This is a genomic window from Spirosoma lituiforme (genome assembly GCF_054776635.1).
This window is the reverse complement of record NZ_BAAHBO010000006.1, coordinates 346,029-403,699: the sequence shown is the minus strand read 5'-3', so window position 1 is coordinate 403,699 and position 57,671 is coordinate 346,029. Positions and strand designations below refer to the sequence as shown.

At 51.8% G+C, this 57,671-nt stretch carries 44 protein-coding genes and 1 tRNA gene (1 of these 45 only partly in view); 26 read left to right on the top strand and 19 right to left on the bottom strand.

Annotation, left to right across the window (positions count from 1 at the left end; translation table 11 throughout):
• Positions 1-15: 15 nt before the first annotated feature.
• Positions 16-753, bottom strand: a complete 738-nt coding sequence (ubiE, locus tag ACYU87_RS20840; RefSeq protein WP_461136029.1) for a bifunctional demethylmenaquinone methyltransferase/2-methoxy-6-polyprenyl-1,4-benzoquinol methylase UbiE — start codon at positions 751-753, stop codon at positions 16-18.
• A 202-nt stretch (positions 754-955) separates the two neighbouring features.
• Between ubiE and ACYU87_RS20835 the strand changes: the two genes are divergently transcribed.
• From ACYU87_RS20835 to ACYU87_RS20820, 4 genes are all read left to right on the top strand, one after another.
• The gene (locus ACYU87_RS20835; RefSeq protein ID WP_461136028.1) at positions 956-2,164 is read left to right on the top strand and encodes a dipeptidase; all 1,209 of its coding nucleotides are present in this window, start codon (positions 956-958) and stop codon (positions 2,162-2,164) included.
• Between the two features lie 132 nt (positions 2,165-2,296).
• Complete coding sequence (locus ACYU87_RS20830) at positions 2,297-2,725, top strand: ABA4-like family protein (RefSeq protein WP_461136027.1); 429 nt, start codon at positions 2,297-2,299, stop codon at positions 2,723-2,725.
• Between the two features lie 8 nt (positions 2,726-2,733).
• Positions 2,734-3,516 carry a hypothetical protein gene (locus ACYU87_RS20825; RefSeq protein WP_461136026.1) on the top strand — a complete coding sequence of 261 codons (783 nt, stop codon included), beginning with the start codon at positions 2,734-2,736 and terminating at the stop codon, positions 3,514-3,516.
• An 82-nt stretch (positions 3,517-3,598) separates the two neighbouring features.
• Positions 3,599-4,906, top strand: coding sequence for a Gfo/Idh/MocA family protein (locus tag ACYU87_RS20820; protein ID WP_461136025.1), 1,308 nt, complete (start codon positions 3,599-3,601; stop codon positions 4,904-4,906).
• A gap of 195 nt (positions 4,907-5,101) precedes the next feature.
• On the opposite strand, the gene ACYU87_RS20815 is transcribed toward ACYU87_RS20820, so the two are convergent.
• Positions 5,102-9,166: a hybrid sensor histidine kinase/response regulator transcription factor gene (locus ACYU87_RS20815; RefSeq protein WP_461136024.1), complete on the bottom strand. Its 4,065-nt coding sequence runs from the start codon at positions 9,164-9,166 to the stop codon at positions 5,102-5,104.
• 365 nt (positions 9,167-9,531) lie between these two features.
• On the opposite strand from ACYU87_RS20815, the gene ACYU87_RS20810 reads away from it, so the two are divergent.
• From ACYU87_RS20810 to ACYU87_RS20770, 9 genes are all read left to right on the top strand, one after another.
• A complete protein-coding gene (locus tag ACYU87_RS20810; RefSeq protein WP_461136023.1) occupies positions 9,532-11,613 on the top strand; it encodes a tetratricopeptide repeat-containing sensor histidine kinase in 2,082 nt (693 codons plus the stop codon).
• 40 nt (positions 11,614-11,653) lie between these two features.
• Positions 11,654-12,409 carry a response regulator gene (locus tag ACYU87_RS20805; RefSeq protein WP_164043999.1) on the top strand — a complete coding sequence of 252 codons (756 nt, stop codon included), beginning with the start codon at positions 11,654-11,656 and terminating at the stop codon, positions 12,407-12,409.
• A 309-nt stretch (positions 12,410-12,718) separates the two neighbouring features.
• Positions 12,719-13,117, top strand: a complete 399-nt coding sequence (locus ACYU87_RS20800) for a curlin repeat-containing protein (protein ID WP_461136022.1) — start codon at positions 12,719-12,721, stop codon at positions 13,115-13,117.
• Positions 13,118-13,152: 35 nt separating this feature from the next.
• Positions 13,153-14,547, top strand: coding sequence for a hypothetical protein (locus ACYU87_RS20795; RefSeq protein WP_461136021.1), 1,395 nt, complete (start codon positions 13,153-13,155; stop codon positions 14,545-14,547).
• Between the two features lie 74 nt (positions 14,548-14,621).
• Entirely contained in the window at positions 14,622-15,203 is a 582-nt protein-coding gene (locus ACYU87_RS20790) for a hypothetical protein (protein WP_461136020.1), read from the top strand.
• A gap of 9 nt (positions 15,204-15,212) precedes the next feature.
• Positions 15,213-15,734, top strand: a complete 522-nt coding sequence (locus tag ACYU87_RS20785) for a CsgE family curli-type amyloid fiber assembly protein (RefSeq protein WP_461136019.1) — start codon at positions 15,213-15,215, stop codon at positions 15,732-15,734.
• Between the two features lie 33 nt (positions 15,735-15,767).
• A complete protein-coding gene (locus tag ACYU87_RS20780) occupies positions 15,768-16,187 on the top strand; it encodes a curli production assembly/transport component CsgF (RefSeq protein ID WP_461136018.1) in 420 nt (139 codons plus the stop codon).
• Positions 16,188-16,218: 31 nt separating this feature from the next.
• Positions 16,219-17,628, top strand: a complete 1,410-nt coding sequence (locus tag ACYU87_RS20775) for a CsgG/HfaB family protein (RefSeq protein WP_461136017.1) — start codon at positions 16,219-16,221, stop codon at positions 17,626-17,628.
• Between the two features lie 47 nt (positions 17,629-17,675).
• Positions 17,676-19,190 carry a carboxypeptidase regulatory-like domain-containing protein gene (locus ACYU87_RS20770; protein ID WP_461136016.1) on the top strand — a complete coding sequence of 505 codons (1,515 nt, stop codon included), beginning with the start codon at positions 17,676-17,678 and terminating at the stop codon, positions 19,188-19,190.
• An 88-nt stretch (positions 19,191-19,278) separates the two neighbouring features.
• Here ACYU87_RS20770 and ACYU87_RS20765 read toward each other — a convergent pair.
• Positions 19,279-19,352 (bottom strand) — tRNA-Ile (locus ACYU87_RS20765).
• Positions 19,353-19,477: 125 nt separating this feature from the next.
• Between ACYU87_RS20765 and ACYU87_RS20760 the strand changes: the two genes are divergently transcribed.
• The 5 genes from ACYU87_RS20760 (at position 19,478) to ACYU87_RS20740 (ending at position 25,040) form a co-directional block, all read left to right on the top strand.
• Positions 19,478-20,737, top strand: a complete 1,260-nt coding sequence (locus tag ACYU87_RS20760) for an HD domain-containing protein (protein ID WP_461136015.1) — start codon at positions 19,478-19,480, stop codon at positions 20,735-20,737.
• 162 nt (positions 20,738-20,899) lie between these two features.
• On the top strand, positions 20,900-21,928 hold the full coding sequence (gene lpxD / locus ACYU87_RS20755) for a UDP-3-O-(3-hydroxymyristoyl)glucosamine N-acyltransferase (RefSeq protein ID WP_461136014.1): 1,029 nt from the start codon (positions 20,900-20,902) through the stop codon (positions 21,926-21,928).
• 115 nt (positions 21,929-22,043) lie between these two features.
• Complete coding sequence (locus ACYU87_RS20750; protein ID WP_461136013.1) at positions 22,044-23,438, top strand: bifunctional UDP-3-O-[3-hydroxymyristoyl] N-acetylglucosamine deacetylase/3-hydroxyacyl-ACP dehydratase; 1,395 nt, start codon at positions 22,044-22,046, stop codon at positions 23,436-23,438.
• Positions 23,439-23,558: 120 nt separating this feature from the next.
• Positions 23,559-24,356, top strand: coding sequence for an acyl-ACP--UDP-N-acetylglucosamine O-acyltransferase (gene lpxA / locus ACYU87_RS20745; protein ID WP_461136012.1), 798 nt, complete (start codon positions 23,559-23,561; stop codon positions 24,354-24,356).
• Between the two features lie 63 nt (positions 24,357-24,419).
• On the top strand, positions 24,420-25,040 hold the full coding sequence (locus tag ACYU87_RS20740) for an ABC transporter ATP-binding protein (protein ID WP_461136011.1): 621 nt from the start codon (positions 24,420-24,422) through the stop codon (positions 25,038-25,040).
• A gap of 15 nt (positions 25,041-25,055) precedes the next feature.
• Here ACYU87_RS20740 and ACYU87_RS20735 read toward each other — a convergent pair whose 3' ends face one another.
• Both ACYU87_RS20735 and ACYU87_RS20730 read right to left on the bottom strand, forming a co-directional pair.
• Positions 25,056-27,554: an ABC transporter permease gene (locus ACYU87_RS20735; RefSeq protein WP_461136049.1), complete on the bottom strand. Its 2,499-nt coding sequence runs from the start codon at positions 27,552-27,554 to the stop codon at positions 25,056-25,058.
• 73 nt (positions 27,555-27,627) lie between these two features.
• Positions 27,628-28,329, bottom strand: a complete 702-nt coding sequence (locus ACYU87_RS20730; RefSeq protein ID WP_461136010.1) for an ABC transporter ATP-binding protein — start codon at positions 28,327-28,329, stop codon at positions 27,628-27,630.
• Positions 28,330-28,450: 121 nt separating this feature from the next.
• Here ACYU87_RS20730 and ACYU87_RS20725 point away from each other — a divergent pair, with 121 nt between their 5' ends.
• A complete protein-coding gene (locus ACYU87_RS20725) occupies positions 28,451-29,155 on the top strand; it encodes an arylesterase (RefSeq protein WP_461136009.1) in 705 nt (234 codons plus the stop codon).
• Positions 29,156-29,196: 41 nt separating this feature from the next.
• On the opposite strand, the gene tamL is transcribed toward ACYU87_RS20725, so the two are convergent.
• The 3 genes from tamL to ACYU87_RS20710 form a co-directional block, all read right to left on the bottom strand.
• Entirely contained in the window at positions 29,197-31,623 is a 2,427-nt protein-coding gene (gene tamL, locus ACYU87_RS20720; protein ID WP_461136008.1) for a translocation and assembly module lipoprotein TamL, read from the bottom strand.
• A 6-nt stretch (positions 31,624-31,629) separates the two neighbouring features.
• Entirely contained in the window at positions 31,630-36,702 is a 5,073-nt protein-coding gene (locus tag ACYU87_RS20715) for a translocation/assembly module TamB domain-containing protein (RefSeq protein ID WP_461136007.1), read from the bottom strand.
• Positions 36,703-36,864: 162 nt separating this feature from the next.
• Entirely contained in the window at positions 36,865-37,056 is a 192-nt protein-coding gene (locus ACYU87_RS20710) for a hypothetical protein (protein WP_461136006.1), read from the bottom strand.
• Between the two features lie 12 nt (positions 37,057-37,068).
• Here ACYU87_RS20710 and ACYU87_RS20705 point away from each other — a divergent pair, with 12 nt between their 5' ends.
• The 3 genes from ACYU87_RS20705 to ACYU87_RS20695 all read left to right on the top strand — a co-directional run bounded on the left by ACYU87_RS20705 (position 37,069) and on the right by ACYU87_RS20695 (position 40,625).
• Positions 37,069-37,881, top strand: a complete 813-nt coding sequence (locus ACYU87_RS20705; protein ID WP_461136005.1) for a TerC family protein — start codon at positions 37,069-37,071, stop codon at positions 37,879-37,881.
• A 76-nt stretch (positions 37,882-37,957) separates the two neighbouring features.
• Entirely contained in the window at positions 37,958-39,526 is a 1,569-nt protein-coding gene (locus tag ACYU87_RS20700; RefSeq protein WP_461136004.1) for an NADH-quinone oxidoreductase subunit N, read from the top strand.
• 109 nt (positions 39,527-39,635) lie between these two features.
• Positions 39,636-40,625 (top strand): bifunctional heptose 7-phosphate kinase/heptose 1-phosphate adenyltransferase, encoded by a 990-nt coding sequence (locus tag ACYU87_RS20695; RefSeq protein ID WP_461136048.1) that lies wholly within the window; start codon positions 39,636-39,638, stop codon positions 40,623-40,625.
• A gap of 52 nt (positions 40,626-40,677) precedes the next feature.
• Here the strand turns inward: ACYU87_RS20695 and hemE are convergent, their stop codons facing one another.
• Entirely contained in the window at positions 40,678-41,697 is a 1,020-nt protein-coding gene (gene hemE / locus ACYU87_RS20690) for a uroporphyrinogen decarboxylase (protein ID WP_461136003.1), read from the bottom strand.
• A 175-nt stretch (positions 41,698-41,872) separates the two neighbouring features.
• Between hemE and ACYU87_RS20685 the strand changes: the two genes are divergently transcribed.
• Positions 41,873-42,979 (top strand): glycosyltransferase family 4 protein, encoded by a 1,107-nt coding sequence (locus tag ACYU87_RS20685; RefSeq protein WP_461136002.1) that lies wholly within the window; start codon positions 41,873-41,875, stop codon positions 42,977-42,979.
• A 21-nt stretch (positions 42,980-43,000) separates the two neighbouring features.
• Here the strand turns inward: ACYU87_RS20685 and ACYU87_RS20680 are convergent, their stop codons facing one another.
• Positions 43,001-43,867, bottom strand: coding sequence for a tetratricopeptide repeat protein (locus ACYU87_RS20680; RefSeq protein WP_461136001.1), 867 nt, complete (start codon positions 43,865-43,867; stop codon positions 43,001-43,003).
• 187 nt (positions 43,868-44,054) lie between these two features.
• Here ACYU87_RS20680 and ACYU87_RS20675 point away from each other — a divergent pair, with 187 nt between their 5' ends.
• Complete coding sequence (locus ACYU87_RS20675) at positions 44,055-45,887, top strand: ABC transporter ATP-binding protein (RefSeq protein ID WP_461136000.1); 1,833 nt, start codon at positions 44,055-44,057, stop codon at positions 45,885-45,887.
• A gap of 18 nt (positions 45,888-45,905) precedes the next feature.
• On the opposite strand, the gene ACYU87_RS20670 is transcribed toward ACYU87_RS20675, so the two are convergent.
• From ACYU87_RS20670 to ACYU87_RS20645, 6 genes are all read right to left on the bottom strand, one after another.
• Complete coding sequence (locus ACYU87_RS20670; protein WP_461135999.1) at positions 45,906-46,799, bottom strand: SAM hydrolase/SAM-dependent halogenase family protein; 894 nt, start codon at positions 46,797-46,799, stop codon at positions 45,906-45,908.
• An 84-nt stretch (positions 46,800-46,883) separates the two neighbouring features.
• The gene (blaOXA, locus tag ACYU87_RS20665) at positions 46,884-47,696 is read right to left on the bottom strand and encodes a class D beta-lactamase (RefSeq protein ID WP_461135998.1); all 813 of its coding nucleotides are present in this window, start codon (positions 47,694-47,696) and stop codon (positions 46,884-46,886) included.
• Positions 47,693-48,499: a bacteriorhodopsin gene (locus tag ACYU87_RS20660; RefSeq protein WP_461135997.1), complete on the bottom strand. Its 807-nt coding sequence runs from the start codon at positions 48,497-48,499 to the stop codon at positions 47,693-47,695. Before ACYU87_RS20660 ends, blaOXA begins: the two co-directional genes overlap by 4 nt.
• Positions 48,500-48,562: 63 nt before the next feature.
• On the bottom strand, positions 48,563-49,225 hold the full coding sequence (locus ACYU87_RS20655) for a DUF305 domain-containing protein (protein ID WP_461135996.1): 663 nt from the start codon (positions 49,223-49,225) through the stop codon (positions 48,563-48,565).
• A gap of 183 nt (positions 49,226-49,408) precedes the next feature.
• Positions 49,409-50,716 (bottom strand): UDP-N-acetylglucosamine 1-carboxyvinyltransferase, encoded by a 1,308-nt coding sequence (gene murA / locus ACYU87_RS20650; protein ID WP_461135995.1) that lies wholly within the window; start codon positions 50,714-50,716, stop codon positions 49,409-49,411.
• Between the two features lie 86 nt (positions 50,717-50,802).
• Positions 50,803-51,615, bottom strand: a complete 813-nt coding sequence (locus ACYU87_RS20645) for a DUF4290 domain-containing protein (protein ID WP_461135994.1) — start codon at positions 51,613-51,615, stop codon at positions 50,803-50,805.
• A 178-nt stretch (positions 51,616-51,793) separates the two neighbouring features.
• On the opposite strand from ACYU87_RS20645, the gene ACYU87_RS20640 reads away from it, so the two are divergent.
• Positions 51,794-53,209 carry an MATE family efflux transporter gene (locus ACYU87_RS20640; protein WP_461136047.1) on the top strand — a complete coding sequence of 472 codons (1,416 nt, stop codon included), beginning with the start codon at positions 51,794-51,796 and terminating at the stop codon, positions 53,207-53,209.
• Positions 53,210-53,215: 6 nt separating this feature from the next.
• On the opposite strand, the gene ACYU87_RS20635 is transcribed toward ACYU87_RS20640, so the two are convergent.
• The 3 genes from ACYU87_RS20635 to ACYU87_RS20625 all read right to left on the bottom strand — a co-directional run bounded on the left by ACYU87_RS20635 (position 53,216) and on the right by ACYU87_RS20625 (position 56,610).
• Positions 53,216-53,455: a hypothetical protein gene (locus ACYU87_RS20635; protein ID WP_461135993.1), complete on the bottom strand. Its 240-nt coding sequence runs from the start codon at positions 53,453-53,455 to the stop codon at positions 53,216-53,218.
• A gap of 129 nt (positions 53,456-53,584) precedes the next feature.
• Entirely contained in the window at positions 53,585-55,735 is a 2,151-nt protein-coding gene (locus tag ACYU87_RS20630; RefSeq protein ID WP_461135992.1) for a carboxy terminal-processing peptidase, read from the bottom strand.
• Positions 55,736-55,836: 101 nt separating this feature from the next.
• A complete protein-coding gene (locus tag ACYU87_RS20625; protein ID WP_461135991.1) occupies positions 55,837-56,610 on the bottom strand; it encodes an FKBP-type peptidyl-prolyl cis-trans isomerase in 774 nt (257 codons plus the stop codon).
• Between the two features lie 586 nt (positions 56,611-57,196).
• On the opposite strand from ACYU87_RS20625, the gene ACYU87_RS20620 reads away from it, so the two are divergent.
• Positions 57,197-57,671: the 5' portion of a GLPGLI family protein gene (locus ACYU87_RS20620; protein ID WP_461135990.1), read on the top strand. 197 nt of this gene lie beyond the right edge of the window; the window shows 475 of its 672 coding nt (coding positions 1-475); its start codon is at positions 57,197-57,199; the stop codon falls past the right edge of the window.

Below are 57,671 nucleotides of genomic sequence, written 5' to 3'. Positions count from 1 at the left end.
GCTGGGCCGGACTAATTAAGCCAGCTTGTGGCCGATGTAAATTGACGCAACGCCGAAGGTGAGCGGTATCCATTTGGTATTTTTGAATCCGGCCTTCTCATAAATGCGAAGAAAGTCAGGACCGTCGGGGAAAGCCTGCACCGATTCGGGCAGGTACGTATAGGCCGACGAGTCTTTGCTTACTACGCGCCCAATGAGCGGCAGAATGGCACGGGAATAAAAGCCGTATAACTGTTTAAACGGGAACTGGCGCGGATTCGAGAACTCCAGAACCACGCACACACCACCGGGGCGCGTAACGCGGTGCATATCGGTCAGCCCTTTCAGCAGGTTCTCGAAATTGCGCACACCAAATGCAACGATGACAGCGTCGAAATCATTGTCCGGCAGCGGTAATCCTTCCGAATCACCCGACCGCATTTCGATGATCTGATCGACGCCACGCTTTTTCATTTTATCGCGCCCAACGGCCAGCATCCCTTCCGAGATGTCCATGCCGACAATCTTCTCCGGTTTCAGGACCAGGGCTTCCAGAGCAAAATCGCCGGTGCCGGTGGCTATGTCGAGGATACGCCTGGGCAATTGGGTCGCAGCTTTCTTTAACTCACGAATGGCTCGTTTGCGCCACAGAATATCAATTCCACCACTCAGGACATGGTTTAGCAGATCGTATTTCGGCGAAATACTGTCGAACATTTCAGCGACCTGTTCCCGCTTGGACGTGTCTTTATCTTTGTAAGGTACGACGGACATTGGTAAAGAGCGAAAGAGTGAAAGAGCGAGAGAGTAGTCAAACTTGCGCCAGCTTTTCGCTCTTTCGCTTATTCACTCTTTCGCTCTTTAATTACCGCAAAGGTAATTCGATAACGGCACGTTTCAGCCAAAAGTTTGACATTGCCAGCCTGAATGTGTAGTTTCGAAAGAATGACTTTTTTCGGTAACAACCTGATTTTCTATGCTCCCTCTTTTCCTCTCCGCCGTACTTGCGTTCAGCTCGGTTACGGCTCATCCGCCCGGCGACGACGATAAACTCACCAAAAAGGCCCGTAAAATTCATCAGCATGTGTTAACCCTCGATACGCACGCCGATGCGCCCATTATGATGCAGAAGCCGGGTTTCGATGTGGGCGTCTCGCACGACACCAAACGCGATGGGTCTCAGATCGACTTTCCCCGTATGAAAAAGGGCAGCATGGACGCCATGTTTTTTGCCGTGTACACGTCGCAGGGGCCACGCACCGACGAAGGCCACGCCGAGGCCAAACGCAACGCGCTGAATCAATTTGACCTGATTCATCAGGCCCTGAAAAAGTACCCCGATCAGGCTGAACTGGCCACTACACCCGCCGATGCTTATCGGATAAAGAAAGCGGGTAAACGGGCCGTATTCGTCGGCATGGAAAACGGCTATCCGGTTGGCAAGGATTTGTCTATGCTGAAGACGTACTATGATCTGGGTTGCCGATACATGACGCTGACGCACTTTGCCAACAACCTCATCGGCGATTCGTCTACCGATCCCGACGGCCCGATCTACGGTGGCCTGAGTGATTTTGGTAAACAGGTGGTACCCGAAATGAACCGGCTGGGTATCCTGATCGACGTGTCGCACGTGGCTGACAGTACCTTTTACGATGCACTGGCCTTGTCGAAAGCACCCGTTATTGCGTCGCACTCCAACTGCCGTGCTATCTGCGATTTTCCGCGTAACATGACCGACGACATGATCAGAGCCATTGCTGCTAAAGGGGGTGTGGTACAGGTCAATTTTGTGAGTGATTACTTAAAGAAGCCATCGGATGCAAACCGGGCCGCTAAGACCAAAGTGCGGATGGCCCGGGTTGGCAAGGTGGTAACGCCCGAGATGGAAGCCCGGTTAACGGCCATGAGCGATTCCGTTTCCAAGGTGTACGCGTCGGAGCGGGCCAGCCTGTCGGATATTGTCGATCACATTGACCACATCGTTAAACTCGTTGGCATCGATCACGTGGGTATCGGCTCTGATTTCGACGGGGGCGGGGGCGTAAACGGGCTCGAAGATGTCAGCGAAATCGAAAACCTGACGGTTGAACTGGTACGCCGAAACTATTCCGAAGCCGACATCGCTAAAATCTGGGGGGGTAATTTACTCCGGGTACTGGGTCAGGCAAAGGTAGGGCAGTAACGGTATTCGGTTTACGGTCTACGGTTGGCTGACGCGCGATCGTGGCTTTCGCAGGCACTTGGACGCTTCAGCCAACCGTAGACCGTAAATTACAAACCAGCAACCGTAAACCACAAACTGTAAACTACCCCCATGTCTCCCGAAGCTGTTTTTAGTCTGGCGAGCACGATCGTATTGCCGCAGTGGTTGCTCATGATTGTGGCACCACGCTGGTTTATGACGCAATGGCTCATGAAGTCATACCTGATTCCGGTGTGTCTGGCCATTATCTATGGGCTGTATTTGTTCAGCGGTGGGCCCGTCGACGTTGGGGCTTTTGGCACGTTGGCGGGTGTAAAACAACTGTTCGCCAGGGGGGGCGATGGCGTTATGCTGGCCGGTTGGGTACATTACCTCGCGTTTGATCTGGTGGTGGGTACCGTTTTGGTACGTGACTCACAGGAGAAAGCCATTCCGCACTGGCTAGTTGTGCTGCCCCTGTTTTTCTGCTTCATGCTGGGTCCGGTAGGGTTGTTGCTGTATTGGCTAATTCGGGTTGTGCGTACCCGAACCTTTAAATAGAAAGTTTAATGAGCGATTTTCTGTCAACACTCAAGAGCCGAAGCGTTGTCTTGTACGCTTGTGGTGTAGTTTGTCTTGTCGGTTTTTTTGTCTGTGTTGGGTTGACCCTCCTTACGACCCGGCAGGTACTGGGTATCAATGCCTTCATAAAACCTGCCAAGTTTTTTGTGTCGATCTGGCTATTCGCCTGGACAATGGGCTGGTATGTCGGGTTACTTCGGCAACAGCGGGCCGCCCGGATTTACGCCTGGGTGGTCACCCTGGGTATGACCATCGAAATGGTTATTATTCTCTGGCAGGCAGGTCAGGGGCAACTATCCCATTTCAATATATCTTCTCCCGTTAATGGTCTGTTATTTTCGATCATGGGTGTTACCATTACCGTTGTGGCACTGTGGAGTGGCTATATTGGCTATCTGTTCCTGGTGCAGCGACCCGCTGGCGTATCGGCATCCTACCTTTGGGGTATCCGGCTGGGTATTCTGGTGTTTGTTCTTTTTTCGTTTCAGGGATTCATGATGGCAGGTCGACTAGCCCATACGGTAGGGGCGCCCGACGGCGGACCGGGCTTGCCGATACTGAACTGGAGTACCCGATATGGCGATCTGCGCATTGCTCACTTTTTCGGCATGCACGCCCTGCAACTGATCCCCTTATTTGGCTATTACATTGCCCGTCGGCCGCGTCAGGTGATGCTGGTATCGGCCATCTACGTTATTTTGCTCGCGGGTTTATTGATGCAGGCATTGGCCGGGAAACCGTTGCTGGCTAATCTGGGGCAGTTATGGTAAATATCGAAGATAGGTTGCTTTAAAGGGATAGAGACGGGCATTTGGTTTGTCTCAACGTTAAAACGTCTCTCTTTCTTTCCCGATGAATCGCACTGATTTCCTGAAAACGTCTGCGCTTGCCGGAGCCGCCCTCATTACCGACCCTTTTGAGGTTCGGGCGTTCATTACGCGTAAAGCCCCTCAGAAATACCGGACGGCCGTTGTCGGTGCGGGCTGGTGGGGTGGTAATATTCTGCGTTGCGCCGTGCAGGCGGGTGAATCGAAGATTGTCGCGCTTTGTGATGTCGATACGCGCCAGCTGAAAAAGACCAGCGAAGAACTCAGCAAACTAACCGCAGATCAGCCGAAGTTATACCGGGACTACCGCGAGATGATCGCGACCGAAAAGCCCGATATTGTTATCGTCGCCACGCCCGATCACTGGCACCCACTCGTCGCCATTGAAGCCATGAAAGCCGGGGCGCACGTATACGTGGAGAAACCCATCAGCCACACCATCAATGAAGGCAAAGCGATGGTGAAAACGGCCCGGCAAACAGGCCGTATCTGCCAGGTAGGAATGCACCGGCGGGTGTCGCCCCACAACGTATCGGGCCGGGAGTTTCTGCAGTCGGGTAAAGCCGGTCAGATTGGTATGGCGCGGGCGTTTGTGTATTACCCCGGCGGTGCTGGTCAGCCAACGCCTGATGCCGATGCGCCGAAAGAAATGGACTGGAACATGTGGTGTGGTCCGGCTCCGTTGCGGGCTTACAACCCGGTTATGCACCCGCGGGGATGGCGTAATTTTCTGGACTATGCCAACGGAACCCTCGGCGACTGGGGTATTCACTGGCTCGACCAGATACTCTGGTGTACGGAAGAAAAGCATCCGCGCAAGGTCTATTCGACGGGCGGGCGAGCCATCAAAAAAGACAGTACCGACGCACCCGATCACCAGGTGGCTACCTACGAGTTCGAGAACTTCACGGCCATCTGGGAGCAGCGGAATTTTGCCGGGAATAACGCCGAAAAAACGCACCCACAGCAGGCAGTAGGGGTATACTTCTACGGTACCGAAGGCACGTTTCACATGGGCTGGCTCGATGGCTGGACATTTTATCCGTCGGACCCGAAGAAGCCGGTTATTCATCAGGATGCTCAACTCGACAAACCCGACGATCAGAACATTGCGCTGCTCTGGGCCAACTTCCTTACAAGCATTAAAACCAATAAGCTGCCCGTCTGCGACATTGAGATTGGTTATCGCTCCACCAACATGGCCCTGCTGGGTATGCTGTCCATGAAACTAGGTCGGAGTGTAGCCTGGAACGGAACCGATATTCCGAACGATCCGGAAGCGAATAAGCTACTGAGCCGTGCCTACCGGGGCGAGTGGCAGTACCCGGTCTAGTACAAAGAAGCCCCCGTATCGAATTGGTATGGGGGCTTCTTTCTGTTTGGCGAAGGAGTTTACTGATACTGATTCAGGGCCGTTTGAAGAAAGGTTTTTAGCTGGCAAATCAATGAAGGAGGAGCCATCCGATAAATGGGGTGATGGTATGTCCCAACAGAGACGATACTAAACCCAAAAGCTTCTTATATAGCCCTACAGATAATCGGTAGGCTGCTTGCCAAACCGTTGCTGATACATCTGGGCAAAATGGCTCACCTGCCGGAAGCCAACCCGGTGCGCCACTTGCTTCACAGAGGATACCTGACGGGTTTCCAGCAGCAAACGAGCCTGACGAAACCGGGCTTCGGTCAGGTATTGCGTCGGGGTCAGGCCCGTCAGGCGTTTAATGGTCCGGTAGAATGTCCGTCGGCTCATAGCCAGTTCGTCGGCCAGGTGATCGACGGTCAGGTTGTAATTATCCAGTTGGGCCATGGTCAATCCTTCCAGCCGTTCCAGCCAGCGGTTGTCTTCATCCGAGATGGCCGGGGCGGTTACCGGAGTTACTTCGTCTTCGCTGCCGTCGGCAAATTCGGGTGACAAGGGTGTCGTTCGTTCGCGCTGGTTACGCAGCAGCGTAGTAATACGAGCAAGCAACTCGTCCTCATCGAAGGGTTTCAGCAAATAATCATCCACGCCGATACGCAAGGCCCGCAGTTTGTCGGCCAGTTCGGCGCGGGCGGTGAGCATAATGACGGGAATTCGCCGGTGCGTATCGTGCGCTTTCAGGGATTCCAGCAATTGAAACCCATTCATCACAGGCATCATGATGTCGGAAATAATCAACGCAGGAGGGGGCGCCATGCTGGCCAGTACGTCGAGGGCCACCTGACCATTCTCCGCCGATTTTACCGTCATGGACGGCGATAAAATCAGGGTCAGATACAACCGCAGATCAGGATTATCCTCAACGATCAGTACGGTGTCGGCCAGCGGCTCCTGACGTATTGGTTTGATTCCATCCGACAAAGAAAACGGATCAGTCAGAGCGGTAGGTTCGGGTTCAACCGAAAGTAGGGTATCAATGTCATTTACAACGCGGCTTTCGGGCGCCGGAATAATCAGGGTGAACGTACTTCCCTCGCCCCACTGGCTATCAGCCCAGATACGTCCCTGCATTAGTCGCACGAGTTCCTGACAAAGGGCCAGGCCAATGCCCGTGCCGCCCTCAATAGGGGCGTCGGCCTGTTTGGTCTGGAAATACCGTTCGAAAATATGCGGCAGATCGTCGGGCCGTATCCCCCGCCCCGTGTCCGATATGGATACCCGGAGCTGGGGCGCACTGTACTGCACCGTGGCGTTTACGGTGCCCCCGGCCGGCGTAAACTTGAGCGCATTGGCCAGCAGGTTGGTCAGTACCTGCCAGAGCTTACGTTCATCGATCTCCAGGATTAGATCATCCGCAACCTGGATGTTGCTGGTTAATCCGATGCCTTTCTGCTGCGCCTGGGAGTCGAATGTAGCCATAAGCCTGCTGATCAGCGATGGCAGCAGAACGGGCTGTGGGTATAACGCCATCTTTCCGGCTTCCAGCTTCGTAAAATCGAGTAGTTCATTCACCAGAACCAGCAGGTGCCGGGTATTTCGCTGGGCCGTCTGCACAAGACGCTCATCAGGGCCGGTCAACTGTCGGTTAGCCAGCAGGCTGCTCAATGGTCCCAGTATCAGCGATAGCGGTGTCCGAAGTTCGTGCGATACGTTGGCAAAGAACCGGGTTTTGGCCTGATCGAGCTGGCGTAGTTCATCGGCCTGCCGCTCCCGTACCATCCGCTCGCGCCGGTCGTGTTCCTGCTTTGTTCGAAACCGGACGAAGCCAACTAACGCCGACCCCACCACCAAGGCGTACAGCCCGTACGCCCAGCCACTCGCCCACAATGGTGGCTGAATACCGATCGTTAATTCTTTGATGTGCGGACTCCAGCGGCCCGCGGCATTGGCGGCATTGACCCGCAACGTATACTGACCCGGCGGCAGTTTCGTGTAATTGGCTGTTGACTGAGTACCAACCGTCCATTCCTTATCATAGCCTACCAATTGATACCGATACGTGATCCGGTCGGGCTGGTGTGTATGCAGGGCCGCAAAACCGAACGTCAGGTAATTTTGATCGAACAACAAATCAAGATCAGCCAGCTTATTGACTGGCGCGGGCAATGGAGAATGAATGCCGTACTGATTGACGGATTTATTATTGATTTTTAACTCCGTCAGCGCAACAATGGGCTGCGAGGTATCGCTTTTGATCAGCGCCGGGTCAAACGCAATCCAGCCTTTGATACCACCAAACGCGAGCCGGCCGTCGGGTAATCTTACGTGATGAAACCGGTTGAATTCATCGCCGGGCAATCCATCGGCCGTGTTAAGGTTCAGCATCGTATGCCGGATAGGATGAAACCGACACAGTCCTTTGTTGGTGCTGAGCCACAGATGGCCCTGCCGGTCGGGCACTACCGAGTAGACCGTATTGTTGGGTAATCCCTGCGCCGTTGTGAACCGTTGATAGCGAAGCGTTCTTTTGTTGAAACAGATCAATCCCTGATAAGTACCGATCCAGACCAGGTGCGGTCGGGTCGGGTCACGCTCCAGATCGAGAAGTGACTGAACCGGCTGGTTATCCGTTAATGAACCGAACCGGATAGCCTGGTATCGTTGTCTGGCCAGGTCGAATCGGAGTAACCCTTTACTAACCGTTGTTACCCACAGGCTGGTCGAATCGGCCAGCAGATCGTTTGCCTGTATGGGTGTTTTAACCAGAAAATCACTACGCAGAAGTGCCTGCCACCTGGCCAACTGGCTATTGTACGTATAAGGCATTCCTTTTTCCGTAACAATCCAAACCTGACCGTTGGGCGCAATGGACAACCCTCGCAATCCCCCCTGAAACGACGCCTTTACCCGGCTGGGCACAGTAGGCAGCATGGTAAATTTTTTCTGCTGAACGGCGTAATAACCAACCTGTTCGCCAAGGGCCAGCCACAGCTTTCCCTGTTCATCGTACGCCGACCGAATATAATACGAACCTTGCGACCGGGCTACCTCATTGGTAAATGGCCAGCGAAATAAGGTAGCCAGTGACAGGTTCAGTTCTGTTTGCAGCACATCCTGACAGAATGATTGCTGGTATGTATAGGCCCGCAACGGCACAGCGGCCAGATCGAGCCGTAGCAAACCCAGCGTGTTACCACCTAGCCAGAGCACACCGGCCTGGTCGAAACACATGCCCGTACACCATAAACCGGTCGACAGGTTATCGGTCGAAGGGGTGTACCGCCAGACAGGGATCAATCCCTGCTGATCGGTGTATTTATAGACGGTGCCGTCCGCTTCTATATACTCTGAACCATCCGTATGTTGGGCCAGATGGTATATGTCAGAATGTAAGCTGATATTGGCCTCTTGAAACCGTATGGTGCGACGGTCTGGGTTGAAAAAAAACAGGTATCGCTGATCTCCGAAAAGGATCTCGCCATTTCTGCGCAGCAACGTGCCCAACCGCTCAATAATGGTGGCATTGTACCCCGATTGATGGGCTAACGGAAACGGGAAAGAGGTGTTTTCGAAGCGATTAGCCGCGGGGTTGAACAGACTGATGCCCGATCGGCTGATAAACCAGAATCGGTGATGGTTGTCTTCGGCAATGGCCTTGATCGTGTCGGAAAGCAACCCGTGGGTAGCCTGGCGGTAGCGCAGTAATTTGTTCCGGCGAAAATCGCAGCAGAATACGCCTTCGCCCCGCAGAACACCCCATAAATTTCCCTGCTGATCGACCTTTAGCGGACTGCCTGACTTGAGGGGCAATGTTCGTATCTGTTCAAACGCGGACTGGCGGGTCAGGTGCCAGCAGCGACCAGTCTGGGTATTAAGTTGATCAATGTCGCCGGTTTCGTACTGCACCCAGAGTTGGTGATGGCCCCCCTTCCACAGTTTACTGACTACGTTGTCTATCGGTGACGTCGGATCATCAGTATGGTGTTGAAACGGAATAAAATGAGTACCATCATAGCGAGCCAGTCCATCGCGGGTACCGACCCAGATAAAGCCATCGTCGTCGGTAGCCACATCCGACACGAACGACTGGGGTAAGCCCTGCTCGATGCTGAGAAACTGCAAAGGTGGCCAGCCCACGGTTTGTTTTACTGACTGCCCGTTGAGGTTGATCGACCCGACCAGCACGAGTAACGGGATCAGCCAGAAAGAGGGGTAAAAAGAAACGTTGAGCATTCGTATTGGACCTTACCGGTGAGCCATTAGTCCAGTAATACCATATAGCTTGTAAAACAGTTTGTAAAATAAACAACAGTACCGATACGATACACAAAGCGGAGACGCTTTTCTAAACAATTTATACTTAATAGTCAGGCATGTTAACAGGATGCACGCTCGAATTAACCCTGGCTCATTCGGCCCTGGTGCCCCTTTTTTCGGTCTGCCCTTGTAGAGGACAGTACTGGTAATGCTAGACGTAATAGGCCTGTATTTGGTGCAGATCGTCTTTTTTGGCACGTTGGTGACGCTTTTTGGCACACTGGTGACGCCTTTTGGCGGTCAATTTGAGGGCTAAAACATCCTGTCTATTTAAGTTACTCATGAACGTCTACCAGGGGCCTGTCGGTTGCCTTATTCTGATGCTGCTTCTGCTGAATTCACCAGTCATGGCGCAGCAACGGCAGATTGATAGCCTTAAGGCTGTACTCACCCTGAAGCTACCCGATACGATCCGCGCCCAGACCTATTATGATGTTGCGAACCTGTTCTACAAGCAAAACCATCCCGATTCGGCTCTCCATTATTTGAAGCCAATGCGCCAGATCTGCCTGCGCGTCAACTACTGGACGGGCCTGGGAGATTTCAATCGGCTTAACGGCATCATTCGCATGCACCAGGGTCAGTTCGAAGATGCCCTGACGTTTTACCAGGCCGCTCTGACGGCGTATACCAAAGCTGGCAAAAATAAGGACGTTGCCAAGGTTTACAATAATCTGGGGCTGCTCTACAAGATGATGGGAGATAGTCAGGGGGTGCTGGCCTACACCCGGCAAGGGCTTGCGTATGTACAACAAGCGATTGCCCTCAACGAACGCATGGGCACGACTCAATCACTGCGGGATAACTACGTCAACCTGGGCATCATCTACGAAGATCTGGGTAATCTGGAGCAGGGGCGGGCCTGCTTCTACAAAGCTCTGGCACCCATCAACCAGATGGAAGTACTGCCCGATGTTGCCCGTACTATTTATAACAATCTCGGTAAAAATTACAACGAAGCGGGCCAGTATCAGAAGGCCGTTTATTACCTCGAAAAATCGCTGGCCATCAATGAGCCACTGAAGAAATACAGTAGCCTGATCCACAACTACCGGAATCTGGCGACGGCCTACGATGGGTTGGGCCAATCGACGAAGGCCGTTCAGTATGCCGAAAAAGCGCGGGTGCTGACCAGGCGGGTGAACGATGCCCCATTGATCAGTTCGGTGTACAGTATGCTGGCTAAAACATACGCGGGAGCTGGTCAGTACGACAAAGCCTATGCGGCCATGGTACAGCACAAGCGCATGGACGATTCGCTGGTGACACTGGCCAAGACGCGCACCATCAGCCAATTGGAGGGCCGTTATGCCGTGCAGCAGGCCAACGCGCTTGCCACGATTAAAGCCAATCTGGAACTGGCCAAAACGCAGGCTGTAGCCCAGGTAGAAGCACAGAAGGCGAAAGAGATTGCGCTGATTCAATCGGAGGAGGAACGCCGGGAGGCTCAGATCAAAGCAGCCGCCGACATCGAAAAAGCGCGGGCGATGGCGGAGTTACGGGCAAAATACGATACTCGCAAAAAGGTGCAGCAGATTGCCGAACTCAATCAGCGTAACCAACAGCGCGCCCGGCAGATCCAGTACATGACGGGTGGCCTGGGGCTGCTGCTGGTTTTGCTGGGTAGCCTGGTGGGGCAGTATTACGTTATCCGCCGATCGAACCGTCGCCTGTCTGTCCAGAATGGCATTATCGCGGCCAACAGCGAACAACTGGTCAACCAGTCCAATCAGCTTCGGGTATTGATGAAAGAACTGCATCACCGTGTGAAAAACAACCTGGCCATCGTATCCAGTTTGCTTAAATTGCAGATGAATCGGCTCGATGACGAGAAAGCCATTCAGGCCGTGCGGGTTAGTCAGCAGCGGGTCGAAGCCATGTCACTGATTCACCAGCGGCTTTACCAGACCGATCAGCTGACGACGATCAACATGGCCGAATACCTCACTGATCTGGCGAATGGGCTGATGCGGGCCTACGGGTACCATCCCGATACGTTTGACCTGCAACTCAACGTCGACCTGCCCGAGTTGGACGTAGATGTGGCGATTCCCCTGGGGCTAATTGTCAATGAGTTGGCCACAAACGCGTTCAAGTACGCGTACACCACGGTTGCCAGGCCCCTGCTCCGTATTAATCTCCACCAGACGGGCAACGAAGAGCGAGCGGGCATGACGCTGGAGGTGCAGGATAATGGCCCCGGAATCGACAGCCTCGACGGACAACGGCCGAACCAGCAAAGCTCATTCGGCAGACGACTCATCCTGTCGCTCAGCGAACAACTGGAGGGAGAAGGCCAATGGGTAAAGCAAAACGGCACCCTCTTCCGGCTCTCCATTCAAAACGCCCGCCTGGCTGCCTAATCTAACAACAAATTTCACCTTTCAGAATAACCCGTAGACAATGAACACCACCGAACGAATGCGCATTTTAGTCATTGAAGATGAACCCATTATCGCCATGGACCTGTCGGATAGTCTGGAAGCCGAAGGCTATTATGTCGTCGGCATTGCGAACAACGGTCAGAAAGCGCTCCTCCTGTTCCAGAGCCAGCCTGTGGATCTGATCCTGTGCGATATTACGATCAAAGGCGAATGGGATGGTATCGAAACGGTTCGGCAGCTGACCTCCGAGCGCTCCGTACCTGTTATCTACCTGACCGCCCTAACCGACCGGGACACCCTGGAGCGGGCTAAACAAACCTACCCGGCGGCTTATCTTAATAAACCCTGTCAACTCCCCAGCCTGCGTACGGCCATCGAACTAGCCATTCACAACGCCACGGTACGAATGACCCCGCCCCCCGCTGATCGGGACAGTAGCGGTCGCGAAGCCCTGCTTCAGATCAATAATTACCTGTATATCCGGCAGAACTATCAGTTCGTCCGTATTGACATGAATGACCTGCTTTACCTGGAAGCCGACAATTCCTACACGAAGCTGGTTACCTCGGGTCGCAAATACATCGTTCGGCTGACGTTGAGCAATATTCTGGAACGGATCAGCCAGCCCAGTCTGGTACGCGTCCATCGTTCCTACGCCATCAATATCAATTCGGTCGACTCATTTAACGATGTAGAAGCGAGTATCGGCTCCCAGTTAATTCCATTGAGCCGGAGCTGCAAAGACGAGTTCATGCGCCACTTTTTGTACCGCTAATTCATTCCCTCCCGAATCCCCGCTATTCACGGGCCACAGGTCGTTATTCACTGCCTATCTCCAGCATCAGGGTCTGGATACGAGTACTTTTGATTCATCAACGAAACCACTTGTATCCAGACTCTAATGCATCTGTTCTCCGTCACGCCAGCCAGTAATGCCCAACGTTGGCCCGTCTGCTCTGTCATCAGAAAAATCGATTAATCAGAAAGTTAACTTACTGAAAATTAGGTAGTTGATGTCGATACGCGTTGTCGACTACAAGTATTGGTATGCCTAACAACACAGCTCATTAACGAACGAAACACTATGAATCAACTCATTCTAACTGCGTTCACCATGCTGGTAGCTACCACCGTTTTTGCGCAAAACAGCGTCAGCATCACCCAAAACGGCGGAGGAAACAACTCGGCATCCGTCACCCAGTCGGGTGAGGGCAACAGCGTCAGCATTAGCCAGACCGGCGGTGCGACCACGGATAGCAGTAAGCCCGGCAACCGGGTGAGCCTGCGGGTGCCCAAGGGCACTGAAACGACGATCAGCCAGCACAATGTCGGCCCTAATTCGGTCGAGATTTCGCAGGAAGGTCAGGCTACGGCGACAATCAATCAGTCGTCGGAAACGGGTGAAAACACCATCCACACGCTCCCTGTCGTACCTGAAAATCGCATCAAAACACGTCCGTCAAAACGACGTAATCGTCAGTAAACCCAAACGTTTATCTTAATTTAATAAACAAATCCATGAAAAAAGTACTCCTTACCGGCACAGCCCTGATGGCTTTTGTAGCCGCCAGTTTCGCCCAGAGTAACACCACCACGCTTCAGCAGAACGGTAACAGCCAATCGGCGATGCAGGAACAGAATGGTAATTACCTGCAATCGACTATTACCCAAGATAAGGGAGCGTCAACGAACTTCGGCAGCTTCGGAGCCACGCGCCAGGAATCGGTCGGTGCGAATGGCAATCAGGCCACAGTTGAACAGAAAAACGCATCGAACTCAAACCGGGGTTACGTTACGCAACTCACGGGAACGGGTAATGTCGGCACCATTACCCAGAATAACAACAGTGGTGCGCTGGCATCGGGTGCCATTGCGGTTACGGTTGGAACCTCGGCGGCTGCCGTAAAAGCAGCCCAAGGTAACTGGGCTGGCATCATGCAAGTGGGTAACGACAATAAAACGACGTCGATCAACCAGAGTGACATCAGCTATTCAAACTTTGGCGAAATAAATCAGTATGGTTCCACCAATGGAAAGACGCTGATCGATCAGTCGAACCGGTCGAGTGGTAACACCGCCAAAATTGACCAAGGAACAGCCAGTGCCGGGGTTACAGCCAGCAAAGCAACAATTCTGCAACAATCCAACAGCCGCGACAACCAGGCGTTTGTTACGCAGATAGCCAGCAATAATACCGCTACCGTTACGCAAAACGAAAGTTCGATAAGCAACGTGGCTAACGTCAGCCAAAGCGGTACCTACGGCATAGCGACGGTAAATCAGGGGCAAGATGCGAACTTTAACAAAGCCACCATCCTGCAGGATACCAAAGGCTTCTACGGCGGCAAGTATAACACGGCCACCATTAATCAGACAAACCTGAGCGGCCAGAACGCAGCGACTATTGAGCAGCACGGCATCTATGAAGTAGCAACAATCAACCAGGGCTACAGTGCTGTTGGCAATGAAGCCACGATTCAGCAGCAAGGGTATGCATCCAGAGCTTCGATCAGCCAGTACAACGTTTCTAACAGTAAGGCAACGATCAAACAGGATTTGGTAACGCAGAGCGGGGGAATTGATGTCGCTGAAATTCAGCAGGGTAGCTCATCCATGGCGGCTTCCGACAGAAACGTGGCGACCATTACACAGGACTACAGCTACAATACGGCCAAACTCCGTCAGTATGGTAACGGCAATACGGCTACGCTTACCCAGCAGATCGGCGATAAAAACGTCATCAAAGGTCTTGGTACCGATGCCGACGGTCAATATGCACTGCAACAGGGTAACAACAACACGTTGACCGTTACCCAGAATTCGGGCACCTCTAACTACGTACCGAACGTAGCCAACGTCAGCCAGATCGGTAATGGCAACATGGCTACGATCATGCAAACGGGTCATAACTAATCCATAGCTGTAATCAATTGAACCTTGGTCGGTGGGTTTCCTGCCGATCACGGTTATTCTGCTGACTTGTGCCGATGTTCCTGCGAATTCTGATCCTGATTCTCTGCGTAGCCAATAGTACCTGGGCGCAATCTGTAACCACTGTAGCCACTAGCTCGCCGGAGGTGTTCTGGCAGTTAACGACGGGTACGGCCAACGCACCCGCATCGCCCGCCAACGAGGTACTGCTGCAACAGGCCGGCATGGGAAATCAGGCCACCATAGCGATACTGGGACAACAGAATCAGATCCAATTGACGCAAACCGCCAACGCTAACGCGGCAACCGTGCAAGTGACGGGACAAGGTAACCAACTCCAACTTAATCAAAATGGGGGTGGTAACCGGCTGGCAGTCGGGCTCGACGGCACGAACAACCAGCTCCAGGTCAGTCAGAACGGGGGCGACGTGGTGAGCCTGCTGGGTCTGTCGGGAAGCAACGGCCGTATCGATCTGATTCAGCGCAACGGCAACAATACGATCATCGCCGATGGCCTGACCGTTCCCGGCGTAGCGACGCCCGGCACCTCAACGGGTATGGGCGTAGCAAACCTGAAGATTGAGCAGTCGGGTGGCGCGACCATCCGGATTCAAAATGGCCCGACCATCGGACATTAACAAGTGCCTATGCGACTTCTTTTTTACGTATTATTAAGTTGGGAATTGCTGACGACTGTATCGGCCTATGCGCAGGACCCCGATCTGGAAGGGGTACTCGACAAAGAAACGATGAACGAAGCCGTTGTTTCTGAAGAAGGCACCGAGACGCTTCTCCTCGATAACACCCGCTCTAAAATCGGCCGGGATTTCTACGAAGCCTTTTTCCGGCAGTATGCAGAACTACCCAAAGGTCCCGGTCTACCCGCGCCGACGGATTCGACCCGCAAGGTTGAACCCAATCTGGAGCTTGACCTGAACGCTTTTCTGGTTACCGTCGATGAGCTGCCTACGTTCGGCAGTGGCACCAGCATTATTTCCATCACGCTCAACGATCAGCTTATCTGGCAGAACTACGTACAGATCCGGCAGGACGTACTGGAAGCTTACGCCCTCGATGCGGCTCAACTCATTAACCAATACGTCATCAACTACAAAGAAGTGCAGCAGTCGCTGGAAAACGAGGACCAGCGCGGTTCGGGCATTTTCTGAGCAGTGCACACATATCCGGCTCTCATCATCCCTATGAAACCATTTACACTTCTCACGATAGCCTTCGTATTAATGAACGTTGCCGCCCGCAGCCAGGGCTTCGTGTATCATCCCAACAATCCCAATTTTGGCGGAAACACCTTCAACTATTCGTGGATGCTTAGTTCGGCGCAGGCGCAGGACCGCACGACCGATCCGGCGGCCAAACGAAACACGACGACTGGTAACCAGACCAGCACGCTCGACAGCTACGCCCAAAGTCTGCAAAATCAGCTTCTTGGCCGAATTACCAGCAGCCTGGTCAGCAAACAGTTTGGCGAAGGCACGTTGAAACCCGGCACCTACACCTTCGGCGACTACCAGGTCGAAATCAGCAATGGTACAAACGGCGTTGTAGTCCGCATCGTCGATGGAAAAGGGGGCGAAACCTCGATTACCGTACCCTATTATTAGCCTTACCCCACCGCATCAACACGAAACCTGAATGACTACCTATTACCTGCCCCGCCTACTGGTATCAACCGCCCTCGTGAGCCTGTTGAGCGGCTGTACCGCATTTTTCTATCAACCCACGGGTCCGCGCCGGGCGCGGGTGGGCGAAGAAACGCCGACCACAACATCCTTGCGGCAGTTGCCCCCCGCGAAGGAAAAAATTGTGGCGGCTGTGTATAAATTTCGCGACCTGACGGGGCAATACAAGCAAATTGAAACGGGCTCGACTTTCTCCACTGCCGTCACCCAGGGCACGACCAACATTTTGCTCAAAGCCCTCGAAGAAAGTAACTGGTTTGTGCCCATCGAGCGCGAAAACGTCAGCAACCTGCTCAACGAACGTAAAATCGTGCGCTCCAGCGTCGCCCAGTTCAAGGAGGGCGAAAACCTGCCCCCGCTGCTGTTTGCCGGTATCATTCTGGAAGGCGGAGTCGTCTCCTACGATGCTAACATCATCACCGGTGGCGGGGGGCTGCAATACTTCAGCGCGGGCGGTTCAACCCAATACCGGCAAGACCGCGTAACGGTTTACCTGCGGGCCGTAGCGACCAAGACCGGCAAGATTCTCAAGACCATTTATACCTCCAAGACCATCCTGTCGCAGACGGTAAGCGCCAGTTTGTTTCGGTACGTGACGTTCAAACGGCTGCTGGAAACCGAAACGGGGCTGACCACCACCGAGCCGGGGCAAATGGCCGTGACGGAAGCTATCGAAAAGGCAGTCGAAGGGTTGATTATCGAAGGGGTACGCGACGGTTTGTGGGCAGCTGAAGACAAACAGGCCGGGCCAATGAAAAAAGTACTTGACGCTTACCAGACGGAGAAGACCCGCATGAGCGAAACCGACGTGTACGGCATTCGCCCCGAAATCGACGCGCCCCTCATCACGCTGCAACCCTACGCCGGGGTTATGCGCTACTACGGCGACTACGCCCGGCACACCATCAAGGGTGCCTACGGGGCTTCGCTGGCCGTTAATTTTTCGTCAAAATTTGGGATACAGGTCGATGGAGGAACGGGTATACTGGCGAGCGAAGGCGCTTTCTCGACCCGCATCGCATCACTGGAAGGTAACCTGGTTTTTACCCCTACCCCTTTTCAGCGCTGGAGTTCGCTGCTGTTCATTGGCGGGGGAATGGTGTCTCGCGCGGGAACGACGCCGTTCAACTCGCAGGGCGATCGCTACGCACAGGCGCAGGGGGGCGTGGGTGTTCAGTATTCATCGGGCGGGCTGATCGGCTTTCGCTCGACGATCTCGTATAATCAGCCGTTTACCGATGCGCTGGATGGGATCGTAGCCGGCGCCCGCAACGATTACTACCTCCGGGGTACGCTGGGAATCACCCTGCACATCGGCAGTATTTTTCGCCCCAGGCCAGCACCGATTACTCCTCGAAAATAAGTTCATACCCACCTCATCGGCAACCCTTTTTGCGTTGTCTACCGTCCATGAAAGCCTTTTCCAACGTTTTAATTCTCCTCATTGGCCTTACGGGCCTGCTCAGTTGTAATGAAGATACGTTTATTGACCCTGTCCAGCTGACTACGGTGCGGGGTCGCGTGTTGTACAGCGTTAATCAACAGCCCATCCGCAACGCGACGGTCAAGCTGACGCCTGGCAACCGGGTCGTAGCAACCGACTCGGCCGGACTGTTCCGGTTCGATAGCGTTATTGTGGGCAGCTATACCGTTCAGGCGTCAAAAACGGGCTACGGCACTGAAGTGGCTACCGTAGCCGCGGCCGCCGGTACGTCGCCAGTTGTAACGATCCTGCTGACCGATGACAAAACGCAGAACCGCCCCCCCACAACGCCCACGCTGGTAGCCCCGGCCCAGAACAGCACTACCCAATCGACGACGCTTACCCTGAAGTGGACGGCTACCGACCCTAACCGCGACTCGCTGACGTATACGGTACTGCTATACCGATCGGGGGCAGCTACACCAACGGCATCCTACACGGGTCTCGTGGCCGATTCGCTGGTTATAAGCGGGTTAGACTATAATACAACGTACCTCTGGCAGGTCATTGCAGCCGATGGCATCAACACCGTGAACGGGCCGATCTGGTCCTTCCAGACGGGATTGTATCCCGACTACAGCTACGTCTTTGTCCGGCGGATGAACGGCCAGTTTCAAATTTTCGGCGCTACCGCCGACGGAGCCGTCAACCAACTTACCCGGAGCGGCAGCAACTGGCGACCCATCGTCAGTCCGAACCGGCAGAAAATCGCCTTTATTTCCAACACCGACACCGAGCTACAACTCTACCTGATGAATCTGGATGGCAGCAACCGACAGCAGGTAACAACGGTCCCCATTGCGGGCTTATCGGCGGCTGACCTGTCGTTCTGCTGGTCGCCGGATGGCACGCAACTGTTGTATCCCAGCAATGATCGGCTCTATGCCGTACGTACCGACGGGACGGGCTTACGGGTAGTTTCCCGAACCCGAACGGGGCGCGTCTGGGCCGGTTGCGACTGGACTCCGCAGGGAAATCTCATTGCCGCCCGCACAACCGGTACGGATTTGTACGACAATGAACTGGCCGTTTTCTCATCTGATGGCAGTGCCAATCGGGTTGTTTATACCCGGCGTGATGCCCGCGTGGGTAACCCAGTCTTTTCGGTGAATGGACGCCAACTTCTCTTCTCGGCCGACTCAACAAATTTTCAGAATGAGCAGGGTCGCCAGCTCGATGCCCGGCTCTATCTGCTCGACCTGAGTTCGACGGCGGTCACTGATTTATCGCGCGCCCAATCCAGTACTGGTGGATCGACTCAATCCAACAAAATTGCCGGTACCAACGATCTGGAACCCCGTTTTTCACCCACCGGCGGAAACATTATTTTCACCAATACTGACAACACGGGACTCAATCAGCGGACGGTATACATTGCCGATACCGACGGACGCAACCGAAAGGTGTTGCTGCAACAGGCGGAGATGCCCTACTGGCGATAGGTTATCAGTCTTGTGCGAACCATCAACCTTTTTTGATACCGACAAAAAAAGCCGCTTAACATCTCTATTAAGCGGCTTTTTTGTTAAGTGGGCCAGCCTGGACTCGAACCAGGGACTTACTGATTATGAGTCAGGCACTCTAACCAACTGAGTTACAAGCCCATTGTTGCTCGATTGCTCGATGTCAACGGGCAAATTTACGAAATTTTTCACAGGATTACAGGATTCGATGGATTTTCCGTCGACAATCCGGCGAATCCTGCAATCCTGTCCGGTATCTTTGCTGAATGTCAGCGCCTAACAAGAAGAAAATTCTTAATGATCCCGTGTACGGGTTTATTACCATCCCGACCGAACTACTTTTCGATCTGGTCGAGCATCCCTACTTCCAGCGACTTCGGCGTATCAAACAGTTAGGTCTATCAGAGTACGTTTATCCGGGCGCTCTGCACACGCGCTTTCACCACGCGCTGGGCGCTATGCATCTGATGGGTCAGGCCATGAGTACGCTGCAAAGCAAAGGTCATTCTATTAATGATGACGAGTGCGAAGCGGCTCAGATTGCTATTCTGCTGCATGATATTGGCCACGGACCGTTTTCGCATGTGCTGGAGTGCTGCCTGCTGAATGGCGTTTCGCATGAGCACATTTCATTGCTACTCATGCATGAACTGAATCGGCAGTTCAATGGTGCTCTGTCGATGGCTATCCGCATGTTCGAGGGAACCTACGAGCGAACGTTTTTCCATCAGCTCATTTCCAGTCAGTTGGATATGGACCGGATGGATTACCTCAACCGCGATGGTTATTATACCGGTGTAGCGGAAGGGGCTATTGGGGCTGAACGAATCATAAAAATGCTTGACCTAGTTGACGATCAGTTAGTTGTTGAAGCGAAAGGGATTCTGAGCGTCGAAAATTTCCTGAATGCGCGCCGGCTAATGTACTGGCAGGTGTATCTGCACAAAACGTCCATCTGCGCGGAGTCGATGCTTATTCAGGTGCTGCGCCGAGCTCGGTTTTTACTTCACCAGCCAGGTGCCGAAACTGTTTTTGCCTCGGCGGCCTTCCGGTTGTTTTTGCAGGACAGTGTTACGGCGGCTGATTTTCAGACGAACCGAATCTACCTGGATGCTTTTACCCGGCTGGATGATTTTGACGTCTGGGCCTGCATTAAAGAGTGGGCGCTGCATGCTGATTTTGTCTTGTCAACGCTTTGCCAGATGTTGCTCGATCGCAAGCTTTTCAAGATCATGTTATCGACTGAACCCTTTGCCGGGGAACTGCTCAACGAGCTTGACAATCAGTTGTATCGAGCCGGTTTACCCGAAGATATGCTCTCCTATTTTCTGGTCGAAGGACAGGCTACCAACGCTGCTTACCTGCCCTCGGAGGATCGTATCCGCATAAAGCTGAAGAGTGGTAAGGTGATTGATATTGCTGATGCGTCGGATTTGTCGAATATTCAGGTGCTGACAACGATTGTACGCCGGTACTATGTCTGTTGGGCCAAAGACCTGAAGAGTATCCAGCAGTCGGTCAATTAATAAGTGATTAAGTGACGGCGTATACTTACCTGTGCCCCCGAATAAGTCACTACTTTCCGAACATTTCCGGGTGGTTCTATCCAAAAAATGCAATTTGTTAGCTACCTTAGCGGCCCAATCGAACGCAAAAATCGGTTGTTTTGCGACGGTTGTCACACACATATGAAGTTTACAGTCAAGCAGATTGCTACACTGCTGGGTGGCGAAGTGACCGGAGATGATTCATTGGGAATCACCGGATTAGCCAAAATAGAAGAAGGTAAGCCAGGCGATATTTCGTTTCTGTCGAACCTCAAGTATGAGTCGTTTCTGTATACTACTCAGGCATCAGCGGTTATTGTCGATCAATCTTTTCAGCCCAAAAAGCCGGTTTCGCCTGCCCTGATTTTTGTAGAAAATTCCTACTCCGCTTTTACTCAACTGCTGGAAGAGTATTACAAACTACTGAGTTTCTCCCGACTTGGAATAGAACAACCCTCTTATGTTGGTGACGGAACGAAAGTCGGGGAGCAGATCTATCGGGGAGCTTTCTCGTACATTGGAACGAATTGTACCATCGGTGAGAATGTTAAAATCTATCCGCACGCTTACGTCGGCAACAACGTCAGCATCGGCAATAATACGATAATTCATCCGGGTGCCCGTATTCTCGATAATTGTGTCATTGGTCAGCATTGCGTTGTTCATCCCAACGCGGTGATCGGCAGCGAAGGATTCGGTTTCGCTCCGCAATCGGATGGAACGTATAAAACCATTCCTCAACTGGGTAACGTTATTCTGGAAGACTTTGTGAACGTTGGCTCCGGCACAACCATCGACTGTGCCACCATGGGATCAACGGTTATTCGACGGGGGGCCAAACTCGACAACCTAATTCAGATTGGACATAATGTCGACATTGGTGAAAACACCGTAATTGCGGCACAGACGGGTATTTCGGGATCAACCAAACTAGGCAAAAACTGTGTTATTGCCGGACAGGTTGGTTTTGCGGGTCACCTTAGTATTGCCGGAGGTACCAAAGTTGGTGCACAGTCAGGCGTGGGTAAAAACGTAACCGAAGAAGGAACATCGCTTAATAGCTCGCCTGCTTTTGGTCTGAAAGAGAGTATGCGTTCACTGGCCGTTTTTCGGAAGCTGCCAGCGCTGGAACAAAGGGTATCGAATCTGGAAAAGAAAAAAGAAAACTAGTATACGGTTTATGGTTTACGGTTTACGGTTGGCTGACCGCATGTATAACTTCGCCGGTCCGCCGGTGCGGTCTGCCTACCGAAACCACAAACCGTAGACCGTAAACCGTAAACGAATGAATACCAAACAACAGACGATTCAGAAAGCCGTATCGGTATCGGGAGTGGGCCTGCATACAGGCGTCTCGGCAACGATGACATTTTTGCCCGCGCCGACGAATCATGGCTATAAATTCCAGCGTATCGACCTGCCGGGGCAACCCATTGTGGATGCCGATGTGGATAATGTTGTGGATCTCTCGCGGGGAACGACCATTGAGCAAAGTGGCGCGCGGATTCATACCGTCGAACATACCCTGGCGGCTCTGGTCGGCTTACAACTGGATAACATTCTGATTCAACTGGACGGACCCGAGCCACCGATCATGGATGGTTCTTCTATTCAGTTCATCAACGTCCTGCGCGACGCAGGTATTGAAGAGCAGAATGCTACCCGGAATTATTTCGAGGTGAGCGAGTATGTACACTACCGCAACGCCGAAAAGGATATTGAACTGGCGGCTCTACCTCTGGACGACTACCGGTTAACGGTCATGGTTGATTACAACTCGCGGGTAATCAGTAGTCAACATGCTTACCTGAACGACATCAGCCAGTTTCCGGAGCAAATTGCCAATTGCCGAACGTTTGTCTTTTTGCACGAACTGGAGGCTTTATACAAACAGAACCTCATCAAAGGCGGAGATCTGACGAATGCCATCGTCATTGTGGATCGCGATGTGAAAGATGGCGAACTGGACTACCTGGCTGATCTGCTGCACAAACCAAAAGTGAGTGTAAACAAGCAGGAAGGTATCCTGAATAACCTCGAACTGCACTATCCTAACGAGATGGCGCGCCACAAACTGCTCGACATGGTGGGCGATCTGGCTCTGATTGGCCGACCCATCAAGGCGCAGATACTGGCGGCCCGTCCGGGACATGCGGCCAACGTTGCGTTTGCGAAGAAGATCAAGAAACTGATTCAGAAAAACGCGGTTAACCAGGTTCCCAAATACGATCCGACGCAACCGCCCGTGCTGGACATTAACCGCATTTCGCAGTTGCTGCCTCACCGCTATCCGTTTCAAATGATCGACAAGATCATTGCTCTGGACGAAAACAGCGTAGTGGGTATCAAAAACGTGACCATGAACGAACCGTATTTCCCCGGTCACTTTCCCGGAAATCCGGTAATGCCAGGCGTTATGCAGCTCGAAGCGATGGCGCAAACGGGTGGTATTCTGGTACTGAGTACCGTGCCCGATCCCGAAAATTACTGGCCATTTCTGGTTGGTATCGAAAATTGTCGTTTCCGGCGCAACGTTTTACCCGGCGATACCGTAATTTTTCGTTGTGAGTTTACATCACCCATGAAGCGGGGCATCGTGAAAATGCAGGGCCGTGGGTATGTTAGCAACCAACTGGTGTGCGAAGCGGACATGATCGCCAGTCTGGTTAAGAAAAAATAATGAGCCGGATGGCCGGAGTCCAATGATGAAGGATGGATGATACACAATAGTCTTGCCGATTGCCAGACTGTCAGCTAGTTATCTTTTGTAATTCATCATTCATCATTCATCAGTAAAGAAATGATTCAACCATTAGCTTATATTCACCCCGAAGCGAAAATAGCGCAGAATGTGGTGATCGAGCCATTTGCGATTATTCATAAAGACGTCGAGATTGCCGAGGGAACATGGATCGGTTCACATGCGGTTATCAACGAAGGGGCTCGCATTGGCCGTAACTGTAAAATCTATCCGGGAGCCGTCATCTCGTCGACTCCGCAGGATTTGAAGTTTAATAACGAATACACCCGGACATACATCGGCGATAACACCACCATCCGGGAATACGCTACCATTAGCCGGGGAACCGAAGAGCACTGGAAAACGGAAATCGGAGCCAACTGTCTGATTATGGCTTATACGCACGTAGCGCACGATTGCCGGATTGGAAATTATTGTATCATTACGAACAATGTTCAGATGGCCGGGCATGTGTACATGGGTGACTGGGCTATTATTGGTGGGTCAAGTTCTGTTCTTCAGTTCACGCGTATTGGCGCTCACGCGTTTATTTCGGGTGGATCATTGGTTCGTAAAGATGTCCCCCCGTTCTCTAAAGCGGCCCGTGAACCGCTCACCTATGCTGGCATTAATTCGGTAGGCATACGTCGACGGGGTTACACCAATGACAAGATTAACCAGATTCAGGAAATCTACCGTTACATTTACATGCGGGGCCTGAACAATGCCGACGCATTAACGCAGATCGAGCTGGAGTTGCCACCGTCTGATGAGCGCGACGAAATTGTGAACTTCATCCGGTCGTCGGAACGAGGCATCATGAAAGGTCCTTCGAATAGCAACGTCGAGCGCGAATAAACGCATGATGGCGCAGGCTCTGGCCTTGCGCCATCCGCTCCGGCGGCACTCTCAATCTACACAATGCTGACAATCGCTACCGAGGGCATCGGTAAAAAGTACCGGAGGGAGTGGATCTTTCGCCACGTGAACCTGACGCTCAACGCCGGTACGAGTTATACGTTTGTCGGCCCCAACGGCAGTGGCAAATCAACACTGCTGCAATTGCTAGCCGGGAATTTGCCCTACACGGAAGGAACGCTGACGTATTCCCGGAACGCTACGCTACTCGATCCCGATCACTGGTTTCGGCAGGTGAGTATTGCCGCCCCGTACCTCGAACTGGTCGAGGAGTTGACACTGGATGAACTGCTGGCGTTTCACCAGACTTTTAAACCGTTCCGGGATGGTCTGACCCTGGAAGCCGTTGCCGACCGGCTGTTACTGACCCACGCTCGTCATAAAGAAATAAAGTATTTTTCGTCGGGTATGAAGCAACGGGTCAAGCTTGGGCTGGCCTTTTTTTCTACTTCGCCCGTCGTTATTCTGGACGAACCCACCGCCAATCTTGACCGACAGGGAGCCGCCTGGTATCAGGAGCAAGTTCGCCAGCTAAGCCCCGATCAGCTGCTCCTGATTGGGTCCAACCAGCCCGAAGAGTACGATTTCTGCCCGAATGTAATCGATGTCATGCAGTGGAAATAAAAGCAGGATGGCATCTTACCCTTCCCCGCGCAGGACATCCAACGGTGGTCTGACCAGCACCTCCCGGCTGTTGAAAACGCCAATGAGCACCGTTAACGCCGTCACGGTAAACGAAATAACGACTAGGGGTAAAATGGCAGGCTGGTAAGGCACCTCAAATACAAAGCGAGCCAGGGCCCAGGTACCCACCACCGACAGAAGTATACCCGAAAGCGCAGCCAACAGACCCAGCAATCCATATTCGAGTGCGGTAATTTGTAAAATCTGAGCGCGACTGGCACCTAACGTTCGGAGGAGTACACTTTCGCGGAGCCGCTGGTACTTGCTGATCACCACCGAACTGGCCAGTACCAGCAAACCCGTTAGGATACTGAACAGGGCCATGAACTGAATGACAAATGAGATCTGACCCAGAATATCGTCCACTGTCTTAAGGATCAACCCCAGGTCAATCGCCGACACGTTAGGAAAACGGTTGACGAGCGCCCGCTGAAGCACAGCCGAGGCCTGGTTGGTGGGTACGCGGGTCATCAGCACATGAAACTGAGGAGCCTGCTTCAGAACACCTGATGGAAACACGACTAAAAAGTTGGTCTGTACACGATTCCATTCGACCTCACGAGTGCCGCCAACAATGGTTTGTATCGGCGCACCTTGCACATTAAAGTCAAGGGTATCACCCAGTTTGAGATGCATCCGCTCCAGGAAATCTTTCTCAATGGAGACATAAATAGCACCATCGGCCTGATAAGGTGCTTTTCCCGATGTCAGCTTCTCCGACGAGATGAGGGTATCCCGGTAGGTAACCCGGTATTCTCGGGTAAATGCCCACTTAGGGGTTTTCGCTGCGGTATCTTTACGAACAATATTGGTGGTGCCGTTAATAGCCGACAGGCGCATCGTTACCACGGGCACTTCCTGTAAAATAGGCAGTCGCTGAGTTTTTACCAGTGATCGAACACCGGCAATCTGCTCATTCTGAATATCAAACAGCACCATGTTGGGCTGATTGCCACTGGCCGACAACTCCACCCGGCCGAGCAACAGACCCTGGGTGAGATAAAGCGTGGCGATCAGAAAAGCACCCAGTCCAATGGAGGTTACGAGAATAAGTGTCTGATTATTGGGCCGGTATAAGTTCGCCAGGCTCTGCCGCCAGATGTAACTCCAGGAGGCCGGGAAGAATCGGCGGACCAGCCAGATCAGACCCAGGCCCAGCGTTGTCAGGATGACGAACGCCAGTGCAAGTCCCCCCGTAAAGCCGAGGGCCAGCTCAATGCTATGGGTCTGCCAATAAGCGAAACCAATAATGAATCCGATGACCAGCACATACACCAGCCAGCGAAACGGGTCTCTATTGCTTAGGTCGGCTTCGTACGAGTTGCGTAAGGTGCGTAGGGGGGATACGTTTCGAATGGCCAGCAAGGGCAGCAACGCAAACAGTACCGAGATGAGTACACCGGTGCCGATGCCGCCCAGAATAGCTGATCCCGAGAGGCTCGTTTCTACAGTGATAGGTAGGAAATTGCCAAATACACGAGGGAGAATCAACTGGATTACGGATCCGCCCAGAGCACCAATTACAGCACCCAGCAGGCCCATGAAGGCCGTCTGGATAAGATAGATCAGGAAAGCCTGCCGACCGCTGGCGCCAAGCGTCCGCAGAATAGCCACCGACGTTACTTTTTCTTTTACATAAAGCTGCACCGCACTGGCAACGCCCACACAACCCAGTAACAGCGCCACAAAAGCTACCAGGCTCAGGTACTTGGTCAAATCAGCGAAGGAGCGCCCCGTTTGTTTTTTACGCCCGTCAACCGTGTCGTAGTTAACACCGTCCTTGTCCAGACGCGCCGAAATCGTCTTAATGTATTTTTCGACATCCGTGCCCGGCGCAAACTGGTAATAGTATTTGTACGCCACCCGACTACCGCGTTGTAGCAGGCCGGTTTGGGCCAGAAACTGATTCGGAATAAAGACTGTCGGTGCGACGGTAGCGGCAATGGCTGCCTGCCCCGGCGTTTTAGTGACCCGGCCGGCAATCAGAAACGAGAGATTTCCAACGCGTACCGAATCGCCAGGGGCGGCTCCCAACTGTACTAACAGCGCGTCGTCGACTAAGGCCACGCGCGTAGTTGCCTGCCGAAAGGTTTGAACGGCCGATGTTGGTTGAACCTCCCACGTGCCGTAATACGGGAAGTTGCCCTGCAATCCTTTGACCTGCGCCAGCCGAACGCCCCCCGTTTTGGGGATAGAAACGAGCGAGGCAAAGGAAACTTCGTAAGCCCGGTCCTGACCGATGGTTTTAGTTAGTTGAGCTATTTTGGGGGATGGTGGCCGATTCCAGGATAAGGTAAGGTCGGCACCAAGAAGCTCCCTTGCCTGCTCATCAATGCTGCGAGCCAGGTTATCGCCAAACGAGTTTATGGCCACCAGGGCAGCAATGCCCAGCACAATGGCCGACATGAAAAGAAGTAATCGTTGTCGGCTCCGGCGACTATCGCGCCAGGCCATTCGAAAGAGCCAGGAAGTGTTCATACGAGTGAAAGAGTGAAAGAGCGAAAGAATGAAAAGCTGCCAGATGAGGTCACTCTTTCACTCGTTCATTCTTTCGCTCTTTTGTATCATTAACCACCGTGCCTCCTTTGATGCGAATAACGCGCTGGGTGCGTGAGGCCAGTTCCAGATCGTGCGTAACCAGAACGAGCGTTGTACCCGCTTCGCGGTTGAGTTCAAAGAGTAAATCGACCACCGTAGCACTGGTATCCGCATCGAGGTTGCCGGTTGGTTCATCGGCGAAGAGGAGCCGGGGACGGTTTGCAAAGGCACGCGCCAATGAAACCCGTTGCTGTTCACCACCCGAAAGCTGGGTGGGGTAGTGGTGCCCGCGCTGGCCCAGGCCAACACGTTCCAGCAGCACCTGGGCAGCTTTGTCAACGCCTTTCTCGCCCCGCAGTTCGAGTGGCACCATCACGTTTTCGAGGGCCGTGAGCGTGGGCAGAAGCTGGAAATTCTGAAAAATAAACCCAACGTACTGATTACGAATAGCGGCCCGCTGATCTTCGTTCAGCGTATCCAGACGAACATCGTTCAGGTAAACGCTACCCGACGAAGCGCGGTCCAGACCGGCGCATAAGCCTAGTAACGTTGTTTTGCCGCTGCCCGAAGGCCCTACAATGGAGAACGTATCACCGGGTTCGAGCGTAAAGTTGACGCTATGCAGAACCGTTAGTTCACGTCCTCCGCTTGAATAGGTTTTGGTTAGATTTTCGACGCGAAGAATACTCATGGAAACAGGTTTTAACCGCAACAGGGCAAAAGTAAACGGGAGATTCATAAAGGATTCCTGGCTTGCTTTACGAACCTCCCGTTTACTTTTGTGTTTATCTGATTTAACTGTTGTAAAACCGATGAAGTTCTTCATACATAGTAAAACACCCGTTTCTGTGATAAACGGGTTGCTGTTGGTCTTAACGGTCTGGGGTTGTAGCTCGTCCGATACGAAAACAGAGAAAATAACCCGCTCCGCCCAGTCGGCCAATGCTAAACCAGCAAGTACAGCCCAAAAACGAACTGTTCTGTTTTATGGCAACAGCCTGACGGCCGGATACGGTGTCGAACCGGCGCAGGCATTTCCCGCTCTGATCGGTCAGAAGATCGACTCCGCCGGCCTGAACTACACAGTTATCAACGCAGGTTTAAGTGGCGAAACGACCGCCGGAGGAAAGAGCCGGATCGGTTGGGTATTGCGCAAGCCGGTAGCCGTTTTCGTCTTGGAACTCGGCGGTAACGATGGACTGCGTGGTCTGCCCCTGGCAGCGACCCGTCAGAACCTGCAAGCCATTATGGATACTGTTCGTCAGAAGAGTCCGCAGGCTACGATTGTACTGGCCGGCATGCAGATTCCGCCCAATATGGGTACGGCCTACGCCAGGGAATTTAGGGAGATGTTCAAGAAGTTGGCCGACAAGAATAAGGTGGTGCTAATTCCGTTTCTGCTCGAAAACGTGGGGGGTATTCCCAAACTTAACCAGCCCGACGGCATTCATCCCACACCCGCCGGACATAAAATCGTGGCCAACACCGTTTGGAAAGTGCTTAAGCCGGTTTTGTAACGCGGATCGCATGGACGTCCGTATGACCTATCCGACAATGCCTAAAACGGATAGCCTACGCCGATGTTGAATACCAGATTTTGTTTACGCCAGTCGCTGCTGCCAAAGGCCATTTTGTCAATAACCCATTCACTGCCATCTGTTTTATAAGGCTTACGGAGGGGAGTGGCTATATCCAGGCGAATGAGAAAGTAAGACAAGTCAACCCGGATGCCGACGCCTGTGCCAATAGCTATTTGTTTGTAGAAGTTAGACGAAAATTGCTCCACATTGCCATCAAAAGTTGCCAAGTCATAATATGTCCAAACGTTACCCGCATCAACAAAGACAGCTCCCTCAAGATACTTTGTGAATTTGAGTCGTAGCTCTGTGTTTGCTTCTAGTTTTATATCACCACCGCCATCCTGGAAAATTGGTAAGTTTCGAATAGTATCACGAGTGAACAAACCAGGACCAATTGCGCGTGGGCGGAAGGCTCGAATGCTATTACTGCCCCCTACAAAATATTGCTTTGTAAAAGGTATCTGATAGCCCTTAGAATTTCCATATGGTACTCCTACACCAGCAAACAGACGATTCGCCCACGTTATTTTTGACGTTAAACGGCGATATAACCGACCATCGACATCGAGTCGCAGGAACTGAGCATATGGGACGCCGAAGATTCCGTTTCGATTATAGTTTTCTAAAGGCTTGCGGAAAAAAAGGCTGGCCAGGTTACCCGCTATTTCTGCATTGGCCGTCAGGCGAAACGAAGTAGGCAACAGTGAACGAACGGGAGAATTGAAATTGAATGTGTAGAGGGAGCTTAGGATAAGCTGATCGGATTGAAATACCGTAGTGGAATACTGTCTTTTGACAATCTCACTCACTGCTGTGTCCTGCAATATCTCATAAACCCGATCACCCACCTGGCTCAACGGAACAAAGATATAATTGACGTTAAACGGCTGGAATACATGTTCGATTTGCCGATTTTGTCGCCAGGCGTAGCCGAATGTTGTCTGGGCCGAATTGATCCGGTATAATCCTCCCCTAAGAATGGTCTGGTAGCCCAGGGTTAAGTTTGTTTTGGGTAAAGCCTGCCGCTGGTCGTATTTAAACCGGAAGGGAGATACCAGCCTTGGAAAACTCAAATTTCCATCGAGCCCGTAGCGGTAATTGGTAATGCCTTCACCAGCGGCACCGACCTGAAATTCGATCCCGGCATTGGCGTTGATCGTCAATAATTCGGCCCGCCCGAGTGCATTCCGATTGCGCCAGCTCAAAATTACCTGCGTACCATTGAAGTTATTGGAACGGGACGTACCATCCAGTTCAAGACGTATCGCCTTGGCCGGATAAGGCGTCAGGTAATAATGAACGTCCAATACCGCCGAGTCGCCCTGCTGGTCTGGATCGAAACGGTTGCGCACAAATTTGAACGCACCTACATTGATGAACCGCGAGAGCGTTAAATCCTGCATGCGGCTGTTGTAGAGTTGACCCGGCCGAACCGTAACGATGTCACGGAATAATTTCGGATCAAACCGGTGGGTGGAATCGACTACCCGAAACTGTTCGTCTGTTTTAAAGGCCTCGCGCTTGTTCGTGTCGTTTCGGGCCGTCGACAGATTGTAATTTGAGTAGATATAAACGTCGCGAATAGAGTAGGGTACCCCGGCCGCTTCGGGCATATCGGGTTTAATGGCAAAATAAAGCTTTGTCCGATGGCGGGCTGTATCGTTGTCGGCTATTACGGCAATGTAATCAGGCAAAAAATAGTAAAATCCCCGCTGCTTGATCGCCTGGCTAATGCGCTCTCGCTCCAGCTTGATATTGTCGAATAGGTAGGGGTCTCCCTTTTTGATAACCGTTCGTCTGGCTGATGCCAGCAGGGCTTTTCGGACCGGTGTTGAATCGACCAGAACGCCGGTGGAATCGATGTAGAAGCGTTGTTTTACCTCGACGTCATAAACGCCCCGTGCTTTGTATCCCTGTTCAGCAAGCCTGCCCGTAGCGTTCGAGCCAAAATACCCCTGATTCTGAAGCGTTGCCTTGAACACGGGTATGTTTGATGTGATGGCTTTGGCGCTGGCAAATACAGGTTCCTGACCAAATTTTTTGCGAAACCAGGCCCGAAGCCCATTCTTTTTCGGTTCGCCCAAGAAATAGTATAAGCCCACTCTATACGGGTAGCCAAATAACTGCTTGTTTGGTCGGGGGCGTGCCTGCTCTGCTAACTGCTCTTTCAGGCCACTCTGTTCGGCTGCTGAAATCGTCGAGTCGGCGTTTATATTAATGTCTGTGCCCATATACAGACGCTCGTTGGCCGGTAAGTGTTTCGCTATATTACAGGCGCTTAACAACCAGATCAGCAAGGGCAACGTACGAATTGAAACGGGGATATGACGGGGAGCCTTTGCTCGGACGAACAAAGAGAGGAGATGGATAAACGAAAAGATTTTTTTGGTTGATAAGAACGTCATAACGAATTAATTCAGCGCGGAACCAGGTGATGATCGGCGGAAAATTTCGGACAGTGTATTAAAGTCCATCGAAATAATGAACCCAACGCCTGTTTCAATAATGTACCCATCCAGCACGGCCTGATAGTCATTCCGTCGGTAAGCGCGTAATACGTACCGGCCGTCGCGGGTGATGTTGTAGTTAGCCGACAAATTGTCGAACACCTGATTCTGACTCGGTACGGCGGCATTGGCCGAGTTATCGAGCACGAAGTTTTTACCGACCGAGACAGTAACACGACCCGCCAGAAAACTCTTCGACAAGCCTACGTTCAAATCGGTTCGGGAGCCATTCGTCGTACCGCCCGTGTTGGCACTGCCCGCCTGCGACAGCAGGTTAAAATCAACATCGAAGCCTTTGAGAACCCCCGACGCCAACCGGCCCAACTGATCAGAAATAAGCTTACTAACACTACTGCGGGCAATGTTTTCGGCTTGTGTATTCAGGCCGCCATTATCTGACCCGGAGAAGAAATCCGACGAACTCTCCGGCAGGAAACGGTTTAAAATGAGCAGGGCAAACACTTGCTTGTTTATCTGAGCCGGGTCCTGGCGGAGTGTTCTAAGTTTTGATTCGATACTTGAACCGAGATCATTATCCTGAATAGTACTGGAGTTCTCTACCTCGGGCAGTCGGATATCAAAACTTAATTTTGGGGAGGCCAGGTTATCGCTGATGGTGAGATCAACTTCAAAAGGCAGTTTTCGCTTAAGCGACGCAGCGTTCGTCAACGACGTTTCGTTTCCGATAAGGTCGCCGGGAGGAACCGAGACTTTGTAAACGGCCGTCATGTTGATGTCGGCTTTCAGCGGGTCGCCAGTGAAGTTGATGTATCCGCCTTTCTGAAGTTCAAACTGGCGTTTCAGCACCTGATAGGTTAGGGAGTACTCACCTTCTGTCACCTCATAGCGCCCAAGTACGGTCACTTCGCCGGAGCCGTTGACGCCAACGTTAAGACGGGCGTTACCCCGTACTCGCAGATAATCGCCGTTTAATTCATCAACAACAATCGTTAGTTCAGATTTTTCATCGGCTTCCAGATCGACCGAGATGGTTGAATTACTCAGCTCATCAAAGGCAAGTCGTGCTTTTGTCGTATCGACCTTTGGTTTATACAGGTACTTGACCAGAGCGAGTGAATCGTTGTGGTCAATGAACGTTACAATCTCATTGGCCTCGTTGGCGCTGGCAGCATCGTCTGGCAGCACCATCGACACTTTGCTGCCATCCTCAAGTCTGACTGTGCCGTTGATGGATGCGTTAGACCCTGTGCCTTTGATGCGCAGATCGGTACTCACGGCAGCTTGCCCGTACGCGTAATCGTTGTCTTTCCGGCCAGCGTTAAGTACCTGAAAATGATCGGCCCGAACGCGCAGATTATAAGCCGCGTTGGGCAGGTTCTTCAAAACAACGGTTCCGTCGGTTGTAAGGGTCCGATTCTGTTCATCGCGTAGATCGAACCCACTCAATGTAATTGTCTGTCCCGAAAAGTTTAGCTTTTCCTGATCGATTCGATACGTTGCGTTAAGCTGCTTGATGTTGAAGGCAACCGAATCGAACGCAACGCTTCCGTCCATTTTGGGATTGTCTATGGCCCCCTCCACCGTGAACGCACCGGTAAGATTCCCCTTTGCCTGCCGCAGTTCGCCAAAGCTAAAGGCTTCAATGGTACGCGCATCCAGGCGATTAAGTTTAATAGCTAAGTCAAGCGCTTTTTTCGCATCGTCGGGGTTATAGAATCCCGTAACGGTAGCATCGTTGTAAGGTCCGGCAAGGGCCGTATTCACGCTGATGCGCCCATCTGATGTGTTGTTGAAACGAGCCGTCAGGTTGCCAATGGGCTTATCGACTACCTTTAAGCTATCCACATAAACGGACCCGATAAACGCTAGTTTACTGTCGGAACTCATGTAGTCCCGAACAACCACCGTACCGTTAAGCTGCCCGCTGGCCAGGGTCGTGTCCTGGTTGGCCAGGCGCGCCAGGTTCCCCAGTTCAATAGCTCGGGCCGTAACCCGAATGGGGGCGTTGCCGTATTGCTCCGTACTGCTTATTTCCAGCGACTGCTGACCCGTTTCAATATGCAATCGGTTGAGTAGCACACCATCTTTACCGTACTGCGCGAAACCAGTTGTATCGGTTTGCCAGCGTTGGTAATTCGTCAGCAATCCGTTGGGAGCAAACGTGAATCGGTAGCTGGAGTCAACGATGCTTAGTGTACCCGAAACGCCGTGCAAATCCTGATCAATCGAATCTTTGTTGACGACCGCAAACCGGAACTTATTATTAGCCGCAATACCATTCAGATTTGTCTGTCGAATCGTTAATCCATCGTACAAAACGCCATCGATTCGTCCGTCAACTTTCAATTGGTTATTGGCTCCCCGAAGGGTCATGGTGCTGCCCTGCAGGGTAGTGGTATCGTAGACGACAACGCCCGTACGCAGCGTGGCCGATAAGGTCGTGTCGCGGGTGTTGTCCAGATACGCGTTGAACCGGACCGTATCCAGGCGGGTCAGGGCGGGTACAAAAGCCTGAAAAAGCGGATTCTGGTAAGCTTTCACCGCCATTGTAAAGGCGTGGGGGGGCGGAATTCGCTTATAGGTTAACGAGGGTATAGCAATGTACTGGCTGATTTCGCCCGCAATGATGTCGTATAGCTGCGTGTATTCAAACTGACCGTTCAACGTCATGCGGGCTCCCGGCAATTGAGCAACGACATTCTTGGTACCGCCGTTGGCCGAGAGTCGGGCGTAAAGGGAGTCGATGGGGTAGCTTTTGCCGTTCAGGCTAAGGATCGCATCGCTTGCTGACACGGTGCCGACGGGTTTGGCTGGATCCGTTGACGCCATATCGAGGTTAATCCGGCCTTTGAGCGATAGCGGATCGCTGTAAAGCTTCAGTTTTTGCAGGTTTAACTCGTTCACCACGGCCTGACCGTTCACGCTTGGGAAATCGCCTTTGAGACTAACTTTGGTGTCGAGGGTCAGGTTGGCATTCGGGTCTTTCAGGGAGCCAACTAGGTCAAGAATACCGTTAGCCAGTTTACCTTCCGCGTTTAGGTTCTGATACCGGTAACCACTAAGCTCGGCCGACTGGACTGCCAGATCGAAGCGAGTTACCAGTGTATTCGGGTCAATACCGCGTCCGTCTACCGTAGCCTGTCCGGTTATTGTACCCATGGTTTCGGGTTGCCTCAACCATTTACCCGCATCGAAATCGTTAAGGTTCAGCGTGCCCTTGTACGTTTGGTTTTTACCCGCTACAAAACCGGCCAGTTTCCCATCAAAGGCGGCTGTACCCCAGGCGGTAGTCAGTTTAGCGTCCAGGTCGAGGGCGTTTAGCTGGCCCTGTATCTTGCCAGTCAGCTGAAGTGAGGGGGGCAGGGCAATAGAGGAAGGGATTGATCCCTTAGGGGCTAGCTTATTAATGTCGGCCAGACTGGTTACGGCCTGCTGCACGGTCATGTCGACGCCCAGATGATCGGGATCTGTTACATTCGTCAGTCGTCCGCTGGCGCGTATTTTCGTGCCGGAAAGCATATCGAATTCCAGGCGGGGTAAGTTCAGTGAGGCCAGCGTGCCTGTGGCTTGGGCGTTGGCTTTGAATACGCCTTTGCTGTTACCCGCAAACGGGGGTGTGTCGGCCAGGAACGGGGCCAGTTGCAGCACATCTTCCACCGACAATCGACTCTGACGCAGATTCACCCGAACGCCCACCCGCTTCGCAAAACGGGGGTTGGTCAACTGCCCCAGGGAGTCATACCGCAATACCATCTGGTCGCGGATCAGACTGGTAGGCGTCTGAATGTATAGTTTGGTCAGTGTGGTGGTCGTATCGGTGTAAAGAACGTTTCCATCCAGTTGTTGCAGCACAAAACCGCTGGTCGACCGGAACTTGCCATTGCGAAGTTGGCCGCTGATTTTCTGACCTTTTTTGCCTAAGTCCTGATAGACCAGAAAGCGCCCGTCGATACCCAGATTCTGCAAATCCAGGTGGCTGTAATCAAGGCCTTTTTTCTGTCGCGGGGCCGTCTCATCGTCGTAGCGGATGCGGTTGTTGGCGAAACGAACGTTAGTGAGTTTGGCCTGCCAGCCTGGTGTGACGGGTGTTGCAGGCGCGGCTTGGGCAGCTGCCTTTTTCGTTGGCTTTGTCAGCCGTGCGGCTATATCCGCATCACTCAGGTCGAGTGATTTTATACCAATTTTCTCGCCTTCCAGGTAAAGATAGTCCGACTCCATGGCCAATCGTTCGGCGTTGCCTTTCGTCTGGAAATCGGCTGTTTCAACGCGAACATCCCATTTAGCATGGTTAATCTGCCATTTTCCCAAGGCCAGATTGAGTGTGTCACCTGGTTTACTCGGGGTATCTGGCGGTGTTGGCAATCCTTCGTATAACCGGGTATACAGGTTCAGGCCATTAGCCGCGACGTTCGACAGGTGGTATTTTGATGTGGCCACGTCAGTTTCGCTGAACGACGCCCGAAGGCTATCGAGATAGGCATTGACATCGGCCCCAACTACGTCATCTTTATACCTGATTCGCACATCTCTCAATGCAATGTTATTCAGGTTGATCGCCATTGGCGTCGATACCGTGTCCGAAGGCTCCGGAGCCGCTCCTGTGTCGAACGCGTTAAGAATGTACTGGAAGTTGAAGGTTGGCGATGCGCCGTTGCGCTCGGGTAGTGTCCGGCTGATGTTCAGGCGGATGTGTTCCAGTTCAATCTGGTTCAGAGCTACCCGATTATTAAGCAGACCCCACATATCGAGGTCTACCCGCATACGGCCCCCATTGAGCAGGGTATCGCCTTTGGGTGTCTTGAAATAAACATCTTCCAGTTCGATCCAGTCGGGGATTGAATAGCTTATTCGACCAATGCGAAAGGGCGATTGAAGTTTTTGAGCGAGGTATGAATTGACCTGATTGGTAACCAGTTGCTGTCCCCAAGGTGTTGTAGCGATAATGACCACAAACCCTACCAGCAACAGGATAATGGCAATTATACCAAGCAGAATGCGGACAAACAATTTTGACACGAGACGCTGATTTTTGGCGAATAAAATTATCGATTCAAGACTACGCCAGGATGTGACAGGTCATTTTATAACGAGCCAGACGTATATTATGTTACTGGATTATCGCAAAAGCCCTTAAGGTCCTTAAATATATCCTATTTATCTGGAACGAGTTGTATCGGCTCATAATCCCGTTTCGACGGCCAGATGAGTAGCGTTATACCCTATACGCTGCTCGCTTCTGAATTGTTGCGCTAATCCCGTTTTAATGCCAGTTGCCAGTTGTCCAATTGGGCAACCTTTTGTCCGGCCGCCGGTTCTTTCTTCGACAAGTTGTTGCAGACCCGGGTTGAAGGGGGTAATTTTGGCTTTCACTTAAGTTCAACCATGAGCGATCTTTTTACTGCCGAGTCCATTATTAGCCTGCTGACCCTGACATTCCTCGAGATTGTTCTGGGTATCGACAACATTATTTTTATCTCTATTGCCGCTAATAAACTTGCCCGTAACGATCAGCCCAAGGCCCGGAACATCGGCTTAATTCTGGCGATGGCTTTCCGGTTGGTGCTGTTGATGGGCATTTCTTTTGTTATATCGCTCAGTAAGCCGTTCACGCATATCGATGCGGGTTGGTTCAAAGCAGCCCTGACCGGTCAGAGCCTTATTCTGTTTGCCGGAGGCTTGTTTCTGCTTTACAAAGCTACATCCGAAATTCACCACAAACTGGAAGGTGGTGGGGATGCAGAAGCTGACGGTAACGTGAAGGGAAAAGCCACGATATCGAGCGTAGTCGCGCAAATTGCCGTTACTAACATCGTCTTCTCGATAGATTCCATTTTAACGGCTATCGGTCTGACGCAGAACGTTACCATTATGATGATTGCCGTTGTATTATCTATCCTGATCATGATGTTTTTTGCCGGCCCGGTCGGCTCGTTTGTCAACGAACACCCGACCATTCAGATGTTAGGACTTGCCTTTCTGATCATGATTGGATTCATGCTGGTGGCCGAAGGCGCTCACCTGTCCGAAGTTGTCATCTTCAATCAGGAAGTAGGCACTGTACCCAAAGGATATTTGTACTTCGCGATTGCCTTTTCACTGTTGGTTGAGTTCCTGAATATCCGGCTGCGGAAGAAGGAAGCACCCGTGAAGTTACGCAGTTACGAAGGTCGGCCCGGCCGCGATGGTATGGTTTAACAGCGTGGTAAATGACAAATGATTACCACCCTCGTCACGGATCATTCATCAGTCACCCACATTTATCATTCTCAATTTGTCTCTTACCGATCAACTCACCAATATTCTCGATAGCCTTGGGGGCTTCGGTCCCGAAATCTGGCTATCCGTATCGTTTTGTCTGCTGCTGACTGCCGAACTGATGTTCGTTCGGGTCATGCCGCTGCCGAAGGTGCGTCGGTATCTGGCTGGGTTAAGTGTCCTTTTTTTGCTGATAGCGGGTTGCTGGGTTGTCTACCAGCCTGCGCGGGGTTTCCTGTTTATGAACCTGCTCTTCATCGACCAGCAGGCTGTCTTTATACAGGCCATCATTGCGTTGGCTGCTATAGTGGTCGTCGTGTACGAGTTTTTGTCTTTTCAGGAAGAAGCGACCGTAACGGTGTTTCAAGGTACAGGCGATACGGGCCTGACCCGACGGTCGGGATTGCCTTTCGAGTGGTATGCACTGCTGGTGGCCATGACGCTGGGGCTGTTTCTGATGGCTATGTCTGTTAACATGCTCAGTATTTATTTGAGCATCGAACTGGTTTCCATCTGCTCTTACCTGCTCACCGCACTCACGACCGACCGTAAAGCGTCGGAAGGCGGCATCAAATATCTGTTGTTTGGGGCTGTAAGCTCGGCGATCATGCTGTACGGTATGTCCTTATTGTATGGTATGACGGGTACGCTCGATCTCACCGCTGACGCCTTCGGCGCTGAACTGGCCCGCCAGGAGGGGTCGGTTGTGGCCGTGGCTATGCTGCTTACGGCGGCTGGTTTGTTGTTCAAGATTGCCGGTGTGCCGTTTCACATATGGACGCCCGATGCCTACGAAGCCGCTCCTGTGCCGGTCGCGGCCTTCTTCTCGGTTGGACCGAAAGCCGCTGCAGTGCTGGTACTGATGCGAGTAATAACTGCCTTGCCGGCCGAATCGGGGATGGGTGGAACAACGGCGGCAGTGCTGCAAACGCCATTGGCCGTGCTGGCTTTGGCGGGTATTCTACTCGGTAACCTGTCGGCACTTCGGCAAACGGATGCCAAACGAATGCTGGCCTACTCAACCATTGCCCATGCCGGGTTTCTGCTGGTGGGCGTAGTGGCGCTGAATAACGCTGGTTTCGAGGCTGTGTTGTTCTACATCGGCACGTATCTGTTCATATCCTTAGCGGCTTTCTTTCTGATCGATTTACTGGCACGAACCAATGAGGTTACGCAACATGGTGCGCTGACAATCAGTAATTTTGCGGGTTTGGGAGCCAGGCAACCCCTGCTATCCATTGCTCTGACGGTGGTTATGCTCGGTCTGACAGGTCTGCCACCTACCGTCGGCTTTACGGCGAAACTTCTGTCGTTTTCGGCTCTTTACGAAGCGTATCAGCAAACGGGCGATGCCTGGTTGCTGGCTTTATTTACGCTGGGCCTGCTGAACGCGCTGATCTCACTGGTCTACTATCTCAAAATTCCCTTCCTGCTGTTTTTTCGACCATCAGTTAATCTGCCACAGCCAGGCCCCCCCGTTGTTTTACCGAAAACGCTGGTTTGGCTGGCTGTCGGCTTAACGGTGCCCGTGGTTCTGCTGTTTGTAAAACCTGATTTGTTGCTCCACTTTATTGGTGGCCAGTAACTTGCCCGTTAACTCGAAGAGATACGGACTCTTCGGAAAAGGCGCTTGTGTTTCGTTTATTTGTATTATAACAATCCCTGCTACACCTATGAGTCCTGCTCGCGACCTTATGGTTTTAGATATGTCACTGGATGAACTGTTCGATCAGTTCGACAAACTTCGTGTGTTGATTATTGGCGACGTCATGCTGGACTCGTACGTCTGGGGGCGTGTTGAACGGATTTCGCCCGAAGCTCCCGTGCCGGTCGTAACAGTCGATCGGCGCGAACGGCGTCTGGGTGGGGCTGGCAACGTGCTGTTGAATGTGCAGGCACTGGGCGCCGAAGCCATTATTTGTTCAATTATCGGTACCGATGGGCCGGGCGATTTGCTGGAACAGGAGCTTTGCGATCGGGGGCTGAATTGCGATGGACTCATCCGAAGTAAATCCCGCATCACCACCATCAAAGAGCGGATCATTGCCGGTTCTCAGCAAGTCGTTCGAGTCGATACGGAAACGGATAAGTACATAACTGCCGACGAACGGACGCAATTAATTACCAAAGCCAAAGAGCTAATTCCGAGCTGCCACGTCGTTATTTTTGAAGATTACGATAAAGGGGTACTAAGCAAAGAAGCCATTGCCGAAATTACCGATTTTGCCAATGAACAGCGGGTGCCCACCGTGGTTGATCCCAAAAAGCGCAACTTCCTGTCATACCGGAATACAACGCTGTTCAAGCCAAACCTGAAAGAACTACGGGAGGGTCTGAAGGTAGATTTTGATATAGATAATGCCGAAGAGTTTCAGGCCGTGGTCGAGCAGCTAAAGAACACGCTGAACCTGAAAGGGGCCCTGATTACGTTATCGGAGCGGGGAGCATTTATTGATTACCACAACGAGAAACTGAAATTACCCGCTCACATTCGTAAAATTGCCGATGTATCGGGGGCCGGAGATACCGTGATCAGCATTGCTGCCTGTTGCGTTGCACTGAAACAACCCCCCCACATCATTGCCGGTTTGTCTAACCTGGGTGGCGGATTGGTCTGTGAATCAGTTGGTGTCGTGCCCATCGACAAAGCCCAGTTGAAACAGGAAGCAAAAGAGTGCTTGTAATAACGTAGCGATGCGGCATACTGACCAGAGGTCAGTATGCCGCATCGCTACGTTACATTTCCTTAACCGCGTCGACGAAACACCGGGCTTTGTCAGGATCAGTATCGGGATAGATGCCGTGGCCGAGGTTGGCAATATAATGCTGGTGACCAAAGTCGCTGAACATCTGTTTTACTTCTGCCCGAATCTGGGCAAAATCAGCGTACAGCACACAGGGGTCCAGATTGCCTTGTAAGACCCGGTCCGGAATCAACGCCCGCGATTCTTTCGGATCCATGTTCCAATCCAAACCGACGACATCACAGCTCAGTTGACCAATTTCATGACGGGCAAAAAAGGCCCCTTTGGCGAAAACGGTCACGGGTACAGCCGAGATCACGTCACAAATCTGTTTGATGTAAGGCAGCGAGAACGTGCGGTATTGCTCGGGGGAGAGAATGCCCGCCCATGAATCGAAAATCTGAACCAGATCGACACCCGACCGTATCTGAGCCTGTAAATAGGCGATCGTGCTATCGGTAATTTGCTGCAATAGGGCGTGCGCGAAATTGGGATCTGTATAGAGCAGTTTCTTGGCAACCGAAAAGGTTTTTGAGCCTTTCCCTTCGGTCATGTAGCAGAAAATTGTGAAGGGGGCTCCGGCAAAACCAATGAGCGGAACCCGATTGTTCAGTTCTTTCTTTGTGAGCTTGATGGCGTCGAGTACATAGCCCAGATCACTTTCGGCATCGGCAACGCGCAACCGGCTCAGGTCGGCCTGGTTCCGCACCGTCGACGGGAAAACGGGTCCCCGGCTTTCGACCATCTCATAAGGCAGCCCCATCGCTTCGGGAACGACCAAAATATCCGAGAAAATAATCGCGGCATCTACGTCGAATGCATCGACCGGCTGAATGGTCACTTCAGCCGCCAGTTCGGGGGTTTTGGCCAGCGTAATGAAACTACCCGCCTTTTCCCGAACGGCCCGGTATTGAGGAAGCACACGCCCCGCCTGACGCATCATCCAGACTGGCACTCGTTCGGTCAACTCGCCCCGTGCAGTGCGAAGCAATAAGTCATTTTGTAAAGTCATGGTGCAAAGATAAGCCCTGAAGAACGATTCATGTAAGCCGAGTTTCGCCAAGCACTGTGGTTCTGTTACTTTTTCTTGCCTGGAGTGCTGTAAGGTCGCTGGGTAGCAAGTAGGCTGAATTTATTTTGTGAGGTCCTGGCAAAATTTCCCAATTTTGCCAAAATACGACGACACCATGCCTTCTCTCTTCATTGACGCTGAGCGTCTGCGCGACCTTAACAGCGGTTTAGGACAGGTTTGCCTTCATCTTGGCCACGAAATCGTTCGTCAGTGCCCCAACGAGTGGGCGCTTACTTTTCTGGTACCAAAAGGGCAATCGGGCGTTTTTGGCCCTTCGGTATCGTACGTCGAAGCATCCTGGCAGCGTAAACTCCTGATTCCGGGTCAGTATGATGTCTGGCATTGCCTGCATCAGGATTCCGTTTATTTGCCAAGTCCGTTGCTGAACAAGCCAGCGAAGCTAATGCTGACGATCTACGACCTTAACTTTCTGGAACGGGCGGATTATTCCACTACGAAAAAGGAACGCAAACTGGCTCGACTTCAACGCAAAATTAATCGGGCCTCGCTTCTGACGGCCGGGTCAGCGTTTACGGCTTCGGTCATTAAAGCGCATCTGCATATTCCTGATACGGTTCCTTTGCAAGTCGTTTATACGGGGGTTGCCGTCGATCCAAAAAATACACCGACGCACATTCCCGCCGGTTCAGCTCCGGCTGATGCGCCCATTCGGTCGTTTACCCAGTCACCTTTTCTATTGTTCGTGGGCGTTATTCACCCGAAAAAGAATGTCCATACGCTGCTTCCGTTGTTGGAAGCCTTTCCCGACTATCGGCTGGTTTTAGCAGGACCCGACCGTCATGCGTACGCCCAGCACATTCGCGACCAGGCCCGGCAACTCGGCATTGCCGACCGCCTGCTATTACCCGGTTCAGTCGATGAAGCGACCAAGTTGTGGCTCTACGACCATTGTGAAGCGTTCTTATTCCCCTCCCTCACGGAAGGATTTGGTTTGCCTGTGGCTGAGGCCATGACGTTCGGCAAGCCGGTATTCATTTCCAACCTGACGAGTCTACCCGAAGTGGGTGGCAAAGAAGCGTATTATTTCGACAACTTCGAGCCGGAGAACATGGCCAAAATTCTCCACGATGGCCTGCACGATTTTGGGCAGAATTCGCTACGTGAAGACCGGTTACGTCGCCGGGCTGCCGGATTCAGCTGGCCAAGCGTAGCGGGGGAGTACTGGAAGCTGTATGAAGGATTGGTGAACCCAAAATGCTGAAAAAATAAATTACTACTCTACTCAGCGCTGGGCCTTGCGCAGGACACTACCGATCAGACTGCCCGCAAAGGTCAGCCCGACGGAACCGTATAGGCTAAATACTTCTACTTCCCGATGCGTACTGAGTGGGTCCGGCCCAACCACTACATAATACCCAATCAAGATACTTAGTACCTGCAAAATAGCCACTGCCCAGCCCTTTCGGGGCTCAAGAAATCCGATACCAACAGCCGATGAGGCAGCCCATAAATAGGGCCAGTGAATAACCGGGCTTAGTTTAATGAGGTATAGTAAAATCAGACTCGCCAGCACGGTCAGACCCGCGTTGAGGAAAAATCGCCGGTCAAAAAAGCCGTTCTGTTCTACTGGGGCGGCTGATTGCCTGTCTTTTACCAACTGTTCGAGTTGACTGGCTTTGGCTATATCCTGCTCGGCCTGCTCGGTTTGGCGGAGTTGCTGACGTACTAACCCACGCCAGTGGTAAGGCTCAGCCGCGTCGCCATGACTATGGAAAATCGCTTTGTCGAAGTCCTGAAATGCCGTTGGATAATTCTGGTTCTGGTAATGAATCTGCCCACTCTCCAGATGAAGTTCGGTAATGCTATCGTCGTAGCTCTTCCCCCGGTTCAGGTCGGCCATGGCCGCCTGCTGGTCGCCCAGCTCCCGATAAATCCGGGCGCGGTACAGGTAGGCCACCGCCGACGTTGGTCGGGTACGCACGGCATTGTTGAAATATGTGAGGGATTTGGCAAACTGACCTGTTTCGTAAAGCGCAATGCCCTCCCGTAACTGCTCGGCCTCTTTTTGGGCATTTGTCCGTTGATCAGCATAATAGCGCAGGTAAACCAGATAACCCACGAAGACGGATACTAAAATGAATTCAAGCATGAGACATAACAATTGACCTATCCATTCTATAACATTCGCGAACCGGCAAGCGTCCCCGAATGTGGCGATTTAATGTACCCGATTTCTCTCTGTGAACTAGCCGCTTCTCCTTGGGACTGGTGAGCGCAAAATCATAGTCTTTCAGATTAATCAGAAAATCCCGGTTAAGAGTACCTTTGCAGGAAGAATGAAAACATACTTTCGATTACTCTCATTTGCCAAACCGCTGGGCCGCTTTCTAACGCCGTTTGTGTTAACATCGTTGTTATCCAGCGTCTTTGGCGTATTAAATTTCACTCTGCTGATCCCGTTGTTGAGCATTTTATTCGACAAGGTTGATGCCAACGAAATGCAGGCGTTTCTGAACCAGCCTGCTCCCTCCATCACGACCGGACCCACCGACTTTTTTAGGTACTATTTCGCCCAGGTGTTCCAGGAGTATGGCAAAGTTGGTGCTTTGCAATTCGTCTGCTTTGTCATCATCCTGTCGGTGCTGCTTAACAACTTATTCAAATATCTTTCTGTCAGACAATTAGAGTCGTTCAAGGCACGTATGGTGGCCAGAATTCGGGAAGCCGTATTTGCGCAAACGCTGCAACTCCACCTGGGCTTTTTCTCGAACGAGCGGAAAGGAAACCTTATTTCGCGTACGACGACCGACGTACAGGAAGTAGAAAACTCCATTGCCAACACCCTGTCGGCCGCGTCGAAAGAGGTATTTCTGCTGATTGGCTACATCGTAGCCCTGCTTAGTATTTCGGTTAAACTGACCTTATTCGCCATTATCGTCATTCCTATTTCGGGCGGTTTCATTGCTACGCTCGTCCGTCGGATGAAGCGGGATGCGCAGGAAGTTCAACTACGGCTGAGTGGTCTGGTAAGCTTACTCGACGAAACGTTTGGCGGGATGCGGGTGGTGAAAGGATTTGTGGCAGAAGGATTTATCCTGGACAAATTTCGGCGGGAAAACGAAGGCTATCGCACGGCTGTTCGCTCCTTGGCTAACCGGCGCGAACTTGCTTCTCCGTTTTCGGAAGTTATGGGCGTAGCGGTTGTCGCGGGTATTTTGTTCTACGGCGGTTCGCTCGTACTGAGCGGGCAGTCCGATCTGACGGCGGCTGAGTTCATTGCGTACATTGCCATTTTCTCGCAGGTAACCCGTCCTGCCAAAGATATATCCAACGCCTTCAGCGGATCGCAGCGGGGGTTGGCCTCGGGCGAGCGGGTGCTGGAGCTGATCGATACTGTTCCCACCGTTCAGGACAAGCCCAACGCGGTTCAACTGACTGATTTTCGGGATAAAATTTCGGTGCAGCATGTGTCGTTTGCTTACACTGCCGATACGCCCGTACTGCGCGACATTACGTTCGAGCTTCAGAAAGGAAAAACCATTGCTCTCGTTGGCTCGTCGGGTGGGGGGAAATCAACTATTGCCGACCTGATTCCCCGATTTTACGACCCTACTGCCGGTACCATTCTCATCGACGGAATTGATCTGCGCGATTGTTCGATGGCTTCTTTGCGGGGACTTATGGGGATTGTGACGCAGGAGAGTATTCTGTTCAATGACACGATCTACAACAACATTGCTTTTGGCAGTGCAGCGACCGAAAAGGAAGTTATGGAAGCGGCCCGCATTGCCAACGCTCACGAGTTTATTGTGAATCAGACAGCTGGTTACCAGACGATCATCGGCGACCGGGGCGGTAAGTTGTCTGGCGGACAACGGCAGCGTATCAGTATTGCCCGGGCTATCCTGAAAAATCCACCGATTCTGCTTCTCGACGAAGCCACATCGGCGCTGGATACCGAGTCCGAAAAACTGGTACAGGAGGCCCTGACGCGCTTAATGGCCAACCGAACAACGCTGGTTATTGCGCACCGGCTCAGCACCATTCAACACGCCGACGAGATTCTGGTAGTCAATCAGGGCCATATCGTGGAGCGGGGTCGGCACGATGAACTCCTGAACCTGAGTGAAGGATTCTACCGTCGATTAAATACGATGCAGAGCGTTTAGTGACTCCTTCTTTTGTTATTACTTACTGACGGCGAGTGTCCAGTCTGGCCCACTAAATACCTTGTACTTCTCCGAAAAATTGCCCTGGTTTACGGCAATGGAAAAATTCAGCAGACTGTTCACATAACCGACATCGTCGCCTGTGGCTGCTTCACCGAAGGTGTTGACCAGCGGAACGCGCTTGTCGTAAAGAATATGGTTCTTGTGAAGAATCTGAACGCGCAGTGTTTCGCCGGGCTTAACTCCCAACTGGTCAAGCATCGCTTTGGGGATATTGCTCCAGACATTGCCATATTGAATGTCCAGAACAGGAATATTCCCTTTCACCGTACCTTTTTCAATGACTGCTTTCTGGTAAGGAAGTTGCACAACGTCGGCGGCTATGGCAGGACCTACCTGGGCAAACGTAATGGTTTTGGACGCCAGACGGGCAGCCGTATACGCATAGACATCGCGACCGTGAAACGTGTAGGATGCGCCCGAATTTTTAAGCCGGTTAATGGCTTCGTCAATCTGCCGAACCTCCTGAATGCCGAGGTGTTCGGCAACCAAGGTAAGGGTGCCGTTATCGGGAGTAACAAGGTAATGTCCAGACTTCGTTAACAGCACGACAGAACGCCGTTCGGTCCCTACGCCGGGATCGCAAACGGAAACGAATACGGTGCCTTTCGGATAATAGGGAACGGTTTGGTAGAGCCGGTAAGCGGCCTCCCAGATGTTGTAGGGCGGAATTTCATGGGTAAGATCCAGCAACGTAAGGTTTGGCGATACGCCTACGGCTACTCCTTTCATTGCTGATACGGCACCATCTTTCAGGCCGAAATCAGATTGAAAGACCACAATGCCATTTTGTGCAATGGCCAGCGGCAGGCTAAACAGGAAAAAGAAAACAGAACCGTAGAACGAACGCATAGGGTATGTGCTTTACGAATTTAACAGACGAGTGGCTTGACTTCGTTGGGTGACAGACGAAAAGGCAGAACAGCTTCTTTGACGCTACAGGATACCTAACTCGGCCAGAATTTTCTCCGTAATTCGCCGACGGCCCGAAGCAAACGTATCGGGTACCGGACTGGTGTGTTCAACGTTGGTCGCAAAAAAGTAGACGTTATCTCCTTTCTCCACGTAGCCTACGAACCAACCGATATTTGGCCCTGTAACGGTGGTGCCGTCTACGTTGGTAGCCCAGCCTGTTTTACCGTATAGCCTGTAACCCGGTTTATCCTCCAGGAGCATGACTTTTTTCAGAATCGCACGGTTCCGCTCGGAAAACGGGACATTACCCTGGTAGATACGCTTCAAAAAATCAATCTCTTCCACCTGCGAAATGCGCGACTTTCCCGTCAGCCAGAACTGGTCGAGATTGCTGGCGTGAATATCCATATGTCCGTAACGCGCTTTTTTGACAAAGGAGGTCATTCGATCCCGTCCTATACGTCGGGCGAGTTCGCGGTAGCAAGGAACACAGGATACCTGAAAGGCGGACCGAAGCGTATGATCCTGATTCCAGGCTGCCACGTCTCGTTTAACGCTATCCCATTTCATCGGGGTGTTTTCGTCCTGAAGAATTCCCGTTTCCAGACCAATCAGGGTATTCGCAATTTTGAACGTCGAAGCCGGTAGAAATGTCTGCTGGCATCGCTCGTATCGGTAAGCGGTGTAGGTATCTTTTTTGAGGTCATACAGCAAAAAAGAACCGGGCAATTGCTCTTCATCAAAAAAACGGGCCAGATCAGGCCGCTCAACTACCGACGGAGACTGATAAGCGGACAAAAGAAACAGAATGGAAAGAAAAGACAGCGGGTTCATTCGTTTGACTGGTGTAAGCTCGTATTCGAAAAATAGAGAATCAGACCTATCCCAATCTTACTGCTGATATCAGCAATGGTATAGGCAATATGAATCCAGTTAAAGTCGATCGGGAAGAGAGTCAGGATGTAACCGAGGGGGTAAAGAACGCCAAAGACGCCAAGCGCGTAGGCAATCAGCCGATAGCTGGCGCGTAAACCGGACGGAGACTGACTGACGACGTCCTTCCAGAACCTGACTAGCGTGTGCAGAACGATCGCATATCCAAGCATGGAAATGGCTCCCCATAGTAACTTGGAGCCAACTTGAATTTCGTTGTCGAAAGCGAGTTGTTGATGGCCGATATAACCAGTCAGCACCATAAAGAAACTCCCTGCTATCAGCCTGACCAGCGTCTGTGTTCGAACCGCTGGCCGCTGGGTAGTGATTAAAACCACCTGAACAAGCAGTAGCGGGAGAGTAACCGCCCAGTCCATATAGCGGAATTGCCCGATGGCATTGTACGACTCTCGTATGAGTGTTTGCCTGTCACTGGCATCCGCTACCGTTGCCAGATCGGCGAGTACATCGTGGTAATGACCTTGAAGCCGATAGTAGGAGAAACCAGATATGGCTACGATAACGGCCGTCAGAATGGTGACTTTGTGCTGGGCTGGTTGTGAGATTCCGGCTGGGCGCGAGGCCAGCGAAACAATGAAGGTACCCAGAAAACTGTACGTAGCCACGATCAATAGAAAGTACGTGACTAAGGGAAAAACACCAACGACACCCGCCGTGGGAACAAAAGAACCAGCTATTTCCATGAATGCAGTAACGTTAGTGGTGTCAAAACTAACATTACTGCATTCATGGCGCAATGGTAAAGCTTATTTAGGCGTTGTCGGCATCGCTTTCATCTGTGCCATTTGTTGCTTGGCCTTATCGATCATCTTCTGGGCATATTCTTTCAACGTAGCGTTGTTGCCGTATTGCAGGTAAGTCGTCGCCATGTCGATGGCGTCCTGCCGCTGGTCGAGCAACAGCGTTGAAAAGTTACTGTCTATGCTGCTAGTCAGCTTGTCGCTGGTACCCGTTTGTTGCAGCTTCAGACTCATGGCTTCAATGTTCCGGCTTTGCTGCTGCGTAAATGCCTGGTTAGGTCGCGTTGGTTTTAGCTGGCGCATGGTTCCATCCAGTAACGCAATATCTGCTTCAGTAGCAGGCACCATTGTTTTGGCCAGATTGATGAAGGCCGTATCTTTCCCGTTCTGAATTTCCTGTTTTAACAAGTCCTGTATACCCTGGGTATGGAGTTTGGCCTGAAAGGAATAATCAAAATCAGGATCTCCCGTTGGTACCAACTTTTTTATTTTCGTAACCGTCTGTTGCAAAGGCGTTAAAAGCACTGTTTTAGCGGAAGAGTTAGCCTGGGCCGTACTTGTGCCGCTTGTTGCTGCGCCGGTGGTTGCCTGCGCGCAGGCAACCAGGGTACTACCTGAGAGCAGGGCTGCCAGTGCCCAAATAGATACGTTAGCTTGCATCGTTTTCATTGGAAGAACTTATTTTTAGGTGGTAAACTAAGCCTATTCTATCCTAAAGACAAAAACAGAGCCAGAAGGTTTAATGAGCACAACGTCGGTTTAGTCAGTTCGTTAATGAGCATTCGGTAGCGTGCTAACAAAAATAGGGCGGTTGCCCGCCCTATTCAGAAAGAAGAAAAACGATGCAGCCAGTTACAACCGGATGATCTCGGCGCCAATGGCATTGAGTCGGGTATCGATGTTTTGATAGCCCCGGTCGATTTGTTCGATGTTATCGATGATGCTGGTTCCCTGCGCCGACATGGCCGCAATGAGTAGCGCCACGCCCGCCCGGATATCCGGCGATGACATGCGAATGCCCTTGAGCGGAATTTGCCGGTTCAGGCCAACAACGGTTGCCCGGTGCGGATCGCAAAGAATAATTTGAGCGCCCATGTCAATAAGCTTGTCGACAAAGAAAAGGCGACTCTCGAACATTTTCTGGTGAATCAGCAGAGTGCCCTGCGCCTGAACGGCCGTAACCAGGACAATACTCAACAGATCGGGGGTGAAGCCTGGCCAGGGCGAGTCAGAAACGGTCATCATACCACCATCCAGGAAGCTTTCGATCTGGTAACGTTCCTGGGCCGGAATGAAAATATCATCACCCCGGAACTCCATTTGAATCCCCAACCGCTTAAACTGATCGGGAATGATACCCAACTCAGGAATCTGGCAGTTCTTGATCGTGATCTCCGACTGGGTCATGGCGGCAAGGCCAATAAACGAACCAATCTCAATCATATCAGGAAGCATCGTATGCTCCGTGCCCGTTAGCTCCGACACGCCTTCAATGGTGAGCAGGTTAGACCCCACACCTGTAATCTTGGCACCCATTGAATTGAGCATTTTGCTCAACTGCTGGAGGTAAGGCTCGCAGGCCGCATTGTAAATCTGCGTTGTTCCCTCAGCCATGACAGCCGCCATCAGCACATTGGCCGTACCCGTTACCGACGCTTCGTCGAGCAGCATATACGTGCCCCGTAAGTTGCTGGCATCAACCTGGTAATAGCCACCATCGTTGGCATCGTAATTGAACCGGGCGCCCAGTTTTTCGAAGCCAAGAAAGTGAGTGTCTAATCGACGACGACCGATTTTGTCGCCACCGGGCCGGGGAATGCGCCCCTTTTTGAACCGGGCAAGCATCGGGCCGAGCAACATGACCGACCCCCGGAGGGCAGCTGCCTTGCGTTTATAAGTGTCCGTTTCGAGGTAGTCGAGGTTAACGTCGCTCGCCTGAAAGCGGTACGAACTTTCGCCGATTTTGGTGACCCATACGCCCAGATCGCCGAGCAGGTCGATAAGCTGATTGACATCCCGAATGCCCGGAATATTGTGAATGGTAACAGGTTCTTTGGTCAGTAATACGGCACAGAGAATTTGCAGGGCTTCGTTTTTAGCGCCTTGCGGATTTAATTCGCCTTTCAGCTTGCGTCCGCCTGTGATTTGAAAAGATGCCATTTAGGAAAGTATGAATAAGGAGAAAACAAAGACTGGTTAACAAAGCCTGTCTGTCAAACTTCATTAACCAGTCGTCAAGAAGAAAACTATCGACGTCTGCGCGGTGGTCCGTCGTTGCGTGTTCCATTGTCACGTGACCCGCCATCGCGTGGTCCGCCATCGCGATCGTTGCGATTGCGGTTACCAAAGTTACGTTGCGAACCATCATTCCGGTTGGTTGGCCGCCCCTGCTGGCTATTTCCGCTGTCGCGTGATCCACCGTCGCGATTGCGGTTGTTGTTACCGCGAACCCCGTTGTCACGGTCGTTTCGGTTGTTCGGACGACTCTGCTGTCCGATACCCCCTTCCCGATTCCGATCATTCCGGTAGTTGTTGCTGTTGTTGCTGATCCGTTGCGGCTGATCGCCGGTGCGTTCGCGGGGCGTTGCGTCAACGAGCCCTTCTTCCCGAATGAGTTTTATGTCATCGGAAAGCTTGCCATTCGAGAGTTCGATCAGGCTTTGGTATATAGTCTCGTCTTCAACCGACTCTTTATTCCAGGCTTGATAAAACGTCCGCATCAACCGTGTCAGGTAAGAAACAAACGCCCGTCGCTCCTCGGGTTCTTCCAGCGCAACGGCCTTAGCGATCAATAAATCTACGTTCCGACCGAAATGCTTGAACTTCAGATTGTGTGTGTTATAAAGAACCCGTTGCGGTTTCTTACCCAGCGCTTCTTCGGAAGGGGGCGGGTAAGGACTATCGACATCTAGGGTGAAATTGGACATAATGTACAGGTCGTCCCACAATTTGTTGTAGTAGTCCTGACCATCCTTCATGTTCGGATGGATTTGCCGCATTAACTCGATCAGGATATGTGCATACCGAGTTCGGGTTGAGCGATCGTCAATGTTGACCATGTTGTCAACTAACTTTTGGATACTACTGCCGTATTCTTTCAAGGGCTTGCCCGATAGATGATAAAGAAAGCAAAAGTACGAAGGAATGGAGCAAGGGGCAAGGGGTATCGAGCGTAGGGACCCGCGACAACCGGCAGGATACAAAGGTTGGTAGGTGGATAAGCGCTACCTTTGTGGCATGTTGCCCGAAAATCGCTCACTGTCTGCCTTGTTGCTTGTTTACCGCGCCGAATTTGCGGATACGCTTCGTCTGAGTATTCCGATAATTATTGCTCAGTTGGGTGTTGTTCTGATGGGAGTCACGGACAATTTATTCGTTGGGCGATTGCTGGGCTCAGTGTCGTTGGGTGCTGCCGGGCTGGCCAACTCCATTTCGTTCCTGATGTCGAGTATCGGGGTAGGGGGGCTGTCGGTCGTGGCGGCTCTGGTATCCAAGGCCAATAACCGGGCAACGGATCAGGCAGGCAGTCCAGCGGCTGTCAATCGACTGTTCAGAGCTGGATTACGTGTGTCGCTTCTGCTCAGCGTACTGGTGGGCGGGCTGTCGGTTTTGCTGGCGTATAATTTTGGCCTGTTTGGTCAGACCCCCGAAGTAACCCGCCTGTCTCGCGATTTCATGCTCATCCTGAGTGCATCCCTGCTGCCGTTGCTGGTCTTTGTGGCAACCCGTCAGTTGTGCGACGGACTTCGTTACCCGCGCGTTGCCATGGCCATCACATTGTCGGCGCTTGGGGTCAATGCCTTACTCAATTATGTGTTCATTGAAGGCGCTGGGCCATTCCCGGCCTTGGGATTAATGGGATCGGCTATGGCTACGCTGTTGTCGCGGGTTTTTATGGCTGTGGCTATGCTGGTCTATGTGTATCGAACGCCGAATTTTCGGATCTATCTGAAAAAAGAGTTTAACTCGCTTCCCGTAGCTACCGAAGCCTGGGCCATTTTACGATTGGGTATTCCGGGTGGGTTAACGTTTTTCTTTGAAGTCGCTACCTTTTCGCTGGCTGTTGTTATCGTTGGCTGGCTGGGCGAAGCGCAACTGGCGGCTCACCAGATTGCGATCAATATGGCCTCGGTGACCTACATGATGGCAACGGGTATTTCGTCGGCGGCTGCCATTCGGGTCAGTGCTGCCGTGGGGCAATCGAGCCGGATGGGGGTTTTACGGGCCGGCATTGCGGCTTTCCTGCTGTCAGTGAGTTTTATGAGCCTGGCGGCTTTGGTATTCCTGACGGCCAATAACTGGCTGGTAACCCTCTATATCCGCGATAACCCGGACGTAATGGCTATTGCCGCTTCGCTGGTCATTATGGCCGGATTCTTCCAGCTTTCCGACGGAATACAGGTGGTGGCGCTGGGAGGCTTACGAGGTTTGTCGGATGTTAATGTACCGACGCTGATTACGTTGTTTTCGTACTGGGTTGTTGCCTTGCCTTTGAGTTATGTGCTGGCTTTCCCGTTTGGCATGGACGCCGTAGGGGTATGGATCGGCTTACTGGCGGGCCTGAGCATTGCGGCCGTTTTGCTGACATGGCGTTTTTTCCGACGGGCGAAATTGTTTATGGCTACCAGTCTACCAGACGTTCAGAACAGCTAAGTCTTCTCACCGCATGCTGTCCAGCATTTCCTCCCGAGTAGGGCGGTCGGCCGTTAAGTCGTACGAGATACCATCGCGATCGAGGTGATCCATAAACGAAGTATAGGCCTCTTTTTCAACCGAAAAGATGTACCAGTTCTCATAGGGTTCGTTGAATAACTCAACTTCGGTCAGGACTGCACGCTTTTGTAGGGCCTGATAATGTGCCCTGTCGAGTGCAGCCTGTTTGATAAGAAAATACCACATTGTCGGCAATGATGAATAGGTTGAGAGGCCGTCCCGGTTTCGCATTTATGACCGGGAATGCCCTGTTTAAACAAAAGAAACGCGCAACGGTTCGTTGCGCGTTTCCTGTATCTGTAGGAACTACCCTGATTATTTATTAACTGCTAGGTGAGCCGCCATAATGTAATCAGCCAGCACCAAACCTGCCTCATTCAGATACAGGTCCTTTTTCTTCTTGGGCGTTGCGGCCGTTGTACTGGCAGGTGGTGTACCTGTTTCGTCAACCGGGGCCGAGGCCTGCGACACTTTGTTCGCTGCAGCCCGTTTCCGTTCGGCTTCGTCACGCTCCTTCCGGCGCTTCGATTCCTGTAACGATACGACCGTATTTTCTTTCGCTTTCTTGAAATCGGCCAGATCCTGCGATAGCTGTTTCAACTCGGGGTCTGACTTGAGCCGTTGGTCGAAACGATCCCGCAAACGACTCAGAATTTTATCATCCAGACCACGGGACAGTTCATATCGGGTGGTATTGATCTGATCCCAGGGCAACGCACTTGGCTGCGAACTTTCACCGTATTCTTCGGCTGAGAAAGCAGATGGCAACTGAATATCGGGCGTTACGCCTTTGTGCTGTGTGCTACTGCCGTTGATGCGGTAGAACTTCTGGATGGTCATTTTTACCTGACCAACCTTTTCCGGCTCTTTGGGCAACCACTGGTTCAGGTCGATCAACGTTTGTACCGTACCCTTGCCGAACGTTTGTCCGCCAACGATGATACCACGTTTATAGTCCTGGATGGCCGCTGCGAAAATCTCCGAAGCCGAAGCGCTGAACCGGTTCACCAGAACGGCCAGCGGACCATCGTAAACTACCGTACCACCATCTTTGTCCGAATATACTTCGGTTTCACCCGTTGATTCTTTCACCTGTACCACAGGACCTTTGGGAATGAAAATACCCGTCAGGTCAATGGCTTCGGTCAACGAACCACCGCCGTTGTCGCGAAGGTCAATGACAATGCCGTCAACCTTATCGGCTTTCAGTTCTTCGACAAACTTCTTAACATCGCTGGTCGTGCTGCTGAAACCTTCTTCCCGTTTGCGGGCACCTTCAAAATCGCGGTAGAACATCGGAACATTGATGACCCCAATTTTAAACGGCTTCCCATTATCGGTTACCTCAATGACTTCTTTCTTAGCCCGTTGTTCTTCCAGCTTAATTTTTTCGCGCACCAGTCGGATTTCCTTTGGTGGCGCACCCGCTATGGCATTGGGTGATAAAACCTGCAACCGGACAATGGTGCCTTTTGGCCCTTTGATCAGCTTGACGACTTCATCGACCTGCCAGTTCATGGTGTTCACCATCGGACCATTATCGCCCTGGGCTACACCCGCAATTTTGTCTTCCTTGTTAAGGAGCTTGCTTTTGAACGCCGGACCACCGGGTAGTACATCGGTAATGCGGATGTAATCACCATCTTCACGTAGCATAGCTCCGATACCCTCCAGTGACTGACTCATTTCCTGGTTGAACCGATCAGCGTTGGTAGGCGACAGATAGTTCGTGTGCGGATCAAGAGCCTCGGCAAACGAGTTCATGTACATCTGAAACACATCAGCACTTTTCACCCGGTTGATGGCTTTATCGAGGTTCGTGTACCGTTGGTTCATTAACGCCACAACCGCACTATCTTTCCGGCTGCCCAGCCGTAGTTCCAGCTGCTGATTTTTCAGGATTTTGGTCCACAGTTCATTTTGCTCTTCTACCGTTTTGGGCCAGGCGGCTTTTTCCCGATCCGTATTGAAACTCTCGTCGGCTGTGAATGTAAACGGCTTCTTGATTTGCTCCTTAATAAAGGCGCTGCGTTCCTGATACCGTTTCCGGTACACATTGAACAGATCGTAGGCCGCGGTCAAATCGCCGTTAACCAGGGCATCGTCGATCTGATACCGGTATTTCTCGAAAGCGGCCACGTCCGAAGCCAGCAGATAGGCTTTGTTTCCATCCACTTCCTTCAAATAGTTGTCCCAAACAACCGACGACAAGGAGTCATTGAGCCGCACCTTGCGATAATGATAAGTCGTTAGCAATTTAGCAACCAGCGTTTCAACTTTCTCCTGCGAAATCGTGGGTTGAAGGTCACCGGCAGCAGACACCGACGTCGGCGACGACAGCGTACCGTTACGGGTTGTGCTTCTGGATGTACCAGACGAGTTTACGCCGGTCGCTCCATTCGTTGGTGAATCCGGCTGAAAACTCAGCATCAGCACGGGCACTAGGGTTACCAGATACTTTTTCATCGACACTACCCAGGTTAATGGCAAAAGAGCGAAAAAGTGAACGAGCGAATTGGTAACCAGTGTTCCTGCTCGTTCACTCTTTTCTTCTTTTGCTCTTTGAACTATTGTTTAACAATATCAAGCAACTCTACGTCGAAGACCAACGTTGAACCGGGTTTGATGTCGGCACCGGCACCACGATCTCCGTACGCTAATTCTGCAGGAATGTACAGTTTCCATTTTGATCCAACGGGCATCAGTTGCAAGGCTTCTGTCCACCCTTTAATCACCTCATTCACGCCAAATTCGGCAGGCTGGCCGCGTTCTACCGAACTGTCGAATACCTTACCGTCTAGCAGGCGGCCGGTGTAATGTACCTTTACCCGATCCGTGGCGGCTGGTTTGGCGCCAGTGCCTTCTTTTTCAACGGAATACTGCAATCCACTGGCGGTAGTAACTACCCCTGCCTTTGCTTTGTTCTCCGTCAGAAAAGCCGTACCAATCTTTTTATTCTCGGCCGATGCCTTTATGCCTTCTGCATTGCGAACGGCCATTTGTTTTTGCATAAACCCATTCATTACCTGGCTACTCTGCTCCGGCGTCAGCAAAGCCGGCTGGCCGCTCAGCGCATCTTGTAGACCACGCATCAACAGGTCACGGTTAAGTTCGGTCAATCCCTGTTGTTTCAGGCTCTGCGCCATAAACTGTCCGATACTATAACTAACAGAATCTTGTGTAGAGGCCAGCGTTGAGCCAGCGGTAGCGGATTTGGTGGCGGTGGCTGATTTGGCTGGAGCCGCTTTTCTAGCAACTGGTTTCTTTACCTGAGCAGTCGCGCTACCGGCGACAAAAACGGCTGACGCAATACCGGCCAGCATCCATTGGTTGAACTTCATGCGAAAACGAAACGGGTGTATATAAAGGAAATGCAATACGCTATTTAAACGTGAATGAATAGGATAAAAGTTTAGATTGATTGGGTATTTATCAAAAAACAACACAGGTGCGGTCTTGTGATTAAGGGCAGGAAGTGTAATGGTTAAGGCAAAACGTAGCTGCTGTACATCATCTATATGTATGTTATCATGTATGTGTGTAAGCATAGGTCGAAATACGCCAGTGTTGATTATACAATCTATCACCAGATCTATGAATTACTTTGTTTTATTCTGATGCGCTAGGTTAGTTAAAAATTTTATTTGTTTTTAGATTAAGTGTACACATTTTCAAATATATTACCGCAACTATACATAAAAACATAAAACGTATACATGAATATGTCTGTATCTATACTATGTAACCGATATTCGGAATCACTCCTGATGACATCAGTTTATCAAGCACATCACTAGCTGGAAGATGAAGGAAATTATAGTATGTCATTCACGGAGACGATGCACCCTGATCATTGGTTTTTTTCTGTCAGGTGTATCGTCCATTACGGCGCAACACCTGATAGACTCTGTAGCAACAGGTAGAGTCATGTATCAGCAAACAGTGCAATTCGCTGGTAGTCGATTGAGTACCGTGTTGCAAACCGAATTGCTGTTTAATAAGGAGACGTCGCTCTACCGAAACACGGCTACTCGTACAAGGGTGGATACGAACAGGTCGGAAAAGCAACTGATTAATTTGGTGAAAGAGGTAGACGTGACGGTTTATTCTACCCCTAAAACCGGGCAGTTGGTAAGCCGGGAATACATAATGAATAAACTGGTAACGGTGCAGGATACACTTCGGGCACTACCCTGGACACTGGGTACACGGTCGCGGCAAATCGGGAAGTTCACGTGTCAGGATGCTTCTGTAACATTTAGAGGGCGAACGTACGAAGCTTGGTTTGCAGCCGCCATTCCTATACCCTACGGTCCCTGGAAATTACAGGGGCTCCCCGGTCTGATTCTGGAAGCGAATGATCGTGAAAAGGAAGTTATTTTTAGTTTGTTATCCGTCGATT

Coding starts and splice junctions, on each gene's coding strand:
- ubiE (WP_461136029.1), bottom strand. CDS start 753: ATGTCCGTCGTACCTTACAAAGATAAAGACACGTCCAAGCGGGAACAG.
- ACYU87_RS20835 (WP_461136028.1), top strand. CDS start 956: ATGCTCCCTCTTTTCCTCTCCGCCGTACTTGCGTTCAGCTCGGTTACG.
- ACYU87_RS20830 (WP_461136027.1), top strand. CDS start 2,297: ATGTCTCCCGAAGCTGTTTTTAGTCTGGCGAGCACGATCGTATTGCCG.
- ACYU87_RS20825 (WP_461136026.1), top strand. CDS start 2,734: ATGAGCGATTTTCTGTCAACACTCAAGAGCCGAAGCGTTGTCTTGTAC.
- ACYU87_RS20820 (WP_461136025.1), top strand. CDS start 3,599: ATGAATCGCACTGATTTCCTGAAAACGTCTGCGCTTGCCGGAGCCGCC.
- ACYU87_RS20815 (WP_461136024.1), bottom strand. CDS start 9,166: ATGCTCAACGTTTCTTTTTACCCCTCTTTCTGGCTGATCCCGTTACTC.
- ACYU87_RS20810 (WP_461136023.1), top strand. CDS start 9,532: ATGAACGTCTACCAGGGGCCTGTCGGTTGCCTTATTCTGATGCTGCTT.
- ACYU87_RS20805 (WP_164043999.1), top strand. CDS start 11,654: ATGAACACCACCGAACGAATGCGCATTTTAGTCATTGAAGATGAACCC.
- ACYU87_RS20800 (WP_461136022.1), top strand. CDS start 12,719: ATGAATCAACTCATTCTAACTGCGTTCACCATGCTGGTAGCTACCACC.
- ACYU87_RS20795 (WP_461136021.1), top strand. CDS start 13,153: ATGAAAAAAGTACTCCTTACCGGCACAGCCCTGATGGCTTTTGTAGCC.
- ACYU87_RS20790 (WP_461136020.1), top strand. CDS start 14,622: ATGTTCCTGCGAATTCTGATCCTGATTCTCTGCGTAGCCAATAGTACC.
- ACYU87_RS20785 (WP_461136019.1), top strand. CDS start 15,213: ATGCGACTTCTTTTTTACGTATTATTAAGTTGGGAATTGCTGACGACT.
- ACYU87_RS20780 (WP_461136018.1), top strand. CDS start 15,768: ATGAAACCATTTACACTTCTCACGATAGCCTTCGTATTAATGAACGTT.
- ACYU87_RS20775 (WP_461136017.1), top strand. CDS start 16,219: ATGACTACCTATTACCTGCCCCGCCTACTGGTATCAACCGCCCTCGTG.
- ACYU87_RS20770 (WP_461136016.1), top strand. CDS start 17,676: ATGAAAGCCTTTTCCAACGTTTTAATTCTCCTCATTGGCCTTACGGGC.
- ACYU87_RS20760 (WP_461136015.1), top strand. CDS start 19,478: ATGTCAGCGCCTAACAAGAAGAAAATTCTTAATGATCCCGTGTACGGG.
- lpxD (WP_461136014.1), top strand. CDS start 20,900: ATGAAGTTTACAGTCAAGCAGATTGCTACACTGCTGGGTGGCGAAGTG.
- ACYU87_RS20750 (WP_461136013.1), top strand. CDS start 22,044: ATGAATACCAAACAACAGACGATTCAGAAAGCCGTATCGGTATCGGGA.
- lpxA (WP_461136012.1), top strand. CDS start 23,559: ATGATTCAACCATTAGCTTATATTCACCCCGAAGCGAAAATAGCGCAG.
- ACYU87_RS20740 (WP_461136011.1), top strand. CDS start 24,420: ATGCTGACAATCGCTACCGAGGGCATCGGTAAAAAGTACCGGAGGGAG.
- ACYU87_RS20735 (WP_461136049.1), bottom strand. CDS start 27,554: ATGGCCTGGCGCGATAGTCGCCGGAGCCGACAACGATTACTTCTTTTC.
- ACYU87_RS20730 (WP_461136010.1), bottom strand. CDS start 28,329: ATGAGTATTCTTCGCGTCGAAAATCTAACCAAAACCTATTCAAGCGGA.
- ACYU87_RS20725 (WP_461136009.1), top strand. CDS start 28,451: ATGAAGTTCTTCATACATAGTAAAACACCCGTTTCTGTGATAAACGGG.
- tamL (WP_461136008.1), bottom strand. CDS start 31,623: ATGACGTTCTTATCAACCAAAAAAATCTTTTCGTTTATCCATCTCCTC.
- ACYU87_RS20705 (WP_461136005.1), top strand. CDS start 37,069: ATGAGCGATCTTTTTACTGCCGAGTCCATTATTAGCCTGCTGACCCTG.
- ACYU87_RS20695 (WP_461136048.1), top strand. CDS start 39,636: ATGGTTTTAGATATGTCACTGGATGAACTGTTCGATCAGTTCGACAAA.
- hemE (WP_461136003.1), bottom strand. CDS start 41,697: ATGACTTTACAAAATGACTTATTGCTTCGCACTGCACGGGGCGAGTTG.
- ACYU87_RS20685 (WP_461136002.1), top strand. CDS start 41,873: ATGCCTTCTCTCTTCATTGACGCTGAGCGTCTGCGCGACCTTAACAGC.
- ACYU87_RS20680 (WP_461136001.1), bottom strand. CDS start 43,867: ATGCTTGAATTCATTTTAGTATCCGTCTTCGTGGGTTATCTGGTTTAC.
- ACYU87_RS20675 (WP_461136000.1), top strand. CDS start 44,055: ATGAAAACATACTTTCGATTACTCTCATTTGCCAAACCGCTGGGCCGC.
- ACYU87_RS20670 (WP_461135999.1), bottom strand. CDS start 46,799: ATGCGTTCGTTCTACGGTTCTGTTTTCTTTTTCCTGTTTAGCCTGCCG.
- blaOXA (WP_461135998.1), bottom strand. CDS start 47,696: ATGAACCCGCTGTCTTTTCTTTCCATTCTGTTTCTTTTGTCCGCTTAT.
- ACYU87_RS20660 (WP_461135997.1), bottom strand. CDS start 48,499: ATGGAAATAGCTGGTTCTTTTGTTCCCACGGCGGGTGTCGTTGGTGTT.
- ACYU87_RS20655 (WP_461135996.1), bottom strand. CDS start 49,225: ATGAAAACGATGCAAGCTAACGTATCTATTTGGGCACTGGCAGCCCTG.
- murA (WP_461135995.1), bottom strand. CDS start 50,716: ATGGCATCTTTTCAAATCACAGGCGGACGCAAGCTGAAAGGCGAATTA.
- ACYU87_RS20645 (WP_461135994.1), bottom strand. CDS start 51,615: ATGGTCAACATTGACGATCGCTCAACCCGAACTCGGTATGCACATATC.
- ACYU87_RS20640 (WP_461136047.1), top strand. CDS start 51,794: ATGTTGCCCGAAAATCGCTCACTGTCTGCCTTGTTGCTTGTTTACCGC.
- ACYU87_RS20635 (WP_461135993.1), bottom strand. CDS start 53,455: ATGTGGTATTTTCTTATCAAACAGGCTGCACTCGACAGGGCACATTAT.
- ACYU87_RS20630 (WP_461135992.1), bottom strand. CDS start 55,735: ATGAAAAAGTATCTGGTAACCCTAGTGCCCGTGCTGATGCTGAGTTTT.
- ACYU87_RS20625 (WP_461135991.1), bottom strand. CDS start 56,610: ATGAAGTTCAACCAATGGATGCTGGCCGGTATTGCGTCAGCCGTTTTT.